Source organism: Amycolatopsis thailandensis (genome assembly GCF_042723255.1).
GTDB classification, from domain to species: domain Bacteria; phylum Actinomycetota; class Actinomycetes; order Mycobacteriales; family Pseudonocardiaceae; genus Amycolatopsis; species Amycolatopsis thailandensis.
In genome coordinates, this window is the sequence record NZ_JBHXJK010000023.1 from 1 (window position 1) to 57,671 (window position 57,671).

The 57,671-nt window shown below is 69.0% G+C and carries 45 protein-coding genes (1 of these 45 running past the window's edge); 24 read left to right on the forward strand and 21 right to left on the reverse strand.

Annotation, left to right across the window (positions count from 1 at the left end; genetic code table 11):
* Positions 1-259: 259 nt before the first annotated feature.
* Entirely contained in the window at positions 260-2,041 is a 1,782-nt protein-coding gene (locus tag ACFWMR_RS11715) for an ABC transporter ATP-binding protein (protein ID WP_378378332.1), read from the reverse strand.
* A 157-nt stretch (positions 2,042-2,198) separates the two neighbouring features.
* Between ACFWMR_RS11715 and mshB the strand changes: the two genes are divergently transcribed.
* From mshB to ACFWMR_RS11730, 3 genes are read left to right on the forward strand one after another with little or no spacing between them, the layout of a single operon-like run.
* Positions 2,199-3,041, forward strand: coding sequence for an N-acetyl-1-D-myo-inositol-2-amino-2-deoxy-alpha-D-glucopyranoside deacetylase (mshB, locus tag ACFWMR_RS11720; protein WP_378378333.1), 843 nt, complete (start codon positions 2,199-2,201; stop codon positions 3,039-3,041).
* Positions 3,038-3,457 (forward strand): hypothetical protein, encoded by a 420-nt coding sequence (locus tag ACFWMR_RS11725; RefSeq protein ID WP_378378334.1) that lies wholly within the window; start codon positions 3,038-3,040, stop codon positions 3,455-3,457. Before mshB ends, ACFWMR_RS11725 begins: the two co-directional genes overlap by 4 nt.
* Positions 3,450-4,256, forward strand: a complete 807-nt coding sequence (locus ACFWMR_RS11730; RefSeq protein ID WP_093936645.1) for a hypothetical protein — start codon at positions 3,450-3,452, stop codon at positions 4,254-4,256. Before ACFWMR_RS11725 ends, ACFWMR_RS11730 begins: the two co-directional genes overlap by 8 nt.
* Here the strand turns inward: ACFWMR_RS11730 and ACFWMR_RS11735 are convergent.
* A complete protein-coding gene (locus tag ACFWMR_RS11735) occupies positions 4,240-5,001 on the reverse strand; it encodes a site-2 protease family protein (protein WP_093936646.1) in 762 nt (253 codons plus the stop codon). The genes ACFWMR_RS11730 and ACFWMR_RS11735 overlap by 17 nt on opposite strands.
* Positions 5,002-5,226: 225 nt before the next feature.
* Here ACFWMR_RS11735 and ACFWMR_RS11740 point away from each other — a divergent pair, with 225 nt between their 5' ends.
* Both ACFWMR_RS11740 and ACFWMR_RS11745 read left to right on the forward strand, forming a co-directional pair.
* On the forward strand, positions 5,227-5,556 hold the full coding sequence (locus ACFWMR_RS11740) for a WhiB family transcriptional regulator (RefSeq protein WP_026466954.1): 330 nt from the start codon (positions 5,227-5,229) through the stop codon (positions 5,554-5,556).
* Positions 5,557-5,702: 146 nt separating this feature from the next.
* A complete protein-coding gene (locus ACFWMR_RS11745) occupies positions 5,703-8,996 on the forward strand; it encodes a glycosyltransferase (RefSeq protein WP_378378335.1) in 3,294 nt (1,097 codons plus the stop codon).
* A gap of 202 nt (positions 8,997-9,198) precedes the next feature.
* On the opposite strand, the gene ACFWMR_RS11750 is transcribed toward ACFWMR_RS11745, so the two are convergent.
* A complete protein-coding gene (locus ACFWMR_RS11750) occupies positions 9,199-9,477 on the reverse strand; it encodes a hypothetical protein (RefSeq protein WP_093933699.1) in 279 nt (92 codons plus the stop codon).
* Between the two features lie 198 nt (positions 9,478-9,675).
* On the opposite strand from ACFWMR_RS11750, the gene ACFWMR_RS11755 reads away from it, so the two are divergent.
* Together ACFWMR_RS11755 and ACFWMR_RS11760 are read left to right on the forward strand one after the other, a co-directional pair.
* Entirely contained in the window at positions 9,676-10,191 is a 516-nt protein-coding gene (locus ACFWMR_RS11755; RefSeq protein WP_378378336.1) for an NUDIX domain-containing protein, read from the forward strand.
* Positions 10,188-10,865 carry a TetR/AcrR family transcriptional regulator gene (locus ACFWMR_RS11760; RefSeq protein ID WP_093933700.1) on the forward strand — a complete coding sequence of 226 codons (678 nt, stop codon included), beginning with the start codon at positions 10,188-10,190 and terminating at the stop codon, positions 10,863-10,865. Before ACFWMR_RS11755 ends, ACFWMR_RS11760 begins: the two co-directional genes overlap by 4 nt.
* On the opposite strand, the gene ACFWMR_RS11765 is transcribed toward ACFWMR_RS11760, so the two are convergent.
* Entirely contained in the window at positions 10,792-11,820 is a 1,029-nt protein-coding gene (locus ACFWMR_RS11765) for an AraC family transcriptional regulator (RefSeq protein ID WP_093933701.1), read from the reverse strand. The two genes, ACFWMR_RS11760 and ACFWMR_RS11765, sit on opposite strands and share 74 nt — an antisense overlap.
* A gap of 80 nt (positions 11,821-11,900) precedes the next feature.
* On the opposite strand from ACFWMR_RS11765, the gene ACFWMR_RS11770 reads away from it, so the two are divergent.
* The 3 genes from ACFWMR_RS11770 to ACFWMR_RS11780 all read left to right on the forward strand — a co-directional run bounded on the left by ACFWMR_RS11770 (position 11,901) and on the right by ACFWMR_RS11780 (position 16,247).
* Positions 11,901-13,004, forward strand: a complete 1,104-nt coding sequence (locus ACFWMR_RS11770; RefSeq protein ID WP_378378337.1) for a winged helix DNA-binding domain-containing protein — start codon at positions 11,901-11,903, stop codon at positions 13,002-13,004.
* Between the two features lie 130 nt (positions 13,005-13,134).
* Positions 13,135-14,592: a flavin-containing monooxygenase gene (locus tag ACFWMR_RS11775; RefSeq protein ID WP_378378338.1), complete on the forward strand. Its 1,458-nt coding sequence runs from the start codon at positions 13,135-13,137 to the stop codon at positions 14,590-14,592.
* Positions 14,589-16,247 (forward strand): GMC oxidoreductase, encoded by a 1,659-nt coding sequence (locus ACFWMR_RS11780; protein ID WP_378378339.1) that lies wholly within the window; start codon positions 14,589-14,591, stop codon positions 16,245-16,247. The genes ACFWMR_RS11775 and ACFWMR_RS11780 overlap by 4 nt, the downstream gene beginning before the upstream one ends.
* Before the next feature lie 138 nt (positions 16,248-16,385).
* Here ACFWMR_RS11780 and ACFWMR_RS11785 read toward each other — a convergent pair whose 3' ends face one another.
* Positions 16,386-17,882 carry a chitinase gene (locus ACFWMR_RS11785; protein WP_378378340.1) on the reverse strand — a complete coding sequence of 499 codons (1,497 nt, stop codon included), beginning with the start codon at positions 17,880-17,882 and terminating at the stop codon, positions 16,386-16,388.
* Between the two features lie 161 nt (positions 17,883-18,043).
* Here ACFWMR_RS11785 and ACFWMR_RS11790 point away from each other — a divergent pair, with 161 nt between their 5' ends.
* Complete coding sequence (locus ACFWMR_RS11790; protein ID WP_378378341.1) at positions 18,044-20,425, forward strand: Tex family protein; 2,382 nt, start codon at positions 18,044-18,046, stop codon at positions 20,423-20,425.
* Between the two features lie 69 nt (positions 20,426-20,494).
* Here ACFWMR_RS11790 and ACFWMR_RS11795 read toward each other — a convergent pair whose 3' ends face one another.
* Both ACFWMR_RS11795 and ACFWMR_RS11800 read right to left on the reverse strand, forming a co-directional pair.
* Complete coding sequence (locus ACFWMR_RS11795; RefSeq protein WP_378378342.1) at positions 20,495-22,225, reverse strand: acyl-CoA dehydrogenase; 1,731 nt, start codon at positions 22,223-22,225, stop codon at positions 20,495-20,497.
* Positions 22,226-22,250: 25 nt separating this feature from the next.
* Complete coding sequence (locus ACFWMR_RS11800; protein WP_378378343.1) at positions 22,251-23,588, reverse strand: serine hydrolase domain-containing protein; 1,338 nt, start codon at positions 23,586-23,588, stop codon at positions 22,251-22,253.
* Between the two features lie 297 nt (positions 23,589-23,885).
* Between ACFWMR_RS11800 and ACFWMR_RS11805 the strand changes: the two genes are divergently transcribed.
* Complete coding sequence (locus tag ACFWMR_RS11805; protein WP_378278171.1) at positions 23,886-25,541, forward strand: DEAD/DEAH box helicase; 1,656 nt, start codon at positions 23,886-23,888, stop codon at positions 25,539-25,541.
* A gap of 86 nt (positions 25,542-25,627) precedes the next feature.
* Here the strand turns inward: ACFWMR_RS11805 and ACFWMR_RS11810 are convergent, their stop codons facing one another.
* From ACFWMR_RS11810 to ACFWMR_RS11830, 5 genes are all read right to left on the reverse strand, one after another.
* Positions 25,628-26,557 carry an acyl-ACP desaturase gene (locus ACFWMR_RS11810; RefSeq protein ID WP_093936054.1) on the reverse strand — a complete coding sequence of 310 codons (930 nt, stop codon included), beginning with the start codon at positions 26,555-26,557 and terminating at the stop codon, positions 25,628-25,630.
* Positions 26,558-27,296: 739 nt separating this feature from the next.
* On the reverse strand, positions 27,297-28,313 hold the full coding sequence (locus ACFWMR_RS11815) for an iron-siderophore ABC transporter substrate-binding protein (protein WP_378378344.1): 1,017 nt from the start codon (positions 28,311-28,313) through the stop codon (positions 27,297-27,299).
* Between the two features lie 27 nt (positions 28,314-28,340).
* Positions 28,341-29,234 carry an ABC transporter permease gene (locus ACFWMR_RS11820; RefSeq protein WP_378378345.1) on the reverse strand — a complete coding sequence of 298 codons (894 nt, stop codon included), beginning with the start codon at positions 29,232-29,234 and terminating at the stop codon, positions 28,341-28,343.
* Complete coding sequence (locus ACFWMR_RS11825) at positions 29,221-30,003, reverse strand: ABC transporter ATP-binding protein (protein WP_093936051.1); 783 nt, start codon at positions 30,001-30,003, stop codon at positions 29,221-29,223. The genes ACFWMR_RS11820 and ACFWMR_RS11825 overlap by 14 nt, the downstream gene beginning before the upstream one ends.
* A 16-nt stretch (positions 30,004-30,019) precedes the next feature.
* Complete coding sequence (locus ACFWMR_RS11830) at positions 30,020-31,081, reverse strand: ABC transporter substrate-binding protein (protein WP_378378346.1); 1,062 nt, start codon at positions 31,079-31,081, stop codon at positions 30,020-30,022.
* 258 nt (positions 31,082-31,339) lie between these two features.
* On the opposite strand from ACFWMR_RS11830, the gene ACFWMR_RS11835 reads away from it, so the two are divergent.
* Complete coding sequence (locus ACFWMR_RS11835) at positions 31,340-32,860, forward strand: sensor histidine kinase (protein WP_378378384.1); 1,521 nt, start codon at positions 31,340-31,342, stop codon at positions 32,858-32,860.
* Between the two features lie 6 nt (positions 32,861-32,866).
* Here ACFWMR_RS11835 and folP read toward each other — a convergent pair whose 3' ends face one another.
* Complete coding sequence (gene folP / locus ACFWMR_RS11840; RefSeq protein WP_093936048.1) at positions 32,867-33,733, reverse strand: dihydropteroate synthase; 867 nt, start codon at positions 33,731-33,733, stop codon at positions 32,867-32,869.
* A 149-nt stretch (positions 33,734-33,882) separates the two neighbouring features.
* On the opposite strand from folP, the gene ACFWMR_RS11845 reads away from it, so the two are divergent.
* Positions 33,883-35,043 carry a glycoside hydrolase family 88/105 protein gene (locus tag ACFWMR_RS11845; RefSeq protein ID WP_378378347.1) on the forward strand — a complete coding sequence of 387 codons (1,161 nt, stop codon included), beginning with the start codon at positions 33,883-33,885 and terminating at the stop codon, positions 35,041-35,043.
* Positions 35,044-35,187: 144 nt separating this feature from the next.
* Positions 35,188-36,192, forward strand: a complete 1,005-nt coding sequence (locus ACFWMR_RS11850) for a winged helix-turn-helix domain-containing protein (protein ID WP_378378348.1) — start codon at positions 35,188-35,190, stop codon at positions 36,190-36,192.
* A 106-nt stretch (positions 36,193-36,298) separates the two neighbouring features.
* Here the strand turns inward: ACFWMR_RS11850 and ACFWMR_RS11855 are convergent, their stop codons facing one another.
* On the reverse strand, positions 36,299-37,870 hold the full coding sequence (locus tag ACFWMR_RS11855; protein ID WP_378378349.1) for an alkaline phosphatase D family protein: 1,572 nt from the start codon (positions 37,868-37,870) through the stop codon (positions 36,299-36,301).
* A gap of 43 nt (positions 37,871-37,913) precedes the next feature.
* Positions 37,914-38,570, reverse strand: coding sequence for a hypothetical protein (locus tag ACFWMR_RS11860; protein WP_093936044.1), 657 nt, complete (start codon positions 38,568-38,570; stop codon positions 37,914-37,916).
* A 141-nt stretch (positions 38,571-38,711) separates the two neighbouring features.
* Here ACFWMR_RS11860 and ACFWMR_RS11865 point away from each other — a divergent pair, with 141 nt between their 5' ends.
* The 3 genes from ACFWMR_RS11865 (at position 38,712) to ACFWMR_RS11875 (ending at position 44,397) form a co-directional block, all read left to right on the forward strand.
* The gene (locus ACFWMR_RS11865) at positions 38,712-41,663 is read left to right on the forward strand and encodes an AfsR/SARP family transcriptional regulator (protein WP_093936043.1); all 2,952 of its coding nucleotides are present in this window, start codon (positions 38,712-38,714) and stop codon (positions 41,661-41,663) included.
* A gap of 134 nt (positions 41,664-41,797) precedes the next feature.
* Positions 41,798-43,021: a hypothetical protein gene (locus ACFWMR_RS11870; protein ID WP_093936042.1), complete on the forward strand. Its 1,224-nt coding sequence runs from the start codon at positions 41,798-41,800 to the stop codon at positions 43,019-43,021.
* A gap of 167 nt (positions 43,022-43,188) precedes the next feature.
* Positions 43,189-44,397 carry a glycoside hydrolase family 88 protein gene (locus ACFWMR_RS11875; RefSeq protein ID WP_378378385.1) on the forward strand — a complete coding sequence of 403 codons (1,209 nt, stop codon included), beginning with the start codon at positions 43,189-43,191 and terminating at the stop codon, positions 44,395-44,397.
* A 467-nt stretch (positions 44,398-44,864) separates the two neighbouring features.
* Here the strand turns inward: ACFWMR_RS11875 and ACFWMR_RS11880 are convergent, their stop codons facing one another.
* Positions 44,865-45,329: a DUF4396 domain-containing protein gene (locus ACFWMR_RS11880; RefSeq protein ID WP_378378386.1), complete on the reverse strand. Its 465-nt coding sequence runs from the start codon at positions 45,327-45,329 to the stop codon at positions 44,865-44,867.
* A gap of 269 nt (positions 45,330-45,598) precedes the next feature.
* On the opposite strand from ACFWMR_RS11880, the gene ACFWMR_RS11885 reads away from it, so the two are divergent.
* Complete coding sequence (locus ACFWMR_RS11885; RefSeq protein WP_378378350.1) at positions 45,599-46,615, forward strand: autoinducer 2 ABC transporter substrate-binding protein; 1,017 nt, start codon at positions 45,599-45,601, stop codon at positions 46,613-46,615.
* Between the two features lies 1 nt (position 46,616).
* Here ACFWMR_RS11885 and ACFWMR_RS11890 read toward each other — a convergent pair whose 3' ends face one another.
* Entirely contained in the window at positions 46,617-47,831 is a 1,215-nt protein-coding gene (locus ACFWMR_RS11890) for a DUF6923 family protein (RefSeq protein ID WP_378378351.1), read from the reverse strand.
* A gap of 22 nt (positions 47,832-47,853) precedes the next feature.
* Positions 47,854-48,618, reverse strand: coding sequence for a bestrophin-like domain (locus tag ACFWMR_RS11895; protein ID WP_093932105.1), 765 nt, complete (start codon positions 48,616-48,618; stop codon positions 47,854-47,856).
* Positions 48,619-49,103: 485 nt separating this feature from the next.
* On the opposite strand from ACFWMR_RS11895, the gene ACFWMR_RS11900 reads away from it, so the two are divergent.
* Positions 49,104-50,129 carry a family 2 encapsulin nanocompartment cargo protein polyprenyl transferase gene (locus ACFWMR_RS11900; RefSeq protein WP_378378352.1) on the forward strand — a complete coding sequence of 342 codons (1,026 nt, stop codon included), beginning with the start codon at positions 49,104-49,106 and terminating at the stop codon, positions 50,127-50,129.
* A 71-nt stretch (positions 50,130-50,200) separates the two neighbouring features.
* On the opposite strand, the gene ACFWMR_RS11905 is transcribed toward ACFWMR_RS11900, so the two are convergent.
* Positions 50,201-51,331, reverse strand: coding sequence for a CapA family protein (locus ACFWMR_RS11905; protein WP_378378353.1), 1,131 nt, complete (start codon positions 51,329-51,331; stop codon positions 50,201-50,203).
* A 322-nt stretch (positions 51,332-51,653) separates the two neighbouring features.
* Between ACFWMR_RS11905 and ACFWMR_RS11910 the strand changes: the two genes are divergently transcribed.
* The 4 genes from ACFWMR_RS11910 to ACFWMR_RS11925 are packed head-to-tail and all read left to right on the forward strand — an operon-like array spanning position 51,654 to position 55,946.
* Positions 51,654-52,613: a substrate-binding domain-containing protein gene (locus ACFWMR_RS11910; protein WP_244199525.1), complete on the forward strand. Its 960-nt coding sequence runs from the start codon at positions 51,654-51,656 to the stop codon at positions 52,611-52,613.
* A 20-nt stretch (positions 52,614-52,633) separates the two neighbouring features.
* Entirely contained in the window at positions 52,634-54,178 is a 1,545-nt protein-coding gene (locus ACFWMR_RS11915; protein ID WP_378378354.1) for a sugar ABC transporter ATP-binding protein, read from the forward strand.
* Positions 54,175-55,212 carry an ABC transporter permease gene (locus ACFWMR_RS11920; protein WP_093932100.1) on the forward strand — a complete coding sequence of 346 codons (1,038 nt, stop codon included), beginning with the start codon at positions 54,175-54,177 and terminating at the stop codon, positions 55,210-55,212. Before ACFWMR_RS11915 ends, ACFWMR_RS11920 begins: the two co-directional genes overlap by 4 nt.
* Positions 55,209-55,946, forward strand: a complete 738-nt coding sequence (locus tag ACFWMR_RS11925; RefSeq protein WP_378378355.1) for a FadR/GntR family transcriptional regulator — start codon at positions 55,209-55,211, stop codon at positions 55,944-55,946. Before ACFWMR_RS11920 ends, ACFWMR_RS11925 begins: the two co-directional genes overlap by 4 nt.
* A gap of 50 nt (positions 55,947-55,996) precedes the next feature.
* On the opposite strand, the gene ACFWMR_RS11930 is transcribed toward ACFWMR_RS11925, so the two are convergent.
* Both ACFWMR_RS11930 and ACFWMR_RS11935 read right to left on the reverse strand, forming a co-directional pair.
* Positions 55,997-56,854, reverse strand: coding sequence for a hypothetical protein (locus ACFWMR_RS11930; RefSeq protein ID WP_378378356.1), 858 nt, complete (start codon positions 56,852-56,854; stop codon positions 55,997-55,999).
* Between the two features lie 102 nt (positions 56,855-56,956).
* Positions 56,957-57,671: the 3' portion of a DNA polymerase IV gene (locus ACFWMR_RS11935; protein ID WP_378378357.1), read on the reverse strand. Its footprint extends 602 nt past the window's final position; the window shows 715 of its 1,317 coding nt (coding positions 603-1,317); its start codon lies beyond the right edge, outside the window — the gene reads right to left on this strand; it ends in the stop codon at positions 56,957-56,959.

A 57,671-nucleotide genomic window follows, 5' to 3' on the forward strand; every position in this document is an offset into this window, starting at 1 on the left:
GAGTAGGCGTGCTCAGGCGCCGAACTCGCGTGATCAGAGACGGATCTCGCGTGTTTGAAGGCGGATCTCGCGTGCCCAGGCGCCGCACACCGTGATCCGCCTTCAACCACGTGAGATCCGCGCTCAAGCACGCGTGATCCGGCTTCAAGCACGCGAGTCACGGCTACGAGCCCGGCATACGACACGCCGCCCCAAGTACATGAAGGCCCCCTTCCTTGCGCTAGGCGCAGTGAAGGGGGCCTTCATGTACTTCCGAGGGTCAGTCGGCCACCGGGGCCAGCTTGCCCGCCTCCCAGGCCGCACGCCGCTCGGCCTGCAGCACCGGGTCCGCGACCGGAGCGGCCGAGAGCAGACGACGGGTGTAGTCCTCGCTCGGCGAGTGCAGCACCTGGTCACGCGTGCCGACCTCGACCAGCTTGCCGTGCTGCATCACCGCGACGCGGTCGGCCAGCAGGTCGACGACGGCGAGGTCGTGGCTGATGAACAGGCAGGCGAACTGCAGCGAGCGCTGCAGGTCCAGGAACAGGTCCAGCACGCGGGCCTGCACCGACACGTCCAGCGCCGAGGTGGGCTCGTCCGCGATCAGCAGCGCCGGGTCGAGCGACAGCGCCCGCGCGATGGCGACACGCTGGCGCTGGCCGCCGGACAGCTCGTGCGGGTACCGGTTGCGGTAGTGGCCGCCGAGCTCGACCTTGTCCAAAAGGGACGCCACGCGCTCGTTCAGGGCCTTGCCCGACAGGAACTTGTGCAGCACCATCGGCTCGGCGATCGACTCGCCGATGGTCATCTTCGGGTCCAGTGTGGACGCCGGGTCCTGGAATACGATCGAGAAGTACCGGCGCAGCGGGCGCAGGTCCTTGTTCGACATGTTCGTGATGTCCTTGCCCGCGATCGACACGGTGCCCGAGGTCGGGGTCAGCAGGCGGATCGCGCAGCGGCCGACGGTCGACTTGCCGGAACCGGATTCGCCGACCAGGCCGACGATCTCGCCCTTGGCGATGCTCAGCGAGACGTCGTCCACCGCGCGGTTCTTCGCCTGGCCGCGGCGGCCCGGGTACTCCAGCACGAGGTTCTTGATCTCGAGCGCGGGCGCGCTCTCCTCGATGACGGCCGCGAGCTCGGAGTCTTCGAGCCGGATCTCCTCGGCGATCTTCGTGGCTTCGTCGCTGTCGGCGGAGATGCCCTCGTCGTCGAGCAGGCGGCGTCCTTCGGGGCGCTGGCCGAGCACGGGCACCGCGGCGAGCAGCTTGCGGGTGTACTCCTGCGAAGGCGAAGCGAACAGGTCGCGCACCGGCGCCTCTTCGACGATGTTGCCCTGGTACATGACGACCACGCGGTCGGCGAGGTCGGCGACGACGCCCATGTCGTGCGTGATCAGCACGATCGCGGTGTTCAGGGTGTCGCGCAGCTTGCGCAGCAGGCCGAGGATCTCCGCCTGCACGGTGACGTCGAGCGCCGTGGTCGGCTCGTCGGCGATGATCACCTTCGGGTCGCACGAGATGGCCATCGCGATGACGACGCGCTGGCGCAGACCGCCCGAGAGCTGGTGCGGGTACTGCTTGAAGCGCAGCGGCGGGTTCGGGATGCCGACCATCTCCAGCAGCTCGATGGCGCGCTTGTCGGCGGCTTCCTTCGAGATGTCCTGGTGCGAACGAAGCGCCTCGCGCAGCTGCCAGCCGACGGTGTAGACCGGGTTCAGCGCGGTCATCGGCTCCTGGAAGATCATCGCGACCTGGTTGCCGCGGATCTTCTGGAGGTCCTTCTCCTTGAGGTCGGCCAGGTTGCGGTCGCCGAGGCGGAGCTCGCCGGCGATCCGGCTGGTCTTCGGGAGCAGCCCGAGCACCGACATCGAGGTCACCGACTTGCCGGAACCGGACTCGCCGACCACCGCGACGATCTCACCCGGCTTGACGTCGAATCCGATGCCCTTGACCGCGTCGACCACGCCGTCGTCGGTCGGGAACGAGACGCTCAGGTCGGAGATGGACAGAACCGAACCCGACACGCCGCCGAGGTCCGACGATGCTGCTTCAGTGCTCACCAAGATGCCCTTCGTGGGGGTACATATGGTCACGACGCAATGCTCGTGACTCGCGCGAGGATAACCGAGAGTCGCCCGACTAAGGTCGGTGCTCGGGCCTTCCGTTCCCGACACCCTATAAAGGAAAGCGCGCCGTGTTCGAATTAGTCTTCAAGCCGTGATCTCCGATCGGCCCAAATTGCTCCTCGTGCACGCCCATCCGGACGACGAGAGCATCACCACCGGTGGCACCATCGCGCGCTACACGTCCGAAGGGGCGGACGTGACCGTTGTCACGTGCACTCTCGGTGAGGAGGGCGAGATCATCCCGCCCTCCCTGGATGGGCTCGGTTCGTGGGCCTCGGATCAGCTCGGCGGCTACCGCGCGGGCGAGCTGGCTTCGGCCTGCGCCGCGCTGGGCGTCACCCGGCACCGTTATCTCGGCGGCATCGGCCGCTGGCGGGATTCCGGGATGGCCGGAACGCCGTCCGCGGCCCATCCGCGCGCGTTCTCCGGCGGCGACCCCGACGAGCAGGCGGCCCAGCTCGCGGAGATCCTGGACGAGGTCCGCCCCCAGGTCGTCGTCACTTATGACGCTTTCGGGGGTTATGGGCACCCCGACCACATCCGCGCGCACGAGATCACGATGGCCGCGGCGCCGAAGGCCGCGTCGGTCGAGCGTGTCTTCCACACTGTTTCTTCCCGCGACGCCGTCACGGCCGGGCTCGCCGCGCTGCGCGGACGCTCGGCGTTCCGGGTCCCGGACGACGGCGAACTGCCGGTGACGCCGGACGAGACCATCACGACCGTCCTCGACGTCGGCGCGCACATCCCGGCCAAGGCCGCCGCGCTGCGGGCGCACGAGACCCAGGTCAGCGTGCCCGCCCCGCCGCATCTCGCGGACCACTTCGCGCTGAGCAACGACGTCGCGCAGCCGATCACCACGGACGAGTACTTCGTGCTCGCCCACGGGCCGGCCGAGGGCGCCGGGGCCGATCTGTTCGGGGGACTCGCGAGGTGACCGCGCCGCCGCTCACCTCGCGGCAGCGTCTGCTGCTGGTCCTGCTGTGCTTCGACGCGCTCTTGCTCGGGCTTCTCGAACTGTTCTTCCTGCCGCTCCGGCTCGACGGGATCGTGCTGCCGAAGCTCGGTGACTTCCCCATGCCGGTGACCGTGGTGCTCGCGGTGATCACGACACCGCTGCTGGTGCGGACGACCGCGAAAGTGGTGCGGCCCTCCTTTTCGGTGATTCCGCTGCTCGTCTGGGTACTCGTCGTACTGGGGATGGGTGTGACCGGCCCCGGCAATGATCTGGTGCTGATACAGGACTGGCGGGCGCTGCTGCTGATCGGCGGCGGGGCCTTGCCGGGAGCGCTGGCGCTGGGCGGTGGTCTCGGCATGGCGGCGAAAGCCGCGAAGGGAGACAGCGGTGGGTGAAGCGATTTCGGACCGTCAGGTCGTGGCGGTGCTGCGGCCGTTCGTCCGCGCCTGCGGGCCGATGGTCGACGCGCTGCGGGACGCGGATCCGTTCGGCCTCCAGGCCAGGGGACGCCGTCACGAGGACTTGGACGACGTCGAGCCGGGGCTGAAGGACAAGCTGCTCGACGGGATCACCTCGGTCAAGGTGCCCGGCACCGCCGCCTGGGCGGAGATGTCGAACTACCAGCGGACCCATTGGTGGGTGAACCGGGTCGGCCGGGTCACCGCGCTGGTCACCGCGATCCCCGGGATCGGCGGCGCGCTCGCCGACCGGCTGCCCGTGCAGGACGCGCTCGGCTCGGCCGCGCAAGGGGTGCTGCTGTGCGCGATCGCGGGGGAGTACGGCGTGACCGACGTCGGCGCCCGGGTCCGGCTGATCGCTTGGGTGCTCTTCGAACGCGACATCGACCCGGTGATGGCCGCGGGCAAACACGCCGAACATGACAAGGCCGCCGAAGACGACGAAGCGGCGAAGCTCACCGAAGAACTCGAAGACGCGAAGAAGAAGCACGGCAAGGTCACCCTGAAGGCCGCCGCGGGCACGCTGTGGCGGCTCGGCAGGGGGCTGCTGGGCATCGTCGAGGAATTGGAGAAGCGGCCGCGCGGCAGGCTTTTCCACCGGGCGCTCGGGAAACTGCCGGTGGTCGGCATGGCAGGCGACTACCTCGGCGAGCGGTCCGGCCTCAAACGCGTCTGGAAACGGGCGCACGAGTGGTTCACCGCACACCCGGAGGGCGAGCTCACTTCCAGAACATGAACGCGTCCTGTCCGTACATGGCGGCGAGTTTGAATCCTCCGACGGTGTCGAAGATCGCGTAGGACACGTCCCAGAGCAACGGGCTGGCCCCCGGCACGGCGAACAGGATGGCGAACAGGATGAGCGGCGCCCACGGCCGGGCCTTCGCGCCGAACTCCCGCGCCCCGGGCGAAAGGTACGGCTCGATCGCGCCCCAGCCGTCGAGCCCGGGGATCGGCAGGATGTTCAAGAGGAACGTGACGATCTGAAGCAGGGCCAGGAACGAGAGCCCGATCACGAGCCCGTTCGTCATCGGCACCAGCGCGACGACGAGCGTCAGCGCGACGCCGACGCCGAGGTTGCTCAGCGGTCCGGCGAGCGACACCCACGACTGGACACCGCGTGAGCGCAGGCGCCCGTGTTCGATCCACACCGCGCCACCCGGCAGCGGGATGCCGCCGATGATGAGGAATACCAACGGCAGGACGATGGACAGCACCGGATCCGTGTATTTCCGGACGTCCATGGACAGGTAACCCTTGTGGGCGACACTGTGGTCGCCGCCGCGGAACGCCACCACCGCGTGGCCGAACTCGTGCAGCGTCAGGGACGCGACCCAGCCGCCCGCGACGAGCAGGACGACGCCGGTGATGATCAGCGGGTCGTACTTCTGGCTGTAAATCGTGGTCGCGTCACCGAAAGCCGCGAGGACACCGCCCAGGACGGTGACCGCGAGGATGCCGAGGAAGATCGGACTGGGCCGCACTGCTGATCTCTGCACCCCACCAGTCTTCCGTATGCCCGATGTGAAGTCTTCGGCGTGTCCCCTTGCGCGATCGAGCCCGAGTATCCCCCGAACTCGCTACTCCGCTTGACCTGACCGCACTACACGGGTGTAATCACAGTGATGTCATTCGTCGCTGGAAGGGGGCGGCGAGTGGTGTTTCAACACCGCCAGCCTGGGGAGTGCGTGGACAGCGAGGAGGCGGACGTGCGGTTGGAAGCAGATGGAAGGGAATGGGGGCAAGTCGTGGGTTGGGGTGAGGTCCCGGAGCAGCAACTGGGCGATCTCACCGAGCTTTTCGACGATGCCTCCGCGGAAGAGCAGGACTGGCAGGAACGGGCCCTCTGCGCGCAGACGGACCCGGAGGCGTTCTTCCCCGAGAAGGGCGGCTCCACCCGTGAAGCCAAGCGGATCTGCCTCGGTTGCGAGGTCAAGGACGAGTGCCTCGAGTACGCCCTCGCGCATGACGAGCGGTTCGGTATTTGGGGCGGGCTCTCCGAACGTGAGCGTAGGAAACTGAAAAAGCGAGCTGTGTGACGGCGATCTCCGGCACCCCCAGTGCGCCGGAGATCGCTTCCAGCCGTTCTCACGGTCCTGTTCCATACAGTGGGGCCACCAACGGGTGACAGGGTCGCGTCGTAGGGTGGCGGCACTCGACTTCGCCGCCACCTCTGGAGTGCCCGTTGTCTCGCACTGCCGCGTCACCTGTGCCGCGCACGGCCCCCGTTCTGGCCATTGTGGTCTGTCACGACGGCGAGAACTGGTTGCCACTGGCGCTTTCCGCGCTGCGGCGCAGCGGTGTCCGGCCGCGACACGTGCTGGCCGTCGACACCGGATCCACCGACCGGACGGCGAAGATCCTCGCCGACGCGGCGGCTCCCGAAGGCGTCGCCGGCGAAGCCCCGGTCCTTGACGGAATTCTCACGCTTTCGAGTGATGTCGGCTTCGGTGCCGCCGTCGCTGAGGCCGTCGAGTACGCCGTCGACCGCTGGGGTGATCCCGGCGGCTGGCTCTGGCTGCTGCACGACGACTGCGCGCCGGAACCCGATTGTCTCGAAAACCTGTTGGCAGCGGCGGAAAACGAGTCCGCGGCGACGGTGCTCGGTCCGCTCGCGGTGGACTGGAGCGATCCGCGGCTCATCGTCGAAGCCGGGTTGTCGACCGACGCCATCGGCCACCGGCAGCAGATCTCGCCGGAGGAGAGCGACACCGCGGTACTGGCCGTGCCGAGCGCGGGATCGCTGGTGCGGCGGGAGGTCTGGCACGACCTCGGCGGCTACGACCCCGGATTTCCCTTGCTGCGCGAGGATCTCGACTTCGGCTGGCGCGCCAACGCCGCGGGCGGGCGAGTGCTCTCCGTGCCGTCGGCCCGGCTCCGGCACGCCCGCGCGCTCAGCACCGGGCAGCGGGATCCGGCCGCCCTCGCCCTTTCCCTCGCGACGGCGAACCGCGCGCACGGGCTCCGGGTGTTCCTCGTCAATTGCTCCCCACTGTCCTTTTGGTTCGGACTTTTTCGAATCCCGGTCTTCGCGGTGCTGCGGGCGCTCGCGTTCCTGCTGCTGCGGCGCACCGGTGAGGCGGGCGCGGAACTCGCGGCGACCTGGTACCTGCTGCGCGGTCACGCCGGGTTGCGCGCGGCTCGCGCCGAACGCCGGGAGACCGGCCGGCCGGGTGACGTCCGCGGGTTGTTCACCGGACGGCTGACGCGGGTGCGCAACGCGGTCCGCGCCGGCGTCGTCGGTCTCGTCCGGCGTGGTGTCGAACGGGACTTCGCCCTCGGGACCGTGCCGGAGGGCGCGGATCAGGAAGGGGCCTGGATCCCGCCGGAGGCGTTGAAGGCCGGGCAAGATCGTCCTGTCGGTCCCGGCGCGCTGCCCGCCGGGGCGATGCGCGGGGTCGGCTCGCGGGGGACGGGGCTGAGGCGGCCCAGCGCGGTCGTCGCTGTCGCGGTCCCCGAGAAACCCGCCGTGAGCGGGCCGAAACCTTCGCCGGTGCCGCGGGACGGCGGACGCCCGCCGGAGCCGGAACTCGTGTTCGTCGAGGTCGACCGGAAGCGGGTGCTCGCCGCGACCGTGTTCGCCCCGCCGGTGATCATGCTCGTCGTCCTGACGGCGCTCGCTTTCGCGGTCAACGGTTCCCGGCTCGGGCTGGATCTCTTCGGCGGGAAGCTGCTGCCCGTCGGCGGGCTCGGCGAGATCTGGGCGTCGTATCTCGCGCCGTGGCACGCGATCGCGGGCGGGACGGCGAGTCCCGCGCCCGCGACGCTGCCGGTGCTGGGCACCCTCGGCGCGATCTTCGCCCCGATCGGCGGGCCCGCGACGCTGGTCGCGATCCTGCTGATCGGCGACATCCCGCTCGCCGCCCTGAGCGCGTACGCGGCCACTCGACGGCTTCGCGTGCGTCGCTGGGTTCGCGCCGTCGTCGCGGCGGGGTACGGCGTGCTCCCGGCGGCCACCGCTTCGGTCGCGCAGGGTCGGCTCGACGTCGTCGTCGTGCACCTGCTGCTTCCGCCGGTGATCGCGGGCATCGTGGGCCTGCTGGTCCGCGCGGACTCGCGGTGGCTGCACGTTTCGGCGCTGAGCGCGATCGGGCTGGCGCTGATCGGCGCCTTCTCTCCGCTGGCGCACGCGCTGGCCGTGGTCGGCCTGGTGATCGGGTTCGTGGTGCTGCCTTCGCCGACCGGGCTCGCGCGGCGGATCGCGTCGGTCGGGATCGTGGTCTTCCTGCCGCTGGCGCTGCTGCTGCCGTGGCCGAGTGTGCTGCTGCGGCATCCGGAACTGTTGCTGCACGGGCTCGGAGGTGGTGCCACTGCGGCGTCCGGCGCCGATCTCGCCGGGCTGGATCCGGGCGGTCCCGGCGCTTGGCCGATCGGGGTGGCGCTGGTCGCGGCCGCGATCGTCGCGCTGGTGGTGCGGCCGACGAAGGGCGCGGGCGGCGGGGTCGCGGTCGTCGTGCTGGGTGTGCTCGGGCTCGTGGCGGTGCGGTTCGTGGCGGTGACGCCGATGTCGGGCGGCGCGCACGCGACCGGGTACGCCGGGGTGCCGCTGCTGGTGATCGGCGCCGGGCTGCTGTGGACGGTGCTGGCGACCTGGCAGCGCGGCGGGAGCGGAGTGGATCCGGCGCCGTGGCTGACGAAGGTCACGGCCGTGGCCGGGGTGCTCGTGCTGCTGGCGCTGGCGACCGGAGCGGTCGTCGCCGGACGGGAGGGCCCGCTGCGGTCGGGTGGGCGTCCGTCGCTGGCTCCGGAGATCTCGGCGGAACTGGCCGCGACCGGACGCTCGGTGCTGGTGGTGGGCTCTTCGGCCGAGCCGGTGCGGCAGACCGGCGGGCGGTTGCCGTTCTACGGCGACGACGAACTCGCGCCGACGCCCGGCAGCGCCGATCGGCTGGCCTCGTGGCGCCGGGACCTGCTTCAGGGCTCGCCGGACGCGGTCAAGCAGGCCTTCGCGGCGGCTTTGGCTTCGGGGGCGCTGTACGTCGTGCTGCCCAGCGGTGCCGATGGCGGCGCTTTCGTCGAACTCGCGCGTGATCTGGTCGGCCCGGCGGCGCCGACCTCCGACGGGCGGCCGGTGCTCCGCTTGCTGCCCGCGGGTGGGCAGGTGGCGCTGATCTCTCCGGAACTTTCGCAGGCGGCCGTGACCGGGAAAGGCGCGCCGGGGGCGTCGCCCGGGGTGGCGCCGGTGCAGGCCGGGCTGCCGGACGTGCGGGTGCGTGTCTCGGAGGGGCCGACCGGGCGGCTGCTCGTGCTGGCGGCGGAGTTCGAGGCGGGCTGGCAGGCGAGCGTCGACGGGAAGGCCGTGCCGATCGTGCGGGCCTGGGGGCATCAGGTGGCCGTCTCGGTGCCGCCCGCGCCTTCGGAGGTGGTGGTGGAGCACCAGGGGACGACGCGGAACCTGTTGCTGCTGGCTCAGGTGGCCGCGGTGCTTTTCACGCTGCTGACCGCTGTGCCTACGCGGCGGCGGTCTTCGCTCTCCTGAGCGCTTCGGCTTGGGACCTTCGCCACGCGTGCGCTTGGCCGCCTGCCTCACTTGAGCTGCTTGCCCCGAGCGCCACGCAAGAGACGTTGAGCGTCCCTTGCGTGGCGCTCGGGACTTCCGGTCTCTGCCGGGGTGTTCCCAATGTCGCATTTGGGTCGCTCAGCGTCTCAAATGCGACATTGGGAACCCTGGCCGAGCACAGTCACTCCCCCGCGGCCGTGGGCGGGCGGCGCGCCTGCCAGATCAGCGCGTCACGCAACTGCTGGATGAGCTGCTCGTCGTCGGCCTCCGACGGATCGCCCCCGAGCGGGATCCAGCGTTCGCCGACCTCGACCCCGTTCTCGAAACTGGTGATGACGATCCCCGCGTAGGAGACGGACTCTTCCGCGGTGTCACTTTGGATCCGGACGTCACGATGCTGCAACCGGACACTGACCCACCGCCCGACGCGGCGAACCGGATCGCGTTCAGCACTGGTCATTCGTCCCTACCCATGGCACCCGGTCCCCCCGCCCCGAACGTCGGTTCGAAGCCTCTCGGAGTTACCTGCGGGTCGTTCCGAATGAGTAACGGCAGGCGACGGACTGAAACAGTTACGCTCGGACCGTGAACACCGATCCGGAGACACCCGTTCGCTGAGCCCCACAGCCGGGTCGGCTGGGCGGTAACCTGCGAAATCGTGGATCTCCTTCCCTTCGGTGAGTACGCGGCCTCCCTCAACCGGAAACGCACCGCTGCCGGAGTGCTGCTCCGCGACGACCGGTCGCGAATAGTGCTGGTGGAGACCACGTACAAACCCGAATGGGAGATCCCAGGCGGCGCGGTAGAGGCCGAGGAAGCTCCGTGGGCGACAGCGGCACGCGAACTCCACGAAGAGCTGGGGATCACCCGCACCCTCGGTGCGTTACTGGTCATCGACCACATCCCCACGCGAGGGGTCATGCCGGAGGGATTGGCGTTCGTCTTCGACGGCGGCTTGATCACCGAACGGGAAGTGCACGGCATCCAGTCCACCGATCCCGAGATCGAATCGGTCGGGCTGTACTCACTGGCCGAGGCCGAACGTCTGTTGAAACCGGCTCTCCATGACCGGATCAGCGCCGCATTGCGCGCGGTGCACAGCGGCGAGACGGTGTTCCGCGAGTCAGGTCGCCCGCCTGGGATCGACACTGAAACAGTTACGCTCGGACCGTGAACACCGATCCGGAGACACCCGTTCTCTCAGGTCGGCGCCGCCTCGAACCGGCGGCCCGGCGCGCCGAGATCCTGGCGGCGGCCCGGCGGCTGTTCGGCGAGGGCACCTACGCCTCGGTTTCGACCTCGGAAATCGCGAAGGCGGCCGGGGTGGCGAGGCCGCTGATCAACCACTACTTCGGCGGCAAGCGCGAGCTGTACCTGGAAGTCGTCCGGCAGATGATGATCGTCCCGGCGCCGGTGATCGAGAACCTCCCCGACACGACCGCCGAGGAGCGGCTCGCCATCAGCGTCCGGCACTGGATCGAGGTCGTCGAGCGCAACGAACAGGCGTGGCTGACGGCGATCGGGCCGGAGGCCGTCGGCCGTGACCCGGACATCGAGCGGATCATGTTGGAGGGTGACGAGATCGCCGCCGACAGGGTGCTCGCGGCCGCGTTGATGAGTGACGTCACGGAGGGTCGCGAAGAGCTCCGCGCGATGATCCGGTCGTACGGTGGGATGCTGCGCGCCGCGTCACGCGAATGGCTGGTCCGCGGCACGCTCGGCCGGGACGAGCTGCGGGTCTTCCTCACCGATTCGATCCTGCACCTGCTGCGGGTCACCTACCCGGCCGTGCTCGCAACGCGTTCCGCCGGGCGTAAGCCGCCGGCGTCATCCCCTTCCAGCGCTTGAAGGCGTAGATGAAACTCGACGCCTCGGCGTAGCCCAGCCGCAGCGCGACGTCCTCGACGCTGAGCGCGCCGGTGTCCAGCATCTCCTCGGCGAGGGCCTGGCGGACCTCGTCCAGCAGCGCGCGGTAGCCGGTCCCGGCCTCGAACAGCCGCCGTCGCAGCGTGCGCGGGCTGAGGGCGAGCCGCCGCGCGACCTCCTCCATCCCGGCGTCGACCCCGCCGAGGCGCACCAGCCGCTCCCGGACCTGCTGGGCGATCCCGGATCGCTCGCGTTTCCGCGACACCAGCAGATCGCATTGCGCGGCGCAGACCGCGACGGTCTGATCGTTGGCCTGCGGCAGGGGCTTGTCGAGGAACAGCGGATCCAGGGTCGCGACCTGTGACGACGCCGAGAACGACGGCGCGAGCCCGAATGTCCGCACGTATTCGTCCACAGTGGAGGGTTTGTCGTGCCGGAAAGCCAGCGAGCGCAGGGAGATTTCCGGCAGGATGTCGCGCATGACGGTGTGGATGGCGCCGAGGTCGCGTAGCACCAGGAAACGGGCGACGTCGCCCGGCACGCGGCTGTCGTCCATGGTCAGCGCGAGCCGCCCGGCTTCGACGGTCACGTGCGGGATGCAGAACGTGAAACTCAGGTCCAGGTACCGCAGGGCGAACCGCATCGCGTCGCCCAGCGTCGGGCTGCTGATGCACGCGAAGCCGAAGATGCCGAAGGCGCTGACGCGGTATCGCCTGCTCAGCCGCAGCGCGACGTCGTCCCCGCCGCCGAGCCCGCGCACCAGGCTCCGGACCACCGCCAGCTCCTGGCGCGCGTCGACCTGGCCGTCGATCGGGGCGTGCTCGTAGGACTCCAATCCCGCGACGCCGTTCTCGGCGGCGAAGCGGGCCATGAGCACGATGCTCGCCGTCCCGCGCGGGTAGTCCCAGTCGCGGATCACCGGCGGCGGTAGTTCCATGGCCGGGATTATGGATCCCCGGGCAACGATCGGCGCATTGAGGACCATAACTGTCCTTGATCCTGATTAGGGTGAGCGGCATGTCCGACACGTTGAGCAGGCGCGCGCTGAACCGCGCCATGCTGGACCGGCAACTGCTGCTCCGGCGTTCGAAGATGACCGCGCTCGAAGCGGTCGAGCATCTCGCCGGGTTGCAGGCGCAGGCGCCGAACCCGCCGTACTTCGCGCTGTGGACGCGGCTGCACGGCTTCAGCCAGGAAGACCTGGCGAGCCTGCTGCTGGACAAGAGTGTCGTGCGGATCGCGCTCATGCGCGGCACGGTGCACCTGGTGACGCCGTCCGACGCGCTGGCGTGGCGGCCGATCGTGCAGCCCCTCTACGACCGCTCGGTGCTCGGCAACACCCAGTTCGGCCCCGACATCAAGGATCTCGACCACCAGGAGATCGCCCGCACCGCCCGCAAACTGCTCGGCGAACGGCCGCTCTCGTCCGCCGGGCTCGGCGCCGAACTCGCGAAGCACTGGGAGGGCGTGGCGCCGTCGTCGCTGGTGCACGTCGCGCGGGCGCTGCTGCCGCTGGTGCAGATCCCGCCGCGCGGTGTCTGGGGCAAGTCGGGGCAGCCGACGTATCAGACCACCGGGGACTGGCTCGGCGCCGAACCGGACGAGTCGCTGTCACCCGAAGCGATGTTCCGGCGCTATCTGGCCGCGTTCGGGCCGGCCAGTGTGCAGGACGCGCAGGCGTGGGCCGGGATCACGAAGCTCGGTGAGGTCGCCGAGCGGCTGCGGCCGGAACTGCGGACGTTCCGTGACGAGAACGGCCGCGAACTCTTCGACCTGCCCGATGTCCCTCGCCCGGATCCGGACACGCCCGCGCCGGCCCGGCTGCTGGGGCCGTTCGACCAGACCGTCCTGTCCTACGCCGACCGCACGCGGGTGATCAGCGACGAGTACCGCAAGACCGTCATCACGCAGAACGGCCTGGTCAAGGGCACCATCCTGGTCGACGGGTCGGTGAAGGGCTTCTGGGAGATCAAGTCGGTGAAGAAGGCAGCTTCGGTGGTGATCACCCCCTTCGAGCGCGTCCCGAAGCGGGATCTGGACACCCTCGAAAGCTCCGCGTACCGCCTCCTGGCCTGGGCCCACCCGAAGGCCGAGAGCCACTCGGTGCAATTAGTCCTCTGAATGCGGTAGTTGACAACGCGAACTACCGCATTCAGAGGACGAAACGCGGGAGGGGCGTGGCCGGAAATCTCGATTAGGTGGCCGGGCGTGTACTTCCACCAGGGGCGACGGCTGCGTAGCTTCGATCGGCATGGGCAAGACGAGCGTGCTGATCGTAGGGACGGGCTTCGGCGGAGTCGGGATGGCGATCGAGCTCAAACGGGCCGGGTTCGACGACTTCACCATCTTGGAGAGCGCCTCCGAACCCGGCGGCGTCTGGCGGGAGAACACGTACCCCGGCGCGGGCTGCGACATCCCGTCGCCGCTGTACTCGTTCTCCTACGAGCCCAATCCCGACTGGCCGAAGCGCTTCTCGCTGCAACCGGATATCCACGACTACCTCAAACGCGTGGTGCGCCGCTACGGTCTCGAACCGCACATCCGCTTCGACACCCGCGTCACCGGCGCGGCCTTCGACGAGGAACGCGGGCTCTGGCGGGTCGAGACCGCGAGCGGCGAGACATTCGAAGCGAACGTCTTCATCCCCGCCGTCGGCCAGCTCTCGCGACCGGTCCAGCCGGACATTCCCGGTCAGGAATCCTTCGAGGGCACCAGTTTCCACTCCGCCCGCTGGGATCACGACGTCGACCTGCGCGGCAAGAAGGTCGCGGTGATCGGCACCGGCGCGAGCGCGATCCAGTTCGTGCCCGAACTCCAGCGCCAGGCGGGCGAGCTGACGGTGTTCCAGCGGACCGCGCCGTACATCATGGCCAAACGGGACACCCACTACCGGCGCTGGCAGCAGCGGCTGTTCCGGCACCTCCCGGCCACGCAACTGCTCGGCAGGCTCCGGATCTTCCTCCTCGCCGAGTACGCGACCTACGCGATGACCAAACATCCCCTGCTGGCCAAGGTCTTCGAACTACGGACGGCCCAGCTGCGCCGCCGTCACATCAAGGACCGGGCGCTGCGCGAGAAACTCACCCCGGACTACCCGCTGGGCTGCAAGCGGATCCTGTTCACCAACGACTACCTGCCCGCGATCGCGCAGCACAACGTCGCCGTGGAGACCCGGCGCATCAGCGCGATCACGCCGTCCGGAGTACTCACCGAAGACGGTGTCGAGCACGAGGCCGACGTCATCGTCTACGGGACCGGATTCGCGGCCAAGGACTTCCTCGGCGAGATCGAGGTGGAGGGTCTCGGCGGCAGGTCGCTGTCCGACGCGTGGAAGGGCGGCGCGCGGGCGTACCTCGGCATGACCGTGCCGGGGTTCCCGAACCTGTTCTGCGTCTACGGGCCCAACACGAACCTCGGCGCGGGCTCCATCATCTACATGATCGAACGGCAGGCCCGCTACATCCGCCAGGCCGTCGAGCACCTGAGCCGCCCCGAAGTGTCCTATATGGACGTCGTCCCCGAGGTCGAGCAGCGCTACGACGAGGAAGTCCAGCGTCGGCTCGGCCGCAGTGTCTGGGCGGCCTGCGCCAGCTGGTACCGGCAAGAGAACGGCCGGGTGAGCACGAACTGGCCGGGTCTGGTGATCGAGTACGACCGTCGGACGAAGACGCTCGACCTCGGCGACTACCGGACGGCGGGACCGCGATGAACTACGACGTGCTGGTGATCGGCTCGGGTTTCGGCGGCAGCGTGACCGCGTTGCGGCTCACCGAGAAGGGGTACCGCGTCGGTGTGCTGGAGACCGGCCGCCGGTTCGCGGACGACGAGTTCGCGAAGACCTCGTGGCGGCTGCGGAAGTACCTGTGGGCCCCGAAACTGGGCTGCTACGGCATCCAGCGACTGACCCTGCTGAAGAACACCTTCGTGTTGAGCGGCGCGGGCGTCGGCGGCGGTTCGCTCGTGTACGCGAACACGCTCTACGAACCCCCGGACACCTTCTACGAAGACCCGCAATGGGCCCACATCACCGACTGGAAAGCCGAGCTCGCCCCGCATTACGACCAGGCGAAGCGGATGCTGGGCGTGACGGAAAACCCGCTGGTCACCCCGGCCGACAAGGTACTGCGCGACGTCGCCGAGGACATGGGCATCGCGGACACCTACCGGCCGACCCCGGTCGGCGTGTACTTCGGGAAGCGTGACGTCGACCCGTTCTTCGGTGGCGAGGGCCCACGACGGAATCCGTGCACGCACTGCGGCGAGTGCATGACCGGCTGCCGTGTCGGCGCGAAGAACACGACCGTCAAGAACTACCTGTACCTGGCCGAGAAAGCGGGCGCGGAGGTCCATCCGCTGACCACCGTGGTGTCGGTGCGGCCGATCGACGGCGGGTACGCAATCGACACCGTCCGGACCGGACGCTGGGCCCGCCGGACCTTCACCGCCGAGCAGGTCGTGTTCGCGGCCGCTTCCCTGGGCACCCAACGGCTTCTGCACTCGTCGAAGGACTCCGGAACGCTGCCGGGGCTGTCGCCGCGCCTGGGTCTGCTCGCCAGGACGAACTCCGAGGCCGTGCTCGCCGCGCGGTCGCTGCGGAGGGACACGGACTTCACCCGCGGCGTCGCGATCACGTCGTCGATCCATCCCGACGCCGTCACGCACGTCGAACCGGTGCGCTACGGCAAGGGCAGCAACTTCATGGGCCTGCTGACGACGGTGCTCGTCGACGCCGAACCGGGCAAGCGCCGGTGGGCGCTCGGCGTGCGCGAGCTGTGGCGGAACCGGCGGAACCTCGTGCGGCTGCACAACCCGCGGCGCTGGTCGGAGCGGATGGTCGGGCTGCTGGTGATGCAGACGCTGAACAATTCCGTGACCACGTACACGAAACGCGGGCCCTTCGGCCGCCGGATGACCACGAAACAGGGCATCGGCGACCCGAACCCCGAGTGGATCCCGGCCGGGCACGAGGTCACCCGGCGGGTGGCGGACAAGATCGGCGGGCTCGCGCAGGGCGCGTGGACGGATCTGGCGAACATCCCCATCACCGGGCATTTCATCGGCGGGTGCGCGATCGGCGAGAGCGCCGAGACCGGCGTCGTCGACCCGTATCAGCGGGTGCACGGCTACCCGGGGCTGCACATCGCCGACGGGTCGGCGATCTCGGCGAACCTCGGGGTGAACCCGTCGCTGACCATCACCGCACAGGCGGAACGCGCGATGTCGTTGTGGCCCAACAAAGGTGAGGCGGACCCGCGGCCGCCGCTCGGCTCCCCTTACCGGCGGCTGTCCCCCGTCGCTCCGCTGAAGCCCGTCGTGCCCCCGGAGGCCCCGGCCGCCCTCCGCCTGCCGCTCACGCCCCTCTGACCCGCATGCGTTTCGTCCTCTGGATGCGGTAGTTCGCCCTGCCAACTACCGCATCCAGAGGACGAAATGCGTGAAATGGAAAGGGCGAGGCACCGTCGCCCGCGCGACAACGGTGCCCCGCCCCGGTCTAGGCGATCATCACGGGAGGCCGGCCAGGCCCGCGCTCACCGTGTTCGACCACGTGTAGCCCTGCGAGGCGTCCCAGTTGATCGACCAGGTCATCGCGCCCCGGATCGTCGGGTACGTCGTCGACGGCTTGAACGAACCGCAGTTCGTGCCCTTCGCGAGGCAGTTCAGCGCGTTGACCGTGTTGCCGGGCGCCTGGTAGCCGCCGCCCGCGGCCGAACCCGAGGCGGGCAGGCCGAGCCCGACCTGGTCGGGTCGCAGGCCGCCCTGCAACTGGAGGCAGGCCAGCGAGGTGAGGAAGTCGACCGTGCCCTGCGAGTAGACCTTCTGGTCGCAGCCGAGCATCGCGCCGCTGTTGTAGTACTGCATGTTGACGATCGTCAGGATGTCCTTGACGTTCAGCGCCAGCTTGAAGTACTCCGCGCCGGTGCTCTGCATGTCGATCGTCTGCGGCGCCATGGTGATGACCGTGCCGCCGCCCGCGTGGATCGCCCGCAGCGCCTGCGCCATGTAAGTGGCGTTGACGCCGTTCTCGAGGTCGATGTCGACGCCGTCGAAGCCGTAGTTCGCGATGAGCGACTTCATGCTGTTGGAGAAGTTCGTCGCCGCGGCCGAGGAGTCGACGCGGATCGTGCCCTTCTCACCGCCCACGGACAGGATGACCTTCTGCCCGCGCGCCTGCGCCGTCTTGATGTCGGCCTTGAACTGCGCGTCGGTGTAGCCGCCGAGCTGGCTCGACAGACCGGAGTCGAGGGTGAAGGTGACCGCGCCCGGCGTCGTCGTCGCGTCCGCGAAGGACACCGCGATGATGTTGTACTTCGTCGGGACGTCGGCGAGCTTGAGCGCCTTCGCGCCGTTGTAGAAGTTCTGCCAGTACCCGGTGATCACGTGCTTCGGCAGGTCGCCCGGGTTCGGGTTGGTCGTCGTGGTCGTCGGCGGGTTCGACGTGGTCGGCGAGGTGCTGGTGGTGGGCGACGACGTGGTCGTCGTCGGCGTCGTGGTGGGCGAGCCGCCCGGGCCGTCGAGGTTGACGTCGTCGGCGAAGTACGCGGGCTGGCCGTACCAGCCGTGCAGGTAGATCTCGACGCTGGTGGTGGACGCGCCGGTGGTGAAGTTCAGCGACAGCTGCGACCAGCTGGCGCCGCCCGGGGTCCAGGTGTTCTTGTCACCCGTTCCGGTGCCGGTGACACCCAGGTACGTGTAGCTGCCCTGCACCCAGGCCGACAGCGTGTACGCGGTGTTGGGCTTGACGGACACGCTCTGCGAACAGCGGGCGTTGTCCTGTCCTGCCGGGGTGGCGCTGAGCGCGCGGCTGCCAGAGTGGACCGGCGTGCTGACCACCGAGGAGGTACCGGAGCAGTTCCAGCCGCTCGTGGTCCCGAGTTCGAAGCCCGGGTTGGTCAGGATGTTGGCGGCCGAGGCGCTGCCCGAGACCGCGAAAGTCACCCCCAGGCACACGGCCAGTGACGACAGCAGGGCGAGGAACGCGTGTTTCGGCTTGACTTTCACTACTGGCCTCCACGAACGGGTGATGTCGGCCACATCAAAATGGTACAGACCAATCCAGCTGTCAAGGGTTCGCTTAGGGGAGGCCATACGAAAGTCGGCTCGGCACGAGCGGCAGAATGCAGGGTCCGAGAGCACCCGAGGGCGGATTCAGGAGCGTGGGAGTGAGCGTGCAGGGCCTGCAGACAGTCGAGCAGAAGATCGCCGAAGAACTCGGCGTGCGCGAGGGGCAGGTCAAGGCGGCCGTCGACCTGCTGGACGGCGGATCGACCGTGCCGTTCATCGCCCGGTACCGCAAGGAAGTCACCGGGATGCTGGACGACGCCCAGCTGCGCACGCTCGAAGAACGCCTCCGCTACCTGCGGGAACTCAACGAGCGCCGGGTCGCGGTGCTGGAGTCGATCCGCAGCCAGGGCAAGCTGGACGAGGCGCTCGAAGCGTCGATCATGGCGGCGGACACCAAGTCCCGCCTCGAGGACATCTACCTGCCGTACAAGCCCAAGCGGCGGACGAAGGCGATGATCGCCCGCGAGGCCGGTCTGGAGCCACTCGCCGACGGGCTCATGAACGACCCGAACACCGACCCGCAGGCCGCCGCCGCGGTGTTCGTCGACGCCGACAAGGGTGTCGCGGACGCGCAGGCCGCGCTGGACGGCGCCCGCGCGATCCTCGTCGAACGCTTCGCCGAGGACGCGGACCTGATCGGCGAACTGCGCGAGAAGATGTGGACCGAAGGCCGCTTGGCCTCGAAGGTCCGCGACGGCAAGGCCGAAGAAGGCGCGAAGTTCTCCGACTACTTCGAGTTCTCCGAGCCCTACACCAAGCTCCCGTCGCACCGGATCCTCGCGATGCTGCGCGGCGAGAAGGAGGAGATCCTCGACCTCACGATGGAGTCGGAGGAGCCTTCCGAGGAGCCGAAGACCGGCCCAACCGAGTACGAGACCCGCATCGCGTACAAGTTCGGCATCGCCAACGAAGGCCGTCCCGGCGACAAGTGGCTCGGCGACACCGTCCGCTGGGCGTGGCGGACGAAGATCCTGCTGCACCTGGGCATCGACCTGCGGATGCGGTTGCGTCAGTCCGCCGAGGACGACGCCGTCCGCGTGTTCGCCGCGAACCTGCGCGACCTGCTGCTCGCCGCCCCGGCGGGCACCCGCGCCACGATGGGCCTCGACCCGGGTTTCCGCACCGGCGTCAAGGTCGCCGTGGTCGACGCGACCGGCAAGGTCGTCGCCACCCACGTGATCTACCCGCACCAGCCGGCGAACAAGTGGGACCAGTCCATCGCCGAACTCGCCGCCCTGTGCGCGCGGCACGACGTGGACCTGATCTCGATCGGCAACGGCACCGCGTCGCGCGAGACCGACAAGCTCGCCGGCGAGCTGATCAAGAAGCACCCGGAACTGAAGCTGACCAAGGCCGTCGTCTCCGAGGCGGGCGCGTCGGTGTACTCGGCGTCGGCGTTCGCGTCGCAGGAACTGCCGGGCATGGACGTCTCGCTGCGCGGCGCGGTGTCCATCGCGCGGCGGCTGCAGGACCCGCTGGCGGAACTGGTGAAGATCGACCCGAAGTCGATCGGCGTCGGGCAGTACCAGCACGACCTGTCGGAGATCTCGCTGTCGCGTTCGCTCGACGCGGTGGTCGAAGACTGCGTGAACGCGGTCGGCGTGGACGTCAACACCGCGTCGGCGCCGCTGCTGACCCGCGTCTCGGGCATCACGACGACGCTGGCGGAGAACATCGTCGCGCACCGCGACGAGAACGGGCCGTTCAAGACCCGGACCGGGCTCAAGGAGGTCGCGCGGCTCGGCCCCAAGGCCTTCGAGCAGTGCGCGGGCTTCCTCCGCATCCCGGACGGCGACGACCCGCTCGACTCGTCCTCGGTGCACCCGGAGGCCTATCCGGTGGTGCGGCGGATCCTGTCCTCGACCGGTACGGACATCCGTTCGCTGATCGGCAACACGCGGACGTTGCAGGCGCTGAAGCCGACCGAGTTCGTCGATGACACCTTCGGCCTGCCGACGGTGACCGACATCCTCGCCGAGCTCGACAAGCCGGGCCGAGACCCGCGTCCGGCGTTCAAGACCGCGACCTTCGCCGAGGGTGTCGACAAGATCGGCGACCTCAAGCCGGGGATGCGGCTGGAAGGCGTCGTGACGAACGTGGCCGCGTTCGGCGCGTTCATCGACGTCGGCGTGCACCAGGACGGGCTCGCGCACGTCTCGGCGCTGTCGAAGAACTTCGTCAAGGACCCGCGTGAGGTCGTGAAGCCGGGCGACATCGTCAAGGTGAAGGTGCTGGAGGTCGACGTGCCGCGCAAGCGGATCTCGCTGACGCTGCGCCTGGACGACGAGCCCGGCAAACCCGCTCGCGAGCAGGGCGGCCGTGACCGCGGCCAAGGCGGCCAGCGTCAAGGTGGCGGTCAGCGCGGCGGCCAGGGCGGGCAGCGCCAGGGTGGCGGCAACCGCGGTGGCCGGGGCGGGAACTCCGGCGGTGGCGGCGGCGCCATGGCGGACGCGCTCCGGAAGGCCGGCTTCGGCAAGTAGGACTCAGAAGTACATGAAGGCCCCCATCCTGTACCTAGGCGCAAGGATGGGGGCCTTCATGTACTCGGACTACGGGTTCATCGCGTAGGCACCGGAGAGATCGCGGACGAGGGACCACACGTGGTCGAAGCGGGCCGCGTCCACGACCGGCTTCCGGATCGACGCCAGCGCGAGCGCCTGCTGCGCCTCCGTCGACGAAGACTTCCCGTGCAGGTCGATCGCGGCGACGCTGAAGTCCTGCACCAGGATCCCGAAGATCTGGTCGACGACCTCGGTCTCGATGCCGGTGATCTCCGCCTGCTCCAGCACCAGCTGCCCGTAGACGACCAGCGTGAACAGCTCGGTCAGCGCGAGCCCGAAGTCGAGGTCCTGCTGCTGCGCCTCGTCCGGGGCCGCGTCGGTGAACAGCTTCACCAGCGCCTCGGCCTGCTCGGTGAACCGCACGACGTTCGGGATCGCCGACGCCTTCGCGTAGGCCTGGCGCCAGTCGTGGAACCGCACCTTGGACAGCCCGCGCGCGGGGCCCTGGCGGAACAGGAACTCGTCGTCGGCGGCGTCGGACCGCGTCGGCACGGGCTCGTAGTCCTGCGGCGCGAACAGGTACGCGGGCACGAACTTCGCGATCAGCGCGAGGTTCACCGCCACCGTGCCTTCGAGCTTCGGAAGGCCGTCGATGTCGTTCTTCGACATCGCGAGGTAGGTGTCGGCCTCGAAACCCTTGGCCGCCACCACGTCGGCGACCAGGCCGATGACCTTCTGCGCCTCGGTGGTCACCTTCATCTTGGTGATCGGGTTGAACAGCAGGTACCGGCGGTCGTCCGCGTTCGCGCTGCGGAAGTAGTCCACGGCGCGGTCGGAGAACAGCTTCATCGCGACGAGCCGCGCGTAGGCCTCGACGAATTCCCGGCGCACGTGCGGGAAATCGGTGACCTTCTTGCCGTAGAGCACCCGGTTGTGCGCGTGCGTGATCGCCTCGTACAGCGAGTGCGTCGACATCCCGATGCCGCCGAAGCACAGGTTGAACTTGCCGATGTTGACCGTGTTCAGCGCCGCGGAGAACGCTTCGGCGCCGACGTGCAGGATGTCCTCTTCGGACACCGGGTAGTCGTCGAGCTCGAACTCGGCGACGTACATCTGCGACGGGACGACGTTCTTCACCACGCGGTAGTTCGGGTGTTCCGAGTCCGCGTAGAAGAACACGTACTGGTCCGGGCCCTCGACACCGTCGATACGGCCGAACACCGACACGGTCCGCGCGCAGTTCCCGTTGCCGATGTAGTACTTCGACCCGTTCGCGCGGTAGCCGCCCGCACCGTCCGGGGTGAGCACGAGGTCCGACGAGTAGATGTCGGCCCCGTGCTCCTTTTCGGACAGTCCGAACGCGGCGACGCCGCCGGCCGCGAGCGAGTCCGCCGCGCGTTTGCGGGCGGCCTCGTTCGCGCTCTGCCACACCGGGCCCAGGCCGAGGATGGTGACCTGCCACGGGTACCAGTAGTTCAAGCCGTAGAAGCCGAGGATCTCCGACAGGGCCGCGACCCGCGCGGTGTCCCAGCGCTTGTCGGGGTTCCCCTCGGCGTTCGCGCCGGGAGTGAGGAACGTCGAGAACAGGCCTTCCTTGCCCGCGAACTCGATGAAGTCCGCGTAGAAGGTCCGGTCGTGATAGTCCTCGACGAGCTTGCGCTTGCCGCGCTGTTCGAACCACTCGATGGTGGCACGCAGCAGGCGACGCGTCTCCGGGTCGAACTGCCGTGGGTCGTACCCACCCGGGTTCAGCAACAACGCGGTCGCCTTTTCGCTCATGGTCACTCCTGGTCAGCCGAAGTTACTACCCGGTAACCGTAGCGCCTCGCTTCGCCGTCCGGCCACCGAACTCGATCGAAGTCACCCGTCCACGCTCGTCGCGCAGGAAGCGGGCGGCGGGTTTACGGGGGTCGGCGGCCTTGGCCAGCACGTCTTCACCGACGAAGACGACCTCGAAGGCGGGCGGGGACGGGATGTCCTCGACGTTCACGACCATCTGCCCCCACAGCGCGCCGTCGCGATCGGTGACCTCGAACCCCAGGTCACCGGTCTCGAAACGGCCGAGGTAGTCGGCGAAGTCCGGCAGGCGCGCCGGCGCGGCGCTCGCGATCGGCGGCAGTCCCACGAGGTTCTCCAGGCACCAGTCGACGACCCGGGGGCCGAGCACCCCGCCACCCACGCTGTTGGTCAGCACGGTGACCGCGAAGTCCTCTTCGGGCAGGGTCACGAACTCCGACAGCTGGAGGTTGCTCACGTTGCCGCCGTGCCGGACCAGCCGCGCGTCGCCGTGACGCGTACGCAGCCAGCTGAGCCCGACCTCGTCGAACGGCAGCGCCGCCCCGCGCTGCGGCGCGCGCAGGAGGTCACGGGTGGCATCGCTGATCGGCGGCTTGCCCTCGGCCTCGCCGGTCAGGAAGAACCTGGCCCATTTCAGCTGGTCGCCCGCCGTGGACCACAGGCCGCCGCTCGCGCTGCTCGAACGGGTCAGGCCCACGGTGTGCTCGACAGCGGGTGCGCCGTCACGCACCACGTGACCGACGGCGTGACGGCGGGTGAGCACTTCCCACGGCAGGTAATACGACTCGGTCATGCCAAGCGGTTCGAGCAGCCGGACGCGGACCACGTCCTCGAACGCCTCGCCCGCCACCACCTCGACGACCCGTCCGGCCAGCTGGAATCCGGCGTTGCAGTAGGAGAAGACCTCGCCGGGGGCGAAGTTCTGCGGCAGCTCGCCGAACCGGTCGACGGCGAGGGACAGCGCGTCGTCACCCCATCCGGTGGAGAGGTCGACGTCGCCGAGGAATCCGGCGGAATGGGTGAGCAGATGCCGCAGGGTCACTTTCCCGCGTGCCTCCGGATCCGCCAGGCGGAGATCCGGGAGGTACTCGACGACCGGCTTGTCCAGGTCGAGCGCGCCGTCTTCGACCAGGGCCAGCACGGCGGCCGCGGCGAAGGTCTTGCTGGTGGAGCCGATCATGAACAGTGTCCCGGGGTCGACCGGGAGTCCGGTGTCCACACTGGACACTCCGGTGGTGAACACCGACTCCTCGCCCCGGTACGTCACCCCCACCACGGCCCCGGGGACGCCCGCCCCGCGAGCCTCCTCGTCGAGCACCCCTTGCAGTTCCTGAACGTTCGACACCCGTGTCCCCTTTCGTCCGGTCAGGCCAGCGTTTCACCGCGGCACCCCCGCCGAATCGTGGAAACCGACGAACATCGCCCGCCCGCTTCGTCGGGGGGTGCGATCCGCGTGCGGGGGAAATCACGTAGCCCGGGAGATCACGAACCGGGTACACTGGTGTTGCGGTCCGCTCAGTTCTGCCTCGGGCCGCGTTTCGTTGTCGAAGACCACGCGCCGCGGCCCCCGAGGTCTGCGCCGGGCAGGACAACCCTTTCTATCCTTACGGAGACACCAGGGCGCACCCGCGCCCATACGCTTATGAGCACACCTACTTTCACCGAACTCGGCCTGCCCGGAACTCTCGTGGACGCGCTCGCCGAACAGGGCGTCACCAGCCCGTTCCCGATCCAGGCCGCCACACTGCCGCATTCGCTGGCGGGCCGGGACGTCCTCGGCCGCGGCCGCACCGGCTCCGGCAAGACCTACGGCTTCGTGCTGCCCGTCCTCGCCCGGCTCGCCGCGGGCCCGACCCGGCGCCGCCCCGGCCGCCCTCGCGCGCTGGTCCTGGCGCCGACCCGCGAACTGGCCACCCAGATCGAGGCGTCCTTCCTGCCGCTGGCCAAGCCGCTCGGCCTCAAGGTCACGACCATCTTCGGCGGCGTCAGCCCCAACCCGCAGATCACCCGGCTGCGTGACGGCGTCGACATCGTCGTCGCCTGCCCCGGCCGGCTCGCCGACCACATGCGCTCCGGCGAGGCGAAGCTCGACCACGTCGAGATCACCGTGCTGGACGAGGCCGACCACATGGCCGACCTCGGCTTCCTGCCCGACGTCCGGCGCATCATGGCCGAGACCCCGGAGCGCGGGCAGCGGCTGCTGTTCTCCGCGACCCTCGACGCGGGTGTCGACGTGCTGGTCAAGCGCTTCATGCACGACCCGGTCACGCACAGCGTCGACTCGGCGCAGTCGCCGGTCTCGACCATGAAGCACCACGTGCTGCACCTGGAGGAGACCCACCGGCTGCCGGTGCTGATCGACCTCACCGCCGCGCCGGGCCGCACGCTGGTGTTCACCCGGACGAAGCACCGCGCCAAGCAGCTGACGCGCAAGCTCATGGCCTCCGGGGTGCCGGCGGTCGAACTGCACGGCAACCTCGGCCAGACCGCGCGCACCCGCAACCTGGAGGCGTTCGCCTCCGGCGCGGCGAAGACGCTGGTCGCGACCGACATCGCCGCCCGCGGTATCCACGTCGACGACGTCACACTGGTCATCCACGCCGACCCGCCGGTCGAGCACAAGGCGTACCTGCACCGTTCGGGCCGGACGGCGCGGGCCGGGGCGTCCGGCACCGTCGTCACGCTGATGACCGACGCGCAGGTCGGCGACGTCCGCGACCTCACCCGCAAGGCGGGCATCAAGCCGACCACGACGCAGCTCGGCCCCGGCCACCCGCTGCTGTCGGAGCTGGCGCCCGGCGAGCGCTCGTTCACCGCGTCGCCGCGGCGGCCGATCGTGGACACCCGGCCGAAGAAGGTCACCGCCTCCGGAGAGGCCATCCCGGCCAAGGGTGAGGACGAAGAGCGTCCCGCCGGTCGCGGCGCTGGTGGCCGCGGTGCCCGTGGCGGTCGCGGCCGTGGTCCTTCGGCCGGTGGCCGGGGCGCTTCCGGTGGCCGTCGCGGTGGCTCCTCGGACGGCCGCTCGCGTCAGCCCCGCTCCGAGGGAGACCGCCGTGGCGGCGCTTCCGCCGGTCAGGGCCGTCGGGCGGGCGAGTCCACCGGACGTCGCGAAGGCGCGCCCAAGGGCGGCCAGGCTCGCCAGGGGCGCCACGGTGCCGCCGAGTCGCAGCCGCGCCGGGGTTCCGGTGCCGCCAAGTCCCAGTCCTCGCGGAACCAGTCCGGTGGGGCTCCGGCCCGCCGGGGCGGTGCGGCCGCGTTCTCCTCGGGGACGCGCGCCGGTTCGCGCCGCTCGCGCTAGCTCTCTCCGGTTCCTGGAAGTGTCATGAGGGGTCCCCTTAAGACGTTTTTCGTCTTAAGGGGATCCCTCATGACATCCCGGCACGGTCACTTCCGGGCGGCGGAGCGGGCCTCGGCGGCCGCCCGGCGCTCTTCGAAACGTGACGCCTGGGTGTCGAGCGCCTTCAGGAACTGATCGAGTTCGTCCCGCGCCTTCTCCCCCACCTCGCCGAGCCCTTCGAGCTCGAAGATCTTCCACTGCCGCAGCAACGGCCAGATCACCTCGTCGTGGTGGATCCGCAGGTCGTAAATGCCCGCCTTCGCGATCAGCGCGGCCTTCCGCACGAAACTCGGGATCACCGCGCCCGGCATCTGGAACTGGACGACCTCGTCGGTGATGGCCCGCATCATCGCGTCGGGGGAAAGCTCCAGCGACGCCTGCACCAGGTTCCGGTAGAAGAGCATGTGCAGGTTCTCGTCCATCGCGACCCGCGCGAGCAGCTTCTCGCACATCGGATCCTGCGTGTACTTCCCGGTGTTGCGGTGCGAAATCCGCGTCGCCAGCTCCTGGAACGACACGTACGCGAAGACGTTCAGCAGCGCCTTGTCGCCGCTGTCGTAGCCGGCCTCCATGGTCTGCATCCGCATGCGCTCCAGCTCGACCGGGTCCACCGCGCGCGTCACCAGCAGGTAGTCGCGGATGCAGATGCCGTGGCGGCCTTCCTCGGCGGTCCAGCGGTGCACCCAGGTGCCCCACGCGCCGTCGCGGCCGAAGGCCCGCTCGATCTCGCGGTGGTAGCTCGGCAGGTTGTCCTCGGTGAGGAGGTTGACCTCCAGCGAGGTCCGCGCGATCGGCGACACCCGCGACTGCCCGGGATCCCACGCCTCCCCGCCGAGGTCGGCGAAGTTCCGGCCCTCGTCCCACGGGACGTACTCGTGCGGCATCCATTCCTTGGCGACCCCGAGATGGCGGTTGAGGTTCTCCTCGACCGTCCCTTCGAGTTCGAGCATCAGCCGGGTGGTTTCGGGGACCGCCATGCGCTTCGTCCTTCCAGGGTACGGAAAACGCTACCTACGACACCGTAACTTACGGTGCCGTAGGTAGGCCACCTCCGGAAGATGAACGCCCGGACTCGTGAGTGGCAAGGACGGTTTGAGCCAAGCATGTTTTCAGGTACCTACGGCCGGGCGGTTTCGTGTGACCGAGTGGACGACACGTGTGATCAGACAGACGGCTCGCGTGATCAGAGGGACGACACGCGGTGGAACTCGGCCGTCGCCGTGCCGTCCGTCCAGTCACGTGTGTCGTCCGTCTGATCACACGTGCCGTCCGTCCAGTCACGCGAAAGTACCGAGTCGGTGCAGGTGGTCGTGAGTGGTGAGGACGGTTTGAGCGGACCGGTATTCACCTACCCACGCCTGACTGGGCGAGAGTGGCGGGTCCGCGGCTGCCGGGCGCGACGATGCAGGAATTGGGACGTTCAACGTCCCAATTCCTACATCGTCGCCAGGGACGCCCGGTCTTGAACCTTGATCAACGGAAGATCCGGGAAACAGAACGTCCCCGATCTTCCGTTGATCAAGGTCGTGCCGGGCGCATCCGGTGGCAGACGAGGTGACGGGGGAAGTTTCCGGACGTTCAACGGCCGGAATCTTCCCCCGTCGAGACGAAGCAGGGCCCCCATAGGTGAAGGATTCGGGACGCCCCAAATCCTCCACACTCGACCGCCGATCACACCAGTGAGCAGGCAAGGACGGTTAGAACCAGCCTTGCCACTCACGAGCCTCGAACGGCCGCCAGTTTCGGCACCAGCTGCTCGATCGCGTACGGGATGCTCAGCACGGTGTTGAACGAGATCGCGGCGCCGACCGGCGGGTTCTCGTAGGTGATGAACAGATCCCGCTTGCCCGCCGAGACCTTCAGCTTCCGGTACACCGGATCGGCCCGCACCCTGGTCTCCGCGCCGACGTCGGAGTTCAGCCACACCAGCCGGTCCGCGTCGAACAGGTCGAACCGTTCCGAGGTGACCTCGACGACGTTCTTCTCCGGCTTGCTCTCCGCCTTCACCGGGTCGAAGGGCCGGAAACCCAGCTCGGTCATGAAGATCATCTTCGGGTCGGTCGTGGTGAAGGCCGAGAACTTGCCCGCCTCGAAGGTGTCGGCGACGACCATCGACAGCTTCGCGAACTCGGGGTGCTCGGCCCGCGCCTGCGCGAACCGCCGGTCGATCCCGGCGATCAGGTCGTCGGCCTTCCGCGCGAGCCCCAGCGCGCGGCCCACCATGCGGGTCATCTCCTGCCACGGCGCCGCGTAGTCCTCGTACTTCGGCGGCTGCGCGACGACCGGGGCGAGCTGCGACAGCTTGTCGTACTGCTCCTTCTTCATCCCGCTGTACTGGGCGAGGATCAGGTCCGGCTTCAGCGCGGCGATCTTCTCCAGGTTGAAGTCGTCGCGTTCGCCGACGATCTCCGGCTGCTTCTCGCCCCAGCGCGCCTGGGTCCACGGCCACTTGCCGTACGGCCGCTCCTTGAACCAGTCGACGGCGCCGACCGGCCGGATCCCGAGCGCCAGCACGGCGTCGTGGTCGGACAGGCCGAGCGTGACGACCCGCGAGGGCTGCTTCTCGACCGTCGTCGACCCGTACTTGTGCTCGACGGTCACCGGAAAGGTGCCGCGGGATTCCGGCGGCACCAGCGTTTCGTCGACCGGTTGCGAGGATCCGCAACCGGTCACCAGCAACGACATCATCAGCGCGGTCAGGCCAGCCTTGACCCGCACACCGGAAACGGACATGCGGGTAAGGCTAGCCTGCCCAAAGTCCTAAAGGGACGCGGTGAGACCACGGGCACGCAGGACCGAGCGTTCCAGCGGCCGGAACACCAGCAGTTCGATGCCCACGCCCACCAGCAGGATCAGGAAGATCGCCGAGATCACGCCTTCCATGCTGTTGAACGACGAACCTTCGTTCAGGTACGCGCCGAGCCCCTTGCCGAGCGCCGGGGACAGCGCGATCAACTCCGCGGCCATCAGCGAACGCCACGAGAACGCCCAGCCCTGTTTGAGCCCGGCCAGGAACCCGGGCAACGCGGCGGGCAGCAGGATGTGCCGCGCCGACGAGAGCCGGTTCGCACCCATCACCTGGCCGACGCGCGGCAGGATCGGCGGGATCTGGTCGATGCCCGAGACGAGGCCGTTCGCGATCGAAGGCACGGAACCCAGCAGGACGACGAAGTAGATCGACGCGTCGTTCAGCCCGAACCACAGGATCGCCGCCGGCACCCACGCCACCGAAGGAAGGCTCTGCAGACCGGTCAGGAACGGCCCGACCGCCGAGCGGACGAGCCGCACCTTCGCCACCAGCAAGCCCAGCGGGGTCCCGATGACCACGCCGATCAGGAAGCCCAGCGCGGCCCGGTGCACCGACGTCCACACGAACTCGAAGATGTCGCCGTCGACGGTGATGCCGACGAGTTCGTCCCACACCGCCAGCGGCGCGGGCAGCATCGACTCCGGCCAGAACGCGGCGGCCCACAGCGCCTGCCACAGCACGACCAGCAGGACCAGGAAGACGACCGGCGGCACGAAGCCGCGCAAGAACCGCTTCCCCCGGCTTTCCCGGCGTTCACCGGTGGGGGTGTCGAGCGAGTCGAGTCCCGCGCCGACGGCCTCGTCGGCGTCCTCCGCCGCGGTTTCGGGGCGGTCAAGCCGCGGCATGGGTACTGATCACCTCCCGGAGGTGACCGGTGATCTCCAAGGTCAGCTCTTCGGCGTCGGCGGTCTGGACGTCGCGCCATTCCCGCACGACCCGGCCCGGCCGCGACGAGAGCAGCACGACCCGCTGGCCGAGCCGGACGGCCTCGCGGACGTCGTGGGTCACGAACAGCACCGAGGTGCCGGTGCTGCGGTAGACGCGCAGCAGCTCGCCCTGCAGGACGTCGCGGGTGATGGCGTCGAGCGCGGCGAACGGCTCGTCCATCAGCAGCAGCGACTGCTCCGGGTCACCGCCGACGCGCAGGGTCGCGGCCAGCGCCCTGGCGAGCGCGACGCGCTGCCGCATCCCGCCGGACAGCTCGTGCGGCCGCTTGTCGCCCGCGCCGCCGAGGCGGACGAGTTCCAGCAGCTCGGCCGCCTTCTCGCGGCGTTCTGTCCGGCTGAACCCGGCGAGGCGCAGCGGCAGTTCCACGTTGCGGGCCGCGGTCAGCCACGGCATCAGCGCGGCCTCCTGGAACATCACCGCGGGCCGGGAGGTCTCCAGCGTGATCGAGCCGGACGTCGGCCGGTCGAGGCCGGCGACCAGGTTCAGCAGGGTGCTCTTGCCGCAACCGGACGCGCCGAGCAGGCAGACGAACTCGCCGGGGGCGACCGTCAGGTCCATCCCGTCGAGGGCCACGACGGCGCGGCCGGTCGGCCCGAACGCCTTCCTGACCCCGTCGAGCCGCACGGCGACACCGGTGGACAAGCCTGGCTCCAAGGTGGTCGTCATCGCTGATCCCCTCCGGTCACTTCGTCAGTCCGGGCGCGTTCACGCCGGGCTTGCCCTGGTCTTTGAGCACGGCGTTGAGCGGGCCGAAATCGGCGAACCCCTTGAGGTCCACCGCGGACTTCACCACGCCCGCGGTCACCGAGTCCTGCGCGAGCTGGGTGAAGGTCGACGCCACCGGATCGATGCCGAGGTCGATACCGGAGAACGCGCGGTCGAGGACCGCCTCGCTCAGTGTGCTGCCCGCGAGCGCCTTGAGTTCTCCGTTGACCACCTTCTTCGCCTCGGCGGGGTTGGTCTTCGCCCAGTCGATGGCGGCGAGTTCACCCTTGAGGATGGCGGTGACGGTTTCCGGGTGCTGCTGAAGGAACTCGCTGCGGACGATCACGACGGTGGTCGGGAACTTGCCTTCCGGCCACAGGGTCTTCTCGTCCAGCAGGACCTTCGCGCCCGCGTCCAGCACCAGCCGCGAAGACCACGGCTCCGGCAGCCAGCCGCCGTCGAGCTCGCCCTTCTTGAAGGCGTCGAACGTCTTCGGGTTGTCGAGGTTGGTGATCTTGACGTCGGGAAGCTTCTTCTCGGCGATGAACTTCTTGAGCGCGACGTCCTGGGTGTTCGCCAGCGACGGCGTCGCGATGTTCTTGCCGGAGAGCTGTTCGGGCGCGGTGATCTCGGGTTTCACCACCAGCTGCGCGCCGCCGCTGACCGCGCCGGAGACGAGCTGGATGGCGCCCTTGGACTTGGTGAAGGCGTTGATCGCCGGACCGGAGCCGATGAACGCGATGTCGAGCGAGTTGCCGAGCAGTGCGTTGACCTCTTCGGGCCCGGCGTTGAACGTCTGCGTGGTGAGCTTCGTCGAGCCGAGCTCCTTGGCGAAGTAGCCGTTCTTGACGCCGATCAGCGCGGGCGCGTGCGTCACGTTCGGGAAGTACCCGACGCGCACCTCGCCCGCGGCGCCCTGACTCTTCTGCTCCGCCGGAGCGGCGCCGCTGTCCGCGCGTGAACACCCCGCGATCCCGCCGGCCAGGGTCAAGGCGGCGAAGGCCGCGGCCAGCAAGCGGGTTCTGTGGTGGGTGCTCACGGGAATGTCGCCTTTCGGGGGATACAGCTCGGCCTCGGGTGGTGGCCGCGAGAGTCGCATGTTCGGCCGTACACCTGCATCGCCATCCGAATGACGGGAATAATCCTGCGAAACCTTGACACCAGTCGAGACAGCTGTTCCACATTCCAGGACAGCCGTCCCATGACCACGATGCCCGATCGGGCGCCCTCCCGGTGTAACGGTCCGGGCCGAACGGGCGAATGACGCTTAGTGGTGAGGCACCCTCGGACCGTCGCGATGGCGGGCGTGCTGACCGCCGGGATCGGGCTGGGCGTCGTCGCGATGACGCTCAAGATCGCCGACGGCACGCACTCCGTGCTCGACACCACCCTGTCCACCACGACCGGGTTCCTCTTCCTCCTCGCCGGCGCCGTCGCGCATGTTCGCCGCGCCTCGAACCCCATCGGCCTGCTCATCGCGATGGCCGGGCTCGCGTTGTTCGCCGAAGACCTGCAATTCGCCGAGGACCCTGCCGCGCACACCGCCGGGCTGACACTGACAGCCGCGTCGAGCCCGGTGATCGCGCACCTCGTGCTCGCCTTCCCCCACGGGAAACTCCGTTCACGCTGGGAACGCGTGCTCGCCTTCTCCGCATACGCCGTGGTCTTCGGGGCGGCCGTCCTCGGTCTGCTGGTCAACGACGATCCGAAGAACCTCGCCGCGGTCGCCGCGTCCCCCGAGGCCGAACAGCTGGTCAAACGGCTGCTGGAGCTGGTCGGCGCGCTCATCGGCGCCGGGGTCGTGGTGGTGCTGCTCTACCGCTGGCTCGCCGGACGGCTTCCGCAGCGGCGGCTGCTCTCCCCCGTCGTCGCGATCGCCGTGATCGGCGCGGTGAGCACCACGGCGGGCAGCGCGCTCGGTTCCGCGAATCCGGCGTCCGGCCCGCTGCTGGACGTCTACCGGATCTCGTTCTGCCTGTGGCCGCTGGCGTTCCTGATCGGCGTGCTGCGGGCGCGGGTCGGCAACGCGGAGATGATCCGTCTCCTGCTCGAACGCGACGGCTCCGGGCTGGCGGCGCTCGTGCAGGACGACGAGGTGTGGAAGGACAGCCGCTCGATCGACGCGCTCAACGCCGCCGCCGGGCTGGTGCTGGACAACCAGCGGCTCGCCGCGGAACTGGAGGAGCGCCTCGTCGAGGTCCAGGCCTCCCGTGCCCGCATCGTGGCCGCGGCCGACGACGAACGACGGCGCGTCGAACGGGATCTGCACGACGGCGCGCAGCAACGGCTGGTCAGTGTCGTGCTGTTGTTGCGCATGGCCGAACGGCGGCTCGGGAACGACCTGACCCCGCGCGTCGCGGCCCTGCTGACCGGTACCGTCGACGAACTCCAGGCCACCATCACCGAACTGCGTGAACTCGCGCGTGGGCTGCGGCCCGCGATCCTCACCGAGGCCGGGTTGATCCCGGCGGTCCGGTCGTTGCTGGACCGGGTCCCGCTCGCGGTGGACCTCGCGGCGGCGGACGTGCCGAGGATCGGCGGCGCCGTCGAAGCGACGGCCTACTTCGTCGTGTCGGAAGCTGTCACGAACTGCCTGAAACACGCGCGGGCGCGGGAAGTCCGCGTGCGCATCCGGGTCGAGGAGAACGGCCTGCGGGTGGACGTCCACGACGACGGCACCGGCACGGCCGACATCGACGGCGGTTCCGGGCTGCACGGCCTCCGCGACCGGGTCCGCGCGCTCGGCGGCGAACTGACCGTCGCGAGCGAACCCGGCTCGGGCACCACGGTTTCGGCCGTGATCCCGTTGGACGGCTAGACCGGATCAGGCCAGCCCGCGGATCGTGCGCGCGGGCGGCCGCGTCCCTTGGATCGACGCGATCATCTCCAGCACCTGCCGGGTGCGCTTCACCTCGTGCACCCGGAACACCTTCGCCCCTTCGGCCACCGCCCAGGCCGTCGCGGCGAGGGTCCCGTCGACCCGCTCCGCGAGTTCCACGCCGAGCGTCTCGCCGACGAAGTCCTTGTTGGACAGCGCCATCAGCACCGGCCAGCCGGTGTCGGCCAGCTCCCGCGCGTGCCGCAGCAGCGCCAGGCTGTGCCACGTGTTCTTGCCGAAGTCGTGGGTCGGGTCGATCAGCACCCCTTCGCGCGGGACGCCGAGCGCGACGACCGCCTCGGCGAGCGCCGAGGTCTCCGCGACGACGTCGGCGACGATGTCCGGGTAGCGGACCCGGAACGGGCGGGTGCGCGGGACGGCGTTCCCGGTGTGCGAGCAGACGTAACCGGTGCCGAATTCCGCCGCGACCTCGGCCAGCTTCGGATCGGCGCCCGCCCAGGTGTCGTTGAGCAGGTCCGCGCCCGCCTCGGCCGCGCGCCTGCCCACCTCGTGACGCCAGGTGTCGACGCTGATCACCAGGTCGGGGTGCAGTTCGCGGATCCGTTCGACGAACGGGACCACCCGTCGGATCTCTTCCTCGACGTCGACGTCCGCGCCGGGGCCGGCCTTGACTCCGCCGATGTCGACGATGTCCGCGCCTTCGGCCACCGCTCTGGCGACCGCCGCGAGCGCGTCCGGATCGGCGAAGGTCGCGCCCTTGTCGTAGAAGGAATCGGGGGTTCGGTTGACGATCGCCATGACCAGGGCGCGGTCCCGGGCGACGCGGCGTCCGCGGAAGGTCAGCTCGTTCACGAACCGATCGTAGGCGAGCGGGCGGTTTCGAAGGAGAGTGCCGCCCAGCGGGAAGAGATCGGATCTTTCTTGACGCGAGGTCGAAGACGCGAGTAGACGTTGTCCCACAAGGAAATATCGCCGTTCCCCAGCGCAGGAAAGGGCCTCGAATGTCACCGGATCCTCTTCGCGCGGCACGCCTTTCGCGGCGCACGGTACTGGCGGGGACCGCGGGCGCCCTCGGCGCGCTCGCCCTGCCCGGCGTGGCGGGCGCGGCGCCGGTGGACCTTTCGCGGGCCGTCGTCGATTCGACGATGAAGCGCTGGACTCCGGCCACCCTCGGCGGCTGGGGCTACACGCGCGGGCTCTACCTCTACGGCCAGTACCTGGTGTACCGGCGCACCGGCGAGCAGGCCTACCTCGACTACATCCTCGCCTGGTACGACCGGTTCGTCACCGAAAGCGGGATCTCGAACGGTTTCACCAATCTCGACGCGATGCGCTCCGGACAGATGTTCCCCTTGCTGTACACCGAAACCGGGCAGGCGAAGTACAAGACCGCGGCGGACCAGCTGCGCGCCCGGTTCCCGGCCTATCCCCGGACGTCCGACGGCGGGATGTTCCACGCCACGAGCAAGACCGGGCAGCTGTGGGCGGACGGCGTGTACATGGCGCAGCCGTTCCTCGCGCTTTACGGCAAGACCTTCGGCGATCCCGGCTACTGCTACGAAGAGGCCGCGAAGAACGTCCTCGTGTACTTCGACCGGCTCAAGGCGCCCGCCAAGGGCCTGCTCTACCACGCTTACGACGAAGACGGCTCGGAACCGTGGGCGTCGGGCGCCGGACGGCATTCGAAGTACCACTGGGCCCGCGCGATCGGCTGGCTCGGCATGACGGCGATCGACCTCCTCGAAACCCTGCCCGCCGGACACCCGAGACGACGGCGTCTCGCCGACATCGTCCGGTTCCTCGCCGCGGGCTACACCCGCTGGCAGGACCGGGCTTCGGGCCGCTGGTTCCAGCTCGTCGACCGGGGCGGCGACAAGGACAACTGGCTGGAGACCTCGGCCTCGGCGATGTACACCTTCCTGCTCTCCCGTGCCGTGGAACGCGGCTACATCGGCGCGGAGTACGGACCGGTGGCCGCGAAGGGCTATCGCGGGGTCCTGTCGCAGGTTTCGACCGGATCCGACGGATTGACCGACATCGCGAACATCTCCGAGGGCACCAATGTCGGCGACACCGCGTATTACTACGGACGTAAACGCAACACCAACGATTTCCACGGTCTCGGCGCGTTCCTCATCATGAATGAGCAACTCGCCCACTGAGGTCGCCGCCCCGGCCGAAGGACACCTTCCCCGCGCCCGACCTGGGGAAAGTGTCCTTCGGCCGTTTTCGGGGCCAGTGCCGGGTATTGACGGGAGGCGCTAACATCGCACGCTGCGACGCCCACTCCCAGGAGGGACGACCGGATGCGCGAGACGCCAACCCAGGCTTCTTATACCCGGCTCGAACTCGGTGACACCAGCACGATCCCGGTAGGTGTGACGGTTTCTCCGCACGTCTCATTGGTTTCGATGCTCGTCGAGGTGGTCGGCGGGTACGACCGCGGCCTGCCCGCCGCCTGGCGCCGCCAGGTCGGCTCGGCGATCCCCGAGCAGGGATACCGCGCGGCGAGCGCGCTCGCCCGCCGGGGCACTTCGGTGCAGCCGGACTTCATCGTCCCGATCAGCCCCGGCGAGGACTCCTCCGCCGCGGCGCAGGCGGAAATGCTGCGCGACCTGACCGAAGCCGACGTCCTGAAGGGCATCGAAGAGGTCTTCGGGGACCGGTTGCCCGCGCAGTGGCGGCAGGCCGCCGACCATCCGAGACGGTGGGTCGCCTCCCTCGCGGACGCCTTCACCGCGACCCGGCTGGCGACCGAGAACCTGTGGGCCAAGGCCAGGCCCCTGCTCGACCGCGAGATCGAACGGATCGGGGTCGCCTCCGTCCGTGGCGGGACCGACGCGGTGCTCGGCCTGCTGCGGCCCCATTTCCGGTTCAGCAACGGCTCCCTGTTGCTGCCCGACGCCGAACCGGCGCGGTACACCACCCGCGGCCGCAAGCTGATCCTCGTCCCGATGCTCGCGGGCTGCCGGTCGGCGGTGTCCAACTTCGACGAAGAGGACGCCATCTGGATCGGCTATCCCCTGCCGGGACTGGACGGCCTGCTCGAGACCGGCAGGAACGAAACGGCTCCCGGTGTCGACGGGCTCGACCTCGTCGTCGGCGCCCACCGCGCGAAACTGCTGCGGCACCTCGGGAAACCCGCCCGGATGGGCGAGATCGCGAATCTCCTGTCGTGTGCCGCGAGCACCGCGACGTACCACTGCGAGCAGCTCGTCTCGGCGGGCCTGATCCAGCGGCACCGCGAGGGTCAGGTCGTCCTCGTGGTCCGGACGCCTCGCGGTGACGCGCTGGTGGACCTGCTCTCATGACCGGCGCGGCGGTGGGCCGAAGGGGACTTTCACCGCATGCGATGCGCGGAAAGCGTCCTTCACCGCGTGAGACGAGGCGAAGGACGCTTTCAGCCCGGCGGTGTCCCTAGACCTTCTGCAGCCCCGGCTTCCCGGCTTCCACCACATAACTGCGGTCCGCGGCCAGGGTCACCTTCGAGAAGTCGTACTCGGTGGTGTCCGAGACCGTCATGAAATCGGCCCGCATCTGCGTTTGCGACGCCGTCACCCGCACGTAGCCGCGCTTTCCCCGGCAGTACTTGATGTGCGGGTTGTTCGAGAGCCACGTCGACGACGGGTCGGTCGCGGTGTCGCTGTTGCTCGTGACCGAGGTCGTCACCAGCTCCGAACCGAAAACCGGGTCGTTGTGGTTGAAGTAGTCGCGGCGCAGGTCGGCCGCCCAGTGCCGGTGGACGTCGCCGGTCAGCACGATCGGGTTCGGCACCTTGCGGTCCACGATGCCCTTCGCGATCCGGTCGCGGGAGGCCTCGTAACCCTGCCAGGAATCGGGACTCTCACAGGTCGCCTTGTTGCCGTCACCGTCGCGGGTGGCGAAGAAGACCTGCTGGCCGAGGAAGTCCCACTTCGCCGGCTGCGTCTCCAGCGCCTTCAGCAGCCACGCTTCCTGCGCGGTGCCCAGGATGCCGCGCGACGTCGACCGCATGTCGGTGCACGACGGGCCCGCCGAACCGGAGGGGTCGGGCACCTGCGCGCTGCGGTACTGCCGGGTGTCGAGCATGTGGAACCGCGCGAGGTTGCCCCAGCCGAATTGCCGGTACAGGCGGATCGACGCACCGCTCGGCTTGGCGGTGGACCGGATCGGCATGTTCTCGTAGAAAGCCTGGAAGCCTGCCGTCTTGCGGTCCGCGGTGGCCGGGCTGGTGGTGCCGTTCCAGTTGTTCATCACCTCGTGGTCGTCGAAGACCACGATCCACGGCGCCATCGCGTGCGCGTTCTGCAGGTCGGCGTCGGTCTTGTGCTGGGCGTGCCGGGCGCGGTACTGCGCCAGCGTCTTCACCTCGTCGGTGAAGGCCAGTGCGCGCGGATTCCGTTCGGCGGCGGCGCGGCCGGACTTCTTCTCGTACATGTAGTCGCCGAGGAACAGCACCAGTTCCGGATTGTCGGCGAGCATGCCCTTGTACGAGTGGTACCAGCCCTCCTCCCAGTGCTGGCAGGAGGAGAAGCAGTACTTCAGCTGATTGACCGCGGCACCGGCCGCGGGGGCGGTCCGGGTCCGGCCGACCGGCGAAATGTAGCCACTGGTCTTGAAACGGTAGAAGTATTCACGTCCCGGTTCGAGTCCGACCGGTTCGATGTGCACGCTGTGCCCGGAGGCGCGGGCCGCGGTCGCGGTGCCTTTCTGCGCGATCGAAGAGAACGCCTGGTCGTTCGCGATTTCCCAGTCCACTGTGTACGAAGCGTCCGGCATTCCGCCGAAACCGTCGGGGTTCAGCGGCGCGGGAGCGAGCCGCGTCCACAGCACGACACTGTCCGGCAGGGGGTCACCCGAGGCGACACCGAGCTGGAACGGGTCGCGGATGGCGGGCGCCGCCGCCAAGGTTCTCGCGTTCGCCCACGAAGGCACCGTCGACGACAGCGCCGCCGCCGAAACCGCCGCGGCTCCACCGAGGAGTACCGCCCGCCGATTCACCTGGCCCATGAAAATTCAACCTTTCGAAGTGGGGAAAGAACGGGGAGGGATTTCACGCGGCGTAATCGGTGATGCCGCCACTGCACGCTTCGAGCGTCGGATTCGCGGCGGCGTTGGCGACGCAGACCTTGTAATAGACCCACGATCCCTTCGCGACCGGGACGGCCTTGTCGACGTGGGTGCCGTTGCCGCCGGAAGCCCAGACGTAGAACGGGCCGGCGCCACCCTTCAGCCAGTAGGCGACCACGGCGGACTTGCCGTCGGCGTCCTTGTCGTAAACCAGGAAATGAGCATCCGATGAACGGAACTGCCCCTCGCCGGCGCAGACGCCGGTGGAGCATTCGGCGCTGCCGGACCCGACCCCGCAGTCGGGGGCGATCCGCTGATCGGAACCCGTGTAGACGTAACCGTCCGAGATGTAGCCACCGAGCGCGGGGACGTAATCCCACAACGTCGTCTTGCCCAGCGGGCCGGTGACCTCGGTCCCGATCGTCTGACAGTCGATGGTCACCGAGGCCCCGTTGGCCACCGTGCGCACCGCGGTCGAGGTGGTGCTCGGGGCGCGGCGCACGTTGAGCGGATCACCCGCCGTCTTCACGGTCCCGGTGGCCGCGGCCAGCGCGGGAGTCGCTCCGGCGAGGCCCAAGGCGCCCGCCGTCGCCAGCACGAGAAAGAAACCGGCGAGCCGCCGGACACTTGAACGCTTCATGACTTCAGCGTCGACCGGCGTCGTACACATCACGTACAAACCGGGCAGGTGTCTGCACATGCATGCGAATGGATCTAGCCAGCATGGCGGGACGGCAATATTATCGGCGGATATGGGGCTCCTGCCGTATTGGCGGTTTAGGTGACTATTCTCGGGTTTCGCGTTCTCGGTCCGCTCGAAGTGGCGGTGGACGGACAAGTGGTGCCGCTCGGCGGCCCCAAACCCCGTCTGCTGCTCGCCGCTCTCCTGCTTCAACCCAACGTCGTCGTCTCCACGGAACTGCTGATCGAGGTCTTGTGGCCCTCGTCGGCCCCGCGTTCCGCGGCGGCGAACATCCGCACCTACGTCCACTCACTCCGCAAACGTCTCGCCGACCACGATCCCGAACTGGGGGAACGCATCGGCAGCCGGGCGTCCGGCTACATCCTCAAAGCCACTCCTGGGGAGATCGACCACATCAGGTTCGGCGAATTGGCCGCCCGCGCCCAGGACGCGCTCGGCCGTGGGGAAGCCGAATCCGCTCTCGACCTGCTGGACCAAGCCGAAGCGCTGTGGCGCGGGGAAGTCCTCGAAGGGCTCCCCCACGACCACGGCTGGGGCGCGACCGTGGCCCGGCTGACGGAATTGCGGCTCGCGGTCCAGGAACAGCGGCTGCGCGCGAGGATCGACCTCGGCCGCACCGCCGAAGCCGTCGCCGAACTGCGCGGCCTGGTCACCGAGCATCCCCTGCGCGAAGAACTCTGGCAGCAGCTGATCGTCGCGTTGCGGGCCGACGGCCGCACGGCCGACGCGATCGAGGCCTACGAGACGGCCGAGAAGGTGCTGGCCGAAGAACTCGGCACTGAACCAGGGCCGCGGCTGCGGGAGCTGCGGGCTTCGCTGGTCTTGGCGCCTTCCCTGGCGTCGGACGCCGTGGCCGTCGCGCTCGTCCGGCCCGCGGCGCCGGTCTGTCAGTTGCCGCTGGACCTGCCGGACTTCACCGGCCGCGACGAGGTGGTCGGCGAGCTCGTCGACCTCTTCCGCAACCGTCGCGAGCAGGGGAAACCCGCGATCGCGGTGCTTTCGGGGGCGCCGGGGATCGGCAAGTCCTCGGTCGCGATCCGGGTGGCGCACGCGGTCCGGGAGGACTTCCCGGATGGTCAGCTGCACGTCGATCTCGCCGGGACGTCGTCCTCGCCCCGGCTCCCGATGACCGTGCTCGCCGAGTTGCTCCGCGCACTGGGCGTCCCCGACGCGGGGCTCCCGCGCGATCTTCCCGAACGCGCGGCGCTGCTGCGATCCCGGCTGGCGACGCTGCGGATGGTCGTCGTCCTCGACGACGCCGGCAGCGCGGCGCAGGTCCGGCCGCTCCTGCCCGGCGCGGGCGCCTGCGCGGTGCTGATCACCAGCCGGGTGCGGATGCCGGATCTGGCCGGGGCCACCCCGGTCGACGTCGACCTCCTGACCGAGGCCGAAGCCGCGAAGCTGCTCGAAGGCATCGTCGGCGCCGGCAGGCTCGCCGCGGAGCCGGAGTCCGCGACCGCGATCCTGCACCACTGCGGGTATCTGCCGCTGGCGATCCGGGTCGCCGGGGCGAAGCTGACCCACCGGCCGGGCTGGACGCTGCGCGTACTGGCCGACAGGCTTCGGGACGAAAGACGAAGACTCGACGAACTCCGTGTCGGTGATCTGGCCGTCCGGGCCAGTGTCACGCTCAGCTACGACCTGCTGCCGATGTCGGCGGCGAGCGCGTTCCGCGGCCTGGGTGGACTCGGTTCGGTCCAGTTCCCCGCCTGGGTGGTCGCGGCCCTGCTCGGCCGCGCGCACGCGGACGACGTCCTCGACGTGCTCGTGGACGCCCACCTCGTCGAGCTCAGCGGCTCGGACGGCACCGGCGAGCCCCGTTACCGCCTGCACGATCTGCTGCGGTGTTACGCCGCCGAACTGCGCGCGCACGACATCCCGTCGAAGGCGCACGACGCCACGAAACGGGTGCTGGAGGGGTATCTCGCGCTCGCGCTCGAAGCCGCGGACCGGATGCCGATCCACTTCTTCGGGCTCTACCGGGACGACACGGCCGTTCAGCCCGCCCTCCCGCCGGGAACCGGGCACCTGATCGAGGATCCGGCCGCGTGGTTCGCCGCCGAACGGCACACCTGCGTCGCCGCCGTCTCGCTGGCCGCCGACCTCGGCTTCGACGGACTGGCCTGGCGGCTAGCCGCCGCGCTGGCGCCGTACTTCGACCAGCGCGGCCACCAGGACGACTGGCTGCACACGCACGCCGTCGCGCTGGCCGCCGCTCGCCGGTCCGGCGAGCTTCGCGGGGAGGCGATCATCCAGCGCAACCTCGGCCAGGTCCAGCTGTACCAGGACAGTTACGCCGAGGCCCTGATCGCGTTCGAGCAGTCGCAACTGCTGTTCGACAAGGTCGGCGAGGCGCGGGGCGCGGCGATCGCGCTGGCCGGGCTCGGCACCGTGCTGCGGATCAAGGGCGAGGACACCGTCGCGCTGGAGCGCTGTCACGAGGCGCTCGACCAGTTCTCGGCGGCCGGGGACCCGCACGGCGAGGCCGTCTCGCGGATCGCGATCGGCGCGGTGTGGCTGGCCCGGCGCCGGTTCCCCGAGGCGGAACAGTGGTTCACCGAAGCGCTCGAACAGTCCGCGCGGATCGGCGACCGGCACCGGGAGGCGCACGCGTTGAAGCGGCTCGCGATGCTGAGGCAGCATCAGGGCAATCTCGCGGGCGCGCGGGAACGGGTCGACCGCGCCATCGCGATCTTCAACGAACTGGGCGACGACCATTGCGTCGGCTACGCGAACCAGAACCTCGGCGAGCTGTATCTGCACAGCGGCGATCTGGCGCACGCGCAGCTGCTGCTGGTCAATTCGCTGAGCGTGCACCGGCGCAACGGGGACCGCCGGTCCGAGGCCGAGGTCTCGCAGTTGCTGGGGGAACTGCACGAGGCGCTCAGCCAGCCCGAGCGATCGCGGACCTATTCGGAACGCGCGCTGGCGTTGTGGCGGGAGCTTTCCGCGCGGCCACAGGAATCCGCGCTCGCCTCGCGCTTGCAGGAGTCCGCCGAAGCGTCCTACGGCGACTCCGCGAGCGCCTGACCCTTTCACCAGTCGGCACCTGAACGCGGGTTCACCCACCGCGATCAGGTGCCGATTCGCGTTTGTATCGATCGTGTACAGGTCCCGGAGAAGCTCCCTTCGTAGCAACCGAGAGTGCTTGAAGGGAGACCGGAATGGTCCGGACCGTGAAGGCCCGCCGTGTGATGGCGGCCGTGCTGGCCATGGGGGCGGTCACCGCGCTGGCCGCCGGCCCCGCGAACGCGGCGCCTGAGGGAACCTGGCGCGCCGATCTGTCCACTGTGGATGGTGACGACGTCAACGTCCGCAGTGACGGCGGCGTGCTCAGCCTGGAAAACGCCGCCTGGCACAGAAAACCCGACTCCATCGGCAGCCAGGGCTACCTGCTGCTGGCCGAGCAGCAGCTCGGGAAGCCGGTCAACCGCGTCACCGCCCAGGTGACCGCCGACGCGCCGAAGGGCACCGAGGTCGAGGTCGACGTCCGCGGCAAGCTCAACTCGAACGACTGGACGGAGTGGACGCCCACCGAGGGTGGCGCCGCGCAGCTGTCCACTTCGGTCTCCACGGTCCAGGTCCGCATCGGACTGCGTACCGTGAACGACGGCGTGACCGCGAAGGTCAGCGACGTCACCCTCCAGGGTGAGCTCGGCCCGCAGGTCAACGCGATCGGCGCGGCGGCGGCCCCGCTGACGTACAAGGTGTTCGGCACCCGCGAAGGTCTCGTCGGCGGCACCACCGCCAACGGGCACGTGATCAAGTCCCGCGACCACTTCGTCGCCCTGCCCTCGGGCCGCGGTCTCGCGCCGAAGAACACCGGCAACTACACCGTGCGGATCTGCCGCACCGACAACAGCCGCTGCGAGTACGCGCCGGTGTGGGACGTCGGCCCGTGGAACACCAAGGACGACTACTGGAACCCGTCGGCCACCCGTCAGATGTGGAAGAACCTGCCGCAGGGCAAGCCCGAGGCGCAGGCCGCGTACCAGGACGGCTACAACGGCGGCAAGGACGAGTTCGGCCGCAAGGTGGCGAACCCGGCGGGGATCGACCTCGCGGACGGCACCTTCTGGGACGGCCTGAAGATGACCGACAACGGCTGGGTCAACGTCTCCTACCTGTGGACCGGCTCCGGCCCGACCGGCGTCGTCAGCACGGCGGGCGACCCGATGAACGTCCGGGCGTCGGCGAGCACGAGCGCGGCGATCAAGGGCCTCGCGGCGAACTACGCCAAGGTCAACATCGAATGCTACGTCGAGGGCGACACCGTCACCGGCAAGTTCGGCACCAGCAACATCTGGGACCGGATCGGCCCGGGGCACTACATCTCCGACACCTACCTGCAGACCGGTTCGGATCTGCCGGTCGCACCGAAGTGCTGACGCACTCCTGATCGCGAAGGCCCGGCGTACCCCATAACGCCGGGCCTTCGCCCTTTTATGTGCCGCTGATCGGCGCTCCTATTCACAACCATGAATGGTCTTCACAAGCGCGTAATCGTCGTGCGAAACTCCCGTGACGCATTTCCCACTGACGAATGGCGGGCATTGTGAGCGTTTCCCGGCGAACCCTGCTGACTACCGCTGCCGGAGCCGCCGTCGCGGCGACGGCGATCGCCCCGGCCGCCAGTGCGGCCGACGCGCCAAGGACTTTCCGCCGGGCCGCCGACTACGCGGTGACCAAACTGCGAGCCGTCGCTCCCGGCGTGACGACCTTTCCGGAGATCACCCGGTTCGAGAAATGGACCTATTCCGCGAAAGGTGGCTGGATCGGCGGTTTCTGGCCGGGAACGTTGTGGCTCGCCTCGATCTACAGCGGCGATCCGCGATTCCGGACCCTCGCGGCGGCGTCCGCGGAAAAGCTCGCGCCGCGTCAGTACGAAACGAGCGATCACGATCTCGGATTCCTGTTCTACCCGTCCTGGGTGACCGGCTGGCGGCTCACCGGCGACGAGAAATGGCGCACCGGCGCGCTCAACGCCGCCGCGTCGCTCAGCCGGCGCTACAACGAAAAAGGGAAATTCATCCGGGCGTGGGGCGCGCTCGGCACACCGGGCAACGCCGGGCGGGTCATCGTCGACACGATGATGAACCTGGACCTGCTGACCTTCGCGAGCAAGCAGACCGGTGACCGGAAGTACCTCGACATCGCGATCTCGCACGCGAAGACCACCGAACGGGTCTTCGTTCGCCCGGACGGTTCGACCCCGCACGTATTCGACTTCGACCCGGACACCGGCGCCGAGATCGGCCCGAACTCCGTGCAGGGCTACAGCCCGACGTCCTGCTGGTCGCGCGGTCAGGCCTGGGCGATCTACGGATTCACCACGATGTACCGGCGTTCCGGCGACCCGCTGTTCCTGCGGACCGCGCAGCGCCTCGCCGACTTCGCGCTCCGAGCCCTGACGCCGGACAACGTGCCGGTGTGGGACTACCTCGCGCCGCAAGCGCCGCACGACATCAAGGACTCCTCCGCCGGCGCCGTGATGGCGTGCGGCCTGCTCGACCTGGCGAAGGTCGCGAACCGGCCGCAATACCGCGAGGCGGCGATCCGGATCCTCACCGCGTTGTGCGACACCTGCCTGACCACGAAGTCCACCCGCGCCGAGGCGATCATGGCGCGAGGCACGCGCAACCGTCCGGCCGAGGACGGCGTCGAGGTCTCGTTGCCTTACGGCGACTACTACCTGCTGGAGGGCATCCTTCGGGTGCTGATGCCGAAGGAGATCGAGAAGGCGATCGACCTCTCGATCGTCTGACGCGTGATGCCCGCTCGGCGCTTCGGGGCCGCGCGGACGGGTTGCGAAAGTGGCTTTCGCAACGTTGAAGGTTGCGAAAGTGGCTTTCACGACACCGCATGCGCCACCTGGCGACGATCGCGACCAGGTGACCACTCGCGCGGCGCGACAGGGCGGCCGCGGCGCTCGCTCGCGCACCAACTTCAGGTGTCGCGAAAGCCACTTTCGGGACACCAGATGTCTCGAAAGTGGCTTTCACAACACCCACGACCTCCGGCGGCATCCCTTCGGCCGGGCCTCGCGAGTGGTAAGTGTCGTTCTGACGGACTTTGTATTTACCTACCCGCTGGTGTGATCGGCGGTCGAGTGATGCCGATACTGGAGGCCGGTGCGGTCGACGGGGGAACCGCCACCCTCGCGCAGGTCAGGCGTAGGTCGGTGAATGCCGATCCGCCCCAGCGACACTTACCACTCACGACCAACCCGACTCAGTGCGCGTGGTGACCTTCGTGCCCACTGTGTCCTTCGTGCCCACCGTGGTGAGCGTGCACCTTCGCGTGCCCCAGTCCGCGACCGATCATCCACTTGTTCACCGGCACCGTCAGCACGAACGCGACGGCCAGCGAGAACGCCAGCGCGCCCCAGAACAGGAAGCTCCCCAGCCCGGCGTCCATGGCGCCCGGCACCACCACCATGACCCCGTTGTCGACGATCTCCATGACCGCGATCGACACGGTGTCGGCGGCCAGCGCCACCTTGAGCGCGGCGCCGAACGCGAGGCCCGACTTCAGCACGCCGCGCATGGTCAGCGCGTAGCCGAAGACGAAGGCGAGCGCGACCGAGAGCACGATCGTCCCCGCGTTGTGCAGGCCGAGCGCCGTGCCGATCACCATGCCGAGGACCTCACCGATCGCACAGCCGGTGAGGCAGTGCAGGGTCGCCGACGCCGCCATCGACCAGCTTGCTCCATGCCGTGTCTCGTTCATGCGGGGAATATACCCCCCGCCCGTATTTACGGCTCAGTGATCCGCGTCTCCCGATCGCTCAGCGTCACCCCCGTAGGCCGACCCGGTAATCAGCCCAGGTCGATGAACTCACTTCAGTAACCCTTTGCGCTCATCCGGTTGACCGGGGTAACCGAAGACCTTAGTTTCGCCGGAGGTCTCCACCGCGCGCAGACCGATCGGCTGTTTTCAGGTAGTTCCGTGACTTTGGGGTGGAGATGCGAGGGCCGACGAAGACGCTCGTCGTGGCCACTGTGCTCGCTTTGGGCATGGTGTTCGGGCTGACCGGCTGCGGCGGTGACGAACCCGAGGGGATGGCCGCGAAACCGATCCGGATCGCGTTCGTGCCGAAGGTCGCGGGCATCCCGTACTTCGAGGCGATGAACGCCGGCGGGCGCGCCGCGGCCAAGCAGCTCGGTGTCGAATGGAGCTCGACCGGTCCGACCACGGTGGACCCCGCGGCGCAGGTCTCCATCGTGCGAACCCTTGTCGACCAGCGCGTCGACGTCATCGCGATCGCGCCGAACGATCCGAGGGCCATCGCGCCCGCGATCACCGACGCGCGCGCCAAGGGTGTCCATGTGATCACTTCGGACACCGACGCGCCCGGCACCGATCGCGAGCTCTTCGTCAACCAGGCGACCCCGGAGGGTATCGGCAGAGCGCTCACCGACGCGCTGATGAAGAAGATGGGCGGCGCGGGCAAGTACGCGATCGTCTCCTGTGGCGAGACCGCCGAGAACCTCAACGCGTGGATCGCCGTTCAGCGTGCGTATACCGCTACGGAGTATCCCCATGCGCAGCTCGTCGAGACGGTCTACGCCGGTGAGGACAAGGACAACGCCACCACCCTGGCCAAGGACCTGATGACCAAGTACCCGGACCTCACCGGCCTGGTCGGCGAGTGCACGACGTCCGCGCCCGGGGTCGCCGAGGCGGTCCGCTCACAGCAGAAGATCGGCCGCGTCTTCACCGTCGGCGTCGGGACACCGCAGGCCATCAAGCCGTACCTGCTGGACGGTTCCGCGTCGCTTTCGGTGCTGTGGAACGTCGAATCGCTCGGCTACCTCACCGCCTGGGCGGGCAAACAGGTCGCCGAGGGCAAACGGCTCACCCCGTCGAACAAAGTCAACCTCGAACTCCCGGCGATCAAGTACGAAGAGAACCGGAAGACCGTCCTGCTGGGCGACCCGCTGCTGATCACGCGCGAGAACGTCGACCAGTTCAAGTACTGACTCACCGGGCCCGCCGCACGGCACCCGCCGCCGCTCCCCCGCCGAGGATCAGGACCAGCGCGGTCAATCCCCACCGCCGCTTCTCCTTCGTGCGGGCGTGCGGGTCGGCCTGCGCCGCCGTCTTCTTCTCCTTGGGCGCGGCACCGCGAGACGGCTTCGTCGGCACCGGCGCGGGCGGCGGGACCACCACGCGCGGGGGTGCCGACGTAGGCGGCGGCGAACTCGGGGAGGACGTCGGCGTCGGGCCAGGACTCGACGACGGAGTCGGGCTGGGCGACTGGGTCGGCGAGGGAGTCGGGGTAGGTGTGGGAGTCGGAGTCGGGGTGGGATTGGGAGACGGCGTAGGCGTAGGCGAAGGTGTCGGAGTGGGTGTGGGCTTGGGCGGCTCGGGTTTCGGTGGCTCGGGAGGCGCGATGAGACAGCCGGCGGCGTCCGAACCCGCCAGTGGCGGACCCGAACGCACCTCGGTCACCTCCCCGTCGCGGTCCAGCCGGTACAGCACGCTGCGGCCGCCGATCCGGTTCGCCGTGGCGTACAGGGCACCGTCACGCGCGAGCACGACGGAGCCGTAGACGTCGGCGGGTGGGAACCGGGCGTCTTCGGCCTCACGGACCTTGCCGGACGCCGGGTCGATGGTGATCACGGCGCCTTTTCCGCGCCAGGTGGTGGAAACGCCGTAGAGCAGTCCGTTGTGGTAGGCGAAATCGTTGACGTCGTGGGCGAGGCTGATCGGCCGCAGGAACGCCGTCCGGACCACCCGCAGGAACCGCTCCCCCGGTGTCAGGTCCACTGTGTACAGTGTGCCGTTCCGCAGCAGGTACCAGGAATTCCCGCCGATCGCGCCGGCGGTCACCCCGGCGACGGGACTCCACACCGGCAGCCGGTTCCCGGCGCGGGTGATCGGGCCGAGATCCTGGGTGCGCCCGTCGCGGTCGATCGTCACCGCGTGCGCGCCGCGGCTGAGTCCTTCCGCGACACCGAAGACCAGATCCCGCGTCGCGGAGTAGCCGAGCGCGTTGAGCCGGTACCCCGGTTCGGTCACCCGCGACGTGGTTCCCGAGCCGACGTCGATCCACCGCAGCTTCGACTTCCCGTACGAGCCGGTCTCCGCCTGCACCACCAGGCAGGACTCCGCGGCCCGCGCGGCCATCGGCGCCAGCAGCGCCGACGCGCCGACCAAGCCGGCGACGGCCGCCGTCGCCGCCGCCCGCGTCACCCCGTCCACGGTCCCCGCCCGCTCAAGCGAGCCTGGCCAGCGCGGCGGTGAACGCGTCGGGCGGGATCCGCACCCCGCCGCCGAACGGGTTCTGCAGCTGGTAGATCGCGAACAGCAGCAGCGTGACCGTACCGGCCAGGGTGGACACGATCACCAAGTGCGCGGCCAGCCGGGTGCCGCCGAAGAGGTTGGGCAGCAGCACCGAGATGAGGCTGCCGAGGATGAGCGCGAACCAGACGACACCACCGACCCGCCCGCCCTCGACAGCGTTGAGCCGATCCTGCCGGGCCTCGTAGACCTGCCAGAGCTGGGCGGACGCTTCGGTCTTGCGTTCGCGGAGCCAGTCATCGTCCGAAGAGGCCTTGTCGACCGCCTTGCGCAACCGGTCGAGCTGCGACCAGCCGGTGTCGGAGACGAACTCGCCGCCGCCCGCCATCTGCGGCCACTCCTTCTTCTCGACCGTGGAGATGTAGTCGGCGCTCAGCTTCCGGACCTCTCCCTTGACCTCGTCCCCCAGTGAATCGGCGGCCCAGACGGCGGCGACCAGGCTGTCCGCCTCGTGGTACGAGCCTTCGCGCGCCGCACTCGCGGAGTCGAACAGGGAGATCAAGATGAAGGCGACCAGGACGGCGTGCAGCCCGCCGACGATGGTGAACACCTGGCCCGCGGCGTCGTTGTTGTCGGGCCGCCCTTCGTCCCAGCCGAACTTGCGGACGAGGTAGCCGACGAACCCCGCGAGTGCCGCCGCGCCGACGACCCAGGCGATGCCGGTCAGGTAAATACCCATTCGACTCCCTCCGTGCGATGAGTGCTGAAGCTAGTTCACGGTTCGCCGCGCGGAAAAGACCGGTTGAATCAATTCATTCCTGCGGCGGAGCAACCCAGGTCGATCATCACCGGCTCGGCCCAATTTCTCATATCGCGAAACGAATTCCGCCACGCCCTGGAAAGGCGTGTCACCGCTCGGAGAGCACGGCTTCACGACCGGGTGAGGACCGGCCACTGGACGTCACTGAAGTAGCGCTATACCGACATTTCGAGCAGCTCCGTAGCCCGAACGGCCGCCGGTCACCGCCGCGTACGGCCCAGTCCGGCAAACAGGTGAACCTCCCCTGAGACCCGATCGAGTTGTTTGTCCGGGCATTACCGCTTGCTATGTTGATTTTGCACCCACTCCACCCGAATGAGTATCCGCGAATTGCGAGAACAGCAGTTCACCGGGTCGCCTGCCGGTTGAGTAATCCGTCGACTACGAGACTGAAAGGGAGTCCGTTGACGACCATCGACACCCGTGCCGGTACCCGGCCCGCCGGCGAAGTCCTCACCTGGAGCCGGAATCTGCTCGACCCGGCGCTGCGCGAGGCCGTCGACGGCCTGCCCGACTCGATGCGGATCATCGCCGGCTACCACTTCGGCTGGTGGGACGAACAGGGCCGGCCCTCCACTTCGGACGGCGGGAAGGCGTTACGGCCCGCGCTCGCGCTGTTGTCGGCCCAAGCGGTCGGCGGTGACGCCGAAGTCGCCGTGCCGGTGGGGGTCGCGGTCGAGATGGTGCACAACTTCTCGCTGCTGCACGACGACGTGATGGACCGCGACACCACCCGGCGGCACCGCCCGACCGCGTGGACCGTCTTCGGCACGGGTGCCGCGATCCTCGCCGGGGACGCCTTGCTGTGCCGCGCCTTCGAGGTGCTGGCGCCGTTCGGGCAGACCGCGCTGCGGGTGCTGAGCTCCGCCGTGATCGACCTGCTGGAGGGACAGAGCGCGGATCTGAAGTTCGAGGAACGCGGTGACGTCGACACCGCCGAATGCGTACGCATGGCCGAGGGGAAGACCGGCGCGTTGCTCGGGGCGTCCTGCACGCTCGGCGCGCTCGCCGGGGAAGGGAGGCAGGATCAGGTCGACCGGCTGACCGAGTACGGGAGGGCACTCGGGTTGGCGTTCCAGCACATCGACGATCTCCTCGGGATCTGGGGCGATCCGGAGGTGACCGGGAAACCGGTCCACTCGGATCTTTCCAACCGGAAGAAGTCCCTGCCGGTGGTGGCCGCGCTCCACTCCGGGACCGAAGCCGGGCGAGAACTGGATGCCTTGTACCGCAAGGAAAACCTCGACGCCGCGGAATTGCCCCACGCGGCGGAGCTGGTGGAACGGGCGGGCGGCCGGGCATGGAGCCAGGAGCAGGCCGACGCGCTCCTGACCGGCGCGCTGCACCATCTCGCCGTCTCGAACCCGGTGCCCCGCCCAGGCGCCGAGCTCGCGGCCCTCGCGAAACTGGTGGTGCGGCGACGTTATTGAAGACCGGGCGCGGAAAGGCAGGGGTGGGCCGGTCGAAACGGCCCGGCCCACCCGCTGTCGACCCGAGGGGGTCAGCGCCCGGGGCGGGTCAGTCCCTGATCACCGGCGCCCCGGCTGAGGACGACCTCGTCGGTGGCCTTGAGCGCTTCCGCGCCGTCGTCCCCGCTCTGCCCGGCGGTCAGGTCGAGCAACCGGATCGGCGGGCCGAGCTGGACCAGTGTCGGCACGTACTCGGCCTTGTCGACCTTCCAGCGTTCGCCATCCCGTACGAACCGGAACCGCGCGGCCGCGCCCTGTTCGGTCGAGCCCTTCGGCTCCGAATGCCGGGCGACGCTGTTGCCGAGGCCGTAGGCGACCCATTTGCCGTTGATCTGTTCGAAGGGCTGCACGACGTGCGCGTGGTGGCCGATGATCAGGTCGATCGAGTCGTCGCCGAGGAGTTTCTTCGCCAGTGAGCGCTGTTCGGCGGTCGCGTCGTGCTGGTACTCGGTGCCCCAGTGCAGGCTCGCGACGACGACCTGGGCGCCCGCCTTCCGCGCCGCCTTGGCCTGGGCGATCACGTCTTCGGCGTCGATCTGGTTGACCAGCCAGGGCTTCCCCGCGGGCACCTTGATCCCGTTGAACCCGTAGGCGAAGGAGATCTGGGCGACCTTGACGCCCTTGACGTCGACGATCAGCGGCTTCTTCGCCTCTTCCGCCGAACGCGCCGAGCCGGTGTGCTTGATCCCTGCTTCGTCGAGCTTGTCGAGCGTCCGCTTCGCACCCTCGGCGCCTTGGTCGATCGTGTGGTTCGACGCCGTCGAACAGTTGTCGTACCCGGTGTCCTTGAGCGCGTCGACGATCTCGGGCGGCGCGCTGAACGACGGATACCCGCTGTACGGCCCGCCCTTCGGGGCGAGCGGGGTTTCGAGGTGGCAAATGCCGAGGTCGGCCCCGGAGATCAGCGGTTTGATCCCGGCCAGCAGCGGCCGGTAGTCGATCTCGCCCTTGCCGTCCTCCTTGGCCTGATCGGTCAGCGCCGGGTGGATCAGCACGTCACCGGTGGCGACCACGGTGAACGACCCGTCCGGCGCTTGGCTCGACTGCGGCGGCGCCTCGGACGCGGCGGGCGACTGCTGCTGCTCGGGGGCGGAACTACAGGCGGCGAGCACCAGGGTGGCGCCGAGGAGAGCGGTGGTCTTGCGGGCGCGGGAGCTGAACATGGATTCCCTCGATCGGGTGACTGTCCCATTCATCCTGCCTTACGCCGAATGGGTACGACACTCAACCAAAGTCAACAAGAACGATCGGACAGACATCGGACAAGTTCGTCGTGACTACTCGTCGAGATACCCGGCTTCTCACGTGGGATTTGTACGACCACAGCCGTCTTCTGTGACTCAATCGCGCCTTGACGTCACCCGGAAGAGTGTTTAGTAATACGAGTCACACTCTTCCGCTTCGTCCTGGGAGCATCCGATGTCCACAGCTTCGCACAGGTCCCTGCCCTGGCGCATTGTTGGTTCTTGTTTGATTGCCGGTGTCGTGTTGACCGGCTGCTCCTCCGGGAAGGAGACCGCCGCGCCGCAGCAACAGGCCCCCGCGAGCGGCAAGGTCACCCTCTTCTACCTGCAGAAACAGGGCGACCAGCAGTACTTCGTCGAGCAAGCGCAGGGCGCGCAGGAGAAGGCGAAGGAACTGGGCGTCGAGCTCAAGGTCGTCAACCTCGGGCAGGACGCCAACAAGGCGATCACCGAACTCGACGCCGCGCTCGCCCAGGGCGCCAACGGCATCGCGATCGTCGTCCCGGACCAGGCCATCGGCCCGCAGGTGCTCGACAAGGCCAAGAGCGCGGGCATCCCGATCATCGCCTCCGACGACGTGATCAAGGACGGCGGCGGCGCGAAGTCGCCGTTCGTGGGCTTCAACGGCTCACAGATGGGCGATTCGGTCGGCAAGGAGGCCGCGAAGCTGTTCAAGGCGGCCGGCTGGACCGCGGCCGACACCAAGATCATCAGCGCCTACAAGCAGGACCTGACCGTGTGCTCGGACCGCGTCTCGGCGGCGAAGGCCGCATTCGATAAGGACGCGGGTGCCCAGGTCCCGGTGATCGAGGTCGGCACCGACAACACCCCGGTCGACGCGCAGAACCGCACCGGCGCGGTGATCGGCTCGAACCCGGGCGTCAAGCACTGGGTGGTCTGGGGCTGCAACGACGAGAACGAGACCGGTGCGGTGACCGCGCTGGCGAACTCGGGCGTCGCCGCGAACGACATCATCGGCGTCGGCCTCGGCGCATACCTGACCTGCAAGGACTGGGCCGCAGGCAAGGACACCGGCAACAAGTCGGCGCTGTTCATCTCCGGTGCCGAGGTCGGCCGCACCGCGATCCAACTGCTCGTGGACAAGGTGAAGAACTCCAAGGAGCTGCCCCCGGAGACGATCGCGAAGACCCAGATCGTCACCAAGGACAACTACAAGCAGGCCGGCGTCAACTGCATCTGATCCCGCGTGGAGGCGTTTCCATGGCCACATCCGAACCCGCGGCGGCGCTGACCGCCGAAGGGATCAGCAAACGGTTCTCCGGGGTGACGGCGCTCGACGGCGTCACCCTGGACTTCCGGCCCGGCGAGGTGCTCGCGCTGATGGGCGAGAACGGCGCCGGGAAGTCCACCCTGCTGCGGGTGCTGTCCGGCGACCACGGTCCCGACGACGGGCATCTGCTGATCGGCGGCGGTCCCGTGACCTTCGACAGCCCGCGTGCCGCGATGGCCGCCGGGATCCGGGTGATCTACCAGGAGCCGGAGATCATCCCGCACGTTTCGGTGGCGGAGAACGTCTTCGTCGGCGAACTGCCCGCGCGGGGACGGCTGGTCAACCGCCGGACCCTGCACCGGATGACGCAGGAAGCGTTGCGGGAGTACGGGTTCGAGGGCGTGTTGCGGCCGGAGACGCTCGGGAGCAGGCTGTCCGCCGCGCAACGACAGCTGGTCGAGATCCTGCGGGTGCTCACCGCGAAGACACCGCCGAAGGTGATCGCGTTCGACGAGCCGACGTCGTCGCTGTCCGAACACGAGGTCGACGCGTTGTTCGCGCTGATCCGGCGGCTGCGCGACAGCGGCGTGGCGGTCGTCTACGTCTCGCATCGGATGAAGGAGATCTTCCAGCTCGCGGACCGGGTGGCGGTGCTGCGCGACGGCAAGCTGATCGGGGTGGAGGACGCGGCCGCCACCGACGAGAACCGGCTGGTGCGCATGATGATCGGCCGCGATCTGTCCACTTTGGAGCGACGGGTCACCCAGGAGACCGGCCGGGTCGTGCTGCGGCTCGACCACGTCACCACCGACGACGTCACGGACATCTCGCTTCAGGTCCGCGCGGGCGAGGTCGTCTGCCTCGCCGGTCTGGTCGGCGCCGGGCGCTCGGAGCTCGCGCACGCGATCGTCGGCGACCTGCCGGTGCGCTCGGGCACCGTCGAACTGGACGGGAAACCGTTGCGTGCCCGCACTCCCGGCGACGCGGTCAAGGCGGGGATCGGGTTCGCGCCGGAGGAACGCAAGACCGACGCGTTGCTGATGCAGCGGTCCGTACGGGACAACGTCTCCATCGCCGTGCTGGACCGGCTGCGCCGGTTCCGGGTGGTGCGGCGGGCCAAGGAACGCGAGCTCGTCGAGGAGTACGTGCGCGAACTGCGGGTGCGGACACCGTCGATGGAGCAGGAGGTCCGCAAGCTCTCCGGCGGCAACCAGCAGAAGACCGTCCTCGCCCGCTGGCTCGCGCGACGCCCGAAGCTGCTGATCCTCGACGAGCCGACCCGCGGTGTCGACGTCGGCGCGAAGGCCGAGATCTACCGGATCATCGACGGTCTCGCGGCCGAGGGCATCGCGCTGCTGGTGATCTCGTCCGATCTGCCCGAGGTGCTGAGCCTCGCCGACCGGATCGTCGTCCTGCGCGCCGGCCGGGTCGCAGGCGTACTCGGCCGCGACGACGCGACCGAGGAAGCCGTCCTGACCCTGGCCATCCCCGCCACCGAACCCGCTGCCGAAGAAGACCTGGAGATCGTCTCGTGAGCACCCCCACGCGCACCGAATCCGAAGAACGGGCTCCTGCGGCGGAGACCGGGCACGTCTCCCCCGTGCGGCGGGTGCTGACCGCGATCGGCGTGCAGAACTCGAGCCTGCTGCTCACCCTGATCGCGCTGGTGATCCTGATGAGCTCGCTGAACGAGAACTTCCTCCGTACCAACAACCTGCTGCTGATCGGCAGCGCGATCACCATCATGGGCCTGCTGTCGCTCGTGCAGACCCTGGTGATCATCCTCGGCGCGCTGGACATCTCGGTCGGCTCGATGGCCGGGCTCGCGTCGGTGGTTTCGGCGATGGTGTTCACCTCGACCGGCTCTTCCGCGGTCGGGACACTCGCCGCGATCGGCGTCGGCGTGGTGTGCGGCCTGGTCAACGGCATGATCATCATCTTCGGCCGGGTCAACCCGGTGGTCGCGACGCTGGCGATGCTGGCGACGTACAAGGGCATCGCGCAGGTGGTCTCGGACGGCAAGGCGCAGGGCTACACCGGCGCCGACGACCTGTTCATCTTCCTGGCCAAGGGTTCCATCGCCGGGCTGCCGACGCTGGTGTGGGTGTTCCTGCTCGTCGCGGCCGTCCTGCACTTCCTGTTGCGCTACACCGACATCGGCCGCAACATCTACGCGATCGGCGGCAACGACACGGCCGCGCGGCTGGCCGGGATCAACATCAACCGCTACATCATCGGCGTGTACGCCCTCGTCGGGGTGGTCGCGGCGATCGCGGGGCTGCTGATCACCGCGCGCACCGGATCCGGGCAGCCGACGTCCGGCTCCGAAGGGCTCGAACTGCTGGCCGTCACCGGCGCCGCGCTCGGCGGCACGATGCTCAAGGGCGGCAAGGGATCCATCATCAGCACCGTGCTGGCGGTGATCATCCTGGGCGTGCTCAACAACGGGATGTCCGGGCTCGGCGTCAACCCCTTCTGGCAGAACATGGCCACCGGCTCGCTGCTCGTCGTCGCCGTCGTGCTCCAGCAGGTCCGGAGCGGGGAACGCCGGGTCGGCCTGCCCGTATGACCCGGCATGCCCGGATCGTCGACGAACTGGGCAGGCTGATCGTCTCCGGCGCCCTCGGGACCGAGCGGCCGATCGTGCCGGAGGAACTCGGCCGCCGCTTCTCCGCGTCGCGCACGGTGGTGCGGGAAGCGTTGCGGGTGCTGGAATCCAAGGGCATGGTGACGGCGCGGCCGCGGGTCGGCACCTGGACGCGGCCGCCGGAGCACTGGGACGCGATCGACCCGGACGTCATCGCCTGGCGGGTCGCCGGGCCCGACCGCCCCCGGCATATGGCGGACCTGTACGAACTGCGGCTGGCGATCGAACCGCAGGCGGCGAGGATGGCGGCGTGGCACCGTCGTCCGGACGAACTCGCGGTCCTCGTCGCGACGTACGGGCTGATGGCCGACGCCGCCGATCTCCGCGCTTTCCAGGAGGCCGACAGCGCCTTTCACGCGGCGCTGCTCCGCGCGTCCGGCAATCCGTTGATCGCGCAGTTGCACGTTCCGGTCGTCGCGGCACTCGAAGAGGTCCCGGGCGACGACGTGCTCGCGGCGCATTCGCTCGTGGTGGCGATGGTGCTCGGAAAGGACGCCGACGGGGCGGAATCGGCGTCGCGCCGATTGCTGGAAACCGTTGTGCCGCCGCTCGATCACGCGTGTCGTCCGTCTGATCACGCGTGTCGTCCATCCAGTCACGCGTGTCGTCCGTCCGGACACGCCGGCCCGGCTTGCGGTATCGGCGAACTCGCGTGATCAGGTGGACGACACGCGTGATCAGGTGGACGTCAGCCGGGCAGGGGCTCCTAGCGCCCGACTCGCATGGCCCAGCTCGGACCGCCGGCCCGGCTAAGAGGAGGCGCCGAACTCTGCGGAAACGTACGCGGACCGACGGCCTTCACCGGTACCGGGTAGAGGCCTTTCCGGAAGCGGCCGTTTTCGAACAAGACGACCATGGCGGCGTCTTCGCCGCCGACCCACACCTCGAGACAGCGGCGTCCCGCGCGATATCCGGCGTCGTAGGTCGACAGGCTCGAACTGAACCCGATCGTACTGCCGTCTTCGAAGCCGACCGAGATCGCCGGAAGGCGGAGGTCGTTCGCGCTGAAGACCTCGATGTCGATGACTTTCGCGGCGTACCAGCCGGTCTTCCGCACGGACTTGGCTCTTCTGTCCCAGCCGACCCAGGCGGTCAGACTGCCCACGATCCCGAGGGCCAGTGGAATGCCGAAGAGAACCACGAGCCCCGGTGAACCGGTCGCCAGTGAGGACCACACCACGAGACCGAACGCCACGGCACAGGCACAAAAGGACGGGATGGCCAGGAGGCTCATGGTGTGAAAACGCTGGGGCAGTACCTCGAATCCGGGCTCCCGTGCGACGGCTGTTTCCGTGGGAAGCCCGGTGCCGACCGCGGCTTCGCCTATCTTGCGGCTGTGTCGCAGAGCGATGGCGCACGCGATCGCGGCGGTGAGCAGCGAGACCGACAGGATGCCGTCGACCACGAATTCGGTGCTTCCCGCCCAGTCGGCGGGGCCTTTCTCGGTGAGACCGAAGCAAAGCCCGAGGAAAACGGCAAGGAAGAGCATGATCCCGCCAGCGGCCACCAGGAAGGATGTACGCCGCCGATCCATGAGCATCGGCACTGAAGGCTGAGCGGCCACGGGAGCTCCTTCGGGGTCGACGAACACCATGCCGACCAGACTTCCCGGCGCTCCTCCTTGGAGAATAGCCGAATCGCGTCACGAGCGGAACGCGCAGCGGCCTCAGGAAAGACAGTCGGAGGGATCGCCGCGTCGCAGGGCCGGGTCCTCTTGGGTGAAGGTCCGCGCTACTCCGGGCCCGCTGGACCGCGTCTCGAAACGGACGGTCACGCGCCCGTGCCCGGCGCCCTGCACCCAGCCGCTCCCGTGCTCCTCGTGCACGACGTCATCGCCAGGCCGCCAGCCCGAGAACACGACCGGAGCGGGTTCCTTCGAAACCGACGTCTCCGAAGCTTCGGAAACGGGGACTGACAAGGTGAACAGCGGATCCTGATGCGGCACCGAAAGCCCGGAGAACGCGACGCCCGCCAGCCGGACCCCGCCGAACTCCGTCGGGTCGATCAGCAGCCTTTCCGCCATCGAGGCGAGCTGGTCGAATTCGTCGGTGGGCGAGGCCATCGTCTCCGAACGGGTCACCGTGCTGAACGTGGTGTCCCGCAGTTTCACCACCACCGTCCGGGCCACCTTCCCCGCGTTCACCAACCGTTTGTGCGCGTGGACGGCGAGGTCGCGGACCTCCCGCCGCAGGCTCGGCAGGTCGATCAGGTCCCGGTCGAAGGTCGTCTCCGCGCTGACCTGCTTGAGCTCCGCGCGGTCGGACACCGGCCGGTCGTCGACGCCGGTGGCGAGGCGCCGCAGGTCCCGGCCGACCACACTGCCCAAAGTGGACACCGCGTCGGCGTCGGAGAGCGCGGTCAGCTGCCCCAGCGTCCGGACG

Excerpts from the sequence above, each read along its gene's own strand:
- ACFWMR_RS11750 (WP_093933699.1), bottom strand. The coding sequence starts at position 9,477 with ATGACCAGTGCTGAACGCGATCCGGTTCGCCGCGTCGGGCGGTGGGTC.
- ACFWMR_RS11765 (WP_093933701.1), bottom strand. The coding sequence starts at position 11,820 with ATGGAACTACCGCCGCCGGTGATCCGCGACTGGGACTACCCGCGCGGG.
- ACFWMR_RS11770 (WP_378378337.1), top strand. The coding sequence starts at position 11,901 with ATGTCCGACACGTTGAGCAGGCGCGCGCTGAACCGCGCCATGCTGGAC.
- ACFWMR_RS11775 (WP_378378338.1), top strand. The coding sequence starts at position 13,135 with ATGGGCAAGACGAGCGTGCTGATCGTAGGGACGGGCTTCGGCGGAGTC.
- ACFWMR_RS11780 (WP_378378339.1), top strand. The coding sequence starts at position 14,589 with ATGAACTACGACGTGCTGGTGATCGGCTCGGGTTTCGGCGGCAGCGTG.
- ACFWMR_RS11795 (WP_378378342.1), bottom strand. The coding sequence starts at position 22,225 with ATGAGCGAAAAGGCGACCGCGTTGTTGCTGAACCCGGGTGGGTACGAC.
- ACFWMR_RS11805 (WP_378278171.1), top strand. The coding sequence starts at position 23,886 with ATGAGCACACCTACTTTCACCGAACTCGGCCTGCCCGGAACTCTCGTG.
- ACFWMR_RS11810 (WP_093936054.1), bottom strand. The coding sequence starts at position 26,557 with ATGGCGGTCCCCGAAACCACCCGGCTGATGCTCGAACTCGAAGGGACG.
- ACFWMR_RS11815 (WP_378378344.1), bottom strand. The coding sequence starts at position 28,313 with ATGTCCGTTTCCGGTGTGCGGGTCAAGGCTGGCCTGACCGCGCTGATG.
- ACFWMR_RS11820 (WP_378378345.1), bottom strand. The coding sequence starts at position 29,234 with ATGCCGCGGCTTGACCGCCCCGAAACCGCGGCGGAGGACGCCGACGAG.
- ACFWMR_RS11825 (WP_093936051.1), bottom strand. The coding sequence starts at position 30,003 with ATGACGACCACCTTGGAGCCAGGCTTGTCCACCGGTGTCGCCGTGCGG.
- ACFWMR_RS11835 (WP_378378384.1), top strand. The coding sequence starts at position 31,340 with ATGGCGGGCGTGCTGACCGCCGGGATCGGGCTGGGCGTCGTCGCGATG.
- ACFWMR_RS11845 (WP_378378347.1), top strand. The coding sequence starts at position 33,883 with ATGTCACCGGATCCTCTTCGCGCGGCACGCCTTTCGCGGCGCACGGTA.
- ACFWMR_RS11850 (WP_378378348.1), top strand. The coding sequence starts at position 35,188 with ATGCGCGAGACGCCAACCCAGGCTTCTTATACCCGGCTCGAACTCGGT.
- ACFWMR_RS11855 (WP_378378349.1), bottom strand. The coding sequence starts at position 37,870 with ATGGGCCAGGTGAATCGGCGGGCGGTACTCCTCGGTGGAGCCGCGGCG.
- ACFWMR_RS11860 (WP_093936044.1), bottom strand. The coding sequence starts at position 38,570 with ATGAAGCGTTCAAGTGTCCGGCGGCTCGCCGGTTTCTTTCTCGTGCTG.
- ACFWMR_RS11870 (WP_093936042.1), top strand. The coding sequence starts at position 41,798 with ATGGTCCGGACCGTGAAGGCCCGCCGTGTGATGGCGGCCGTGCTGGCC.
- ACFWMR_RS11880 (WP_378378386.1), bottom strand. The coding sequence starts at position 45,329 with ATGGCGGCGTCGGCGACCCTGCACTGCCTCACCGGCTGTGCGATCGGT.
- ACFWMR_RS11885 (WP_378378350.1), top strand. The coding sequence starts at position 45,599 with ATGCGAGGGCCGACGAAGACGCTCGTCGTGGCCACTGTGCTCGCTTTG.
- ACFWMR_RS11895 (WP_093932105.1), bottom strand. The coding sequence starts at position 48,618 with ATGGGTATTTACCTGACCGGCATCGCCTGGGTCGTCGGCGCGGCGGCA.
- ACFWMR_RS11905 (WP_378378353.1), bottom strand. The coding sequence starts at position 51,331 with ATGTTCAGCTCCCGCGCCCGCAAGACCACCGCTCTCCTCGGCGCCACC.
- ACFWMR_RS11915 (WP_378378354.1), top strand. The coding sequence starts at position 52,634 with ATGGCCACATCCGAACCCGCGGCGGCGCTGACCGCCGAAGGGATCAGC.
- ACFWMR_RS11925 (WP_378378355.1), top strand. The coding sequence starts at position 55,209 with ATGACCCGGCATGCCCGGATCGTCGACGAACTGGGCAGGCTGATCGTC.